Annotated in this window: 51 protein-coding genes (2 of these 51 cut by a window edge); 29 read left to right on the top strand and 22 right to left on the bottom strand. The window is 55.6% G+C overall.

Annotated elements, in window-relative coordinates; translation table 11 throughout:
• Positions 1-964, top strand: the 3' portion of a protein-coding gene (gene xylH, locus ACDO57_RS20750) for a xylose ABC transporter permease XylH (protein WP_090420442.1). 218 nt of this gene lie to the left of the window's left edge; only the last 964 of its 1182 coding nucleotides appear in the window; its start codon lies off the left edge, out of view; it ends in the stop codon at positions 962-964.
• Between the two features lie 33 nt (positions 965-997).
• A complete protein-coding gene (gene xylR / locus ACDO57_RS20745) occupies positions 998-2176 on the top strand; it encodes a D-xylose utilization transcriptional activator XylR (RefSeq protein ID WP_021242460.1) in 1179 nt (392 codons plus the stop codon).
• 39 nt (positions 2177-2215) lie between these two features.
• Here the strand turns inward: xylR and ACDO57_RS20740 are convergent, their stop codons facing one another.
• Positions 2216-3040, bottom strand: a complete 825-nt coding sequence (locus ACDO57_RS20740) for a protein bax (RefSeq protein WP_032645431.1) — start codon at positions 3038-3040, stop codon at positions 2216-2218.
• A gap of 314 nt (positions 3041-3354) precedes the next feature.
• On the opposite strand from ACDO57_RS20740, the gene ACDO57_RS20735 reads away from it, so the two are divergent.
• The 4 genes from ACDO57_RS20735 to ACDO57_RS20720 all read left to right on the top strand — a co-directional run bounded on the left by ACDO57_RS20735 (position 3355) and on the right by ACDO57_RS20720 (position 10089).
• A complete protein-coding gene (locus ACDO57_RS20735) occupies positions 3355-5385 on the top strand; it encodes an alpha-amylase (protein WP_370884538.1) in 2031 nt (676 codons plus the stop codon).
• Positions 5386-5581: 196 nt separating this feature from the next.
• A complete protein-coding gene (gene avtA, locus ACDO57_RS20730; protein ID WP_048992863.1) occupies positions 5582-6838 on the top strand; it encodes a valine--pyruvate transaminase in 1257 nt (418 codons plus the stop codon).
• 305 nt (positions 6839-7143) lie between these two features.
• A complete protein-coding gene (locus ACDO57_RS20725; protein WP_370884537.1) occupies positions 7144-8262 on the top strand; it encodes a collagen-like triple helix repeat-containing protein in 1119 nt (372 codons plus the stop codon).
• Positions 8263-8370: 108 nt separating this feature from the next.
• Positions 8371-10089, top strand: a complete 1719-nt coding sequence (locus ACDO57_RS20720) for a ShlB/FhaC/HecB family hemolysin secretion/activation protein (RefSeq protein ID WP_370884536.1) — start codon at positions 8371-8373, stop codon at positions 10087-10089.
• Here ACDO57_RS20720 and ACDO57_RS20715 read toward each other — a convergent pair.
• Together ACDO57_RS20715 and yiaJ are read right to left on the bottom strand one after the other, a co-directional pair.
• The gene (locus ACDO57_RS20715) at positions 10073-10528 is read right to left on the bottom strand and encodes a 4Fe-4S dicluster domain-containing protein (RefSeq protein WP_061716192.1); all 456 of its coding nucleotides are present in this window, start codon (positions 10526-10528) and stop codon (positions 10073-10075) included. The two genes, ACDO57_RS20720 and ACDO57_RS20715, sit on opposite strands and share 17 nt — an antisense overlap.
• Before the next feature lie 3 nt (positions 10529-10531).
• Positions 10532-11350, bottom strand: a complete 819-nt coding sequence (yiaJ, locus tag ACDO57_RS20710) for an IclR family transcriptional regulator YiaJ (RefSeq protein ID WP_021242452.1) — start codon at positions 11348-11350, stop codon at positions 10532-10534.
• Positions 11351-11574: 224 nt separating this feature from the next.
• On the opposite strand from yiaJ, the gene yiaK reads away from it, so the two are divergent.
• From yiaK to araD, 8 genes are all read left to right on the top strand, one after another.
• The gene (gene yiaK, locus ACDO57_RS20705; RefSeq protein WP_061716193.1) at positions 11575-12573 is read left to right on the top strand and encodes a 3-dehydro-L-gulonate 2-dehydrogenase; all 999 of its coding nucleotides are present in this window, start codon (positions 11575-11577) and stop codon (positions 12571-12573) included.
• Positions 12574-12583: 10 nt separating this feature from the next.
• Positions 12584-13051, top strand: a complete 468-nt coding sequence (locus ACDO57_RS20700) for a YhcH/YjgK/YiaL family protein (RefSeq protein WP_370884535.1) — start codon at positions 12584-12586, stop codon at positions 13049-13051.
• 151 nt (positions 13052-13202) lie between these two features.
• Positions 13203-14129, top strand: a complete 927-nt coding sequence (locus ACDO57_RS20695; RefSeq protein WP_370884534.1) for a DUF4862 family protein — start codon at positions 13203-13205, stop codon at positions 14127-14129.
• Positions 14130-14173: 44 nt separating this feature from the next.
• Positions 14174-15493 (top strand): MFS transporter, encoded by a 1320-nt coding sequence (locus ACDO57_RS20690; protein WP_024909052.1) that lies wholly within the window; start codon positions 14174-14176, stop codon positions 15491-15493.
• 95 nt (positions 15494-15588) lie between these two features.
• Positions 15589-17094 carry an FGGY-family carbohydrate kinase gene (locus ACDO57_RS20685; RefSeq protein ID WP_370884533.1) on the top strand — a complete coding sequence of 502 codons (1506 nt, stop codon included), beginning with the start codon at positions 15589-15591 and terminating at the stop codon, positions 17092-17094.
• Positions 17091-17744, top strand: a complete 654-nt coding sequence (gene ulaD / locus ACDO57_RS20680; RefSeq protein ID WP_061716196.1) for a 3-keto-L-gulonate-6-phosphate decarboxylase UlaD — start codon at positions 17091-17093, stop codon at positions 17742-17744. Before ACDO57_RS20685 ends, ulaD begins: the two co-directional genes overlap by 4 nt.
• Positions 17745-17746: 2 nt before the next feature.
• Positions 17747-18607, top strand: coding sequence for an L-ribulose-5-phosphate 3-epimerase (locus tag ACDO57_RS20675; protein ID WP_370884532.1), 861 nt, complete (start codon positions 17747-17749; stop codon positions 18605-18607).
• Positions 18601-19296: an L-ribulose-5-phosphate 4-epimerase gene (araD, locus tag ACDO57_RS20670; RefSeq protein ID WP_061716197.1), complete on the top strand. Its 696-nt coding sequence runs from the start codon at positions 18601-18603 to the stop codon at positions 19294-19296. Before ACDO57_RS20675 ends, araD begins: the two co-directional genes overlap by 7 nt.
• Here the strand turns inward: araD and ACDO57_RS20665 are convergent, their stop codons facing one another.
• The gene (locus tag ACDO57_RS20665) at positions 19297-20106 is read right to left on the bottom strand and encodes a helix-turn-helix domain-containing protein (protein ID WP_061716198.1); all 810 of its coding nucleotides are present in this window, start codon (positions 20104-20106) and stop codon (positions 19297-19299) included.
• Between the two features lie 225 nt (positions 20107-20331).
• Here ACDO57_RS20665 and ACDO57_RS20660 point away from each other — a divergent pair, with 225 nt between their 5' ends.
• Both ACDO57_RS20660 and ACDO57_RS20655 read left to right on the top strand, forming a co-directional pair.
• Entirely contained in the window at positions 20332-21732 is a 1401-nt protein-coding gene (locus ACDO57_RS20660; RefSeq protein WP_370884531.1) for an MFS transporter, read from the top strand.
• Positions 21733-21742: 10 nt separating this feature from the next.
• Positions 21743-23692, top strand: coding sequence for a glycoside hydrolase family 127 protein (locus ACDO57_RS20655; RefSeq protein WP_370884530.1), 1950 nt, complete (start codon positions 21743-21745; stop codon positions 23690-23692).
• A 69-nt stretch (positions 23693-23761) separates the two neighbouring features.
• Here ACDO57_RS20655 and ACDO57_RS20650 read toward each other — a convergent pair whose 3' ends face one another.
• Positions 23762-24502 (bottom strand): MipA/OmpV family protein, encoded by a 741-nt coding sequence (locus ACDO57_RS20650; protein ID WP_024906593.1) that lies wholly within the window; start codon positions 24500-24502, stop codon positions 23762-23764.
• 117 nt (positions 24503-24619) lie between these two features.
• Between ACDO57_RS20650 and ACDO57_RS20645 the strand changes: the two genes are divergently transcribed.
• Positions 24620-25585 carry a LysR family transcriptional regulator gene (locus ACDO57_RS20645; RefSeq protein ID WP_061716202.1) on the top strand — a complete coding sequence of 322 codons (966 nt, stop codon included), beginning with the start codon at positions 24620-24622 and terminating at the stop codon, positions 25583-25585.
• Here the strand turns inward: ACDO57_RS20645 and aldB are convergent.
• The 6 genes from aldB to ACDO57_RS20615 form a co-directional block, all read right to left on the bottom strand.
• Positions 25582-27120: an aldehyde dehydrogenase AldB gene (gene aldB, locus ACDO57_RS20640; protein ID WP_370884529.1), complete on the bottom strand. Its 1539-nt coding sequence runs from the start codon at positions 27118-27120 to the stop codon at positions 25582-25584. The two genes, ACDO57_RS20645 and aldB, sit on opposite strands and share 4 nt — an antisense overlap.
• A gap of 86 nt (positions 27121-27206) precedes the next feature.
• Positions 27207-29054 (bottom strand): selenocysteine-specific translation elongation factor, encoded by a 1848-nt coding sequence (selB, locus tag ACDO57_RS20635; RefSeq protein ID WP_370884528.1) that lies wholly within the window; start codon positions 29052-29054, stop codon positions 27207-27209.
• Entirely contained in the window at positions 29051-30436 is a 1386-nt protein-coding gene (gene selA, locus ACDO57_RS20630; protein ID WP_370884527.1) for an L-seryl-tRNA(Sec) selenium transferase, read from the bottom strand. The genes selB and selA overlap by 4 nt, the downstream gene beginning before the upstream one ends.
• Before the next feature lie 103 nt (positions 30437-30539).
• Positions 30540-31148, bottom strand: coding sequence for a glutathione S-transferase (locus ACDO57_RS20625; protein ID WP_157188431.1), 609 nt, complete (start codon positions 31146-31148; stop codon positions 30540-30542).
• Between the two features lie 90 nt (positions 31149-31238).
• Complete coding sequence (locus ACDO57_RS20620; RefSeq protein WP_048992837.1) at positions 31239-32375, bottom strand: HlyD family secretion protein; 1137 nt, start codon at positions 32373-32375, stop codon at positions 31239-31241.
• A 2-nt stretch (positions 32376-32377) separates the two neighbouring features.
• Positions 32378-32734 carry a DUF3302 domain-containing protein gene (locus ACDO57_RS20615; RefSeq protein WP_024906600.1) on the bottom strand — a complete coding sequence of 119 codons (357 nt, stop codon included), beginning with the start codon at positions 32732-32734 and terminating at the stop codon, positions 32378-32380.
• Positions 32735-33391: 657 nt separating this feature from the next.
• Here ACDO57_RS20615 and ACDO57_RS20610 point away from each other — a divergent pair.
• From ACDO57_RS20610 to trmL, 9 genes are all read left to right on the top strand, one after another.
• Positions 33392-35299 (top strand): PTS mannitol transporter subunit IICBA, encoded by a 1908-nt coding sequence (locus ACDO57_RS20610; RefSeq protein ID WP_208763391.1) that lies wholly within the window; start codon positions 33392-33394, stop codon positions 35297-35299.
• 86 nt (positions 35300-35385) lie between these two features.
• Entirely contained in the window at positions 35386-36549 is a 1164-nt protein-coding gene (gene mtlD / locus ACDO57_RS20605; RefSeq protein ID WP_080690903.1) for a mannitol-1-phosphate 5-dehydrogenase, read from the top strand.
• Positions 36546-37136: a mannitol operon repressor MtlR gene (gene mtlR / locus ACDO57_RS20600; protein WP_047347596.1), complete on the top strand. Its 591-nt coding sequence runs from the start codon at positions 36546-36548 to the stop codon at positions 37134-37136. Before mtlD ends, mtlR begins: the two co-directional genes overlap by 4 nt.
• A gap of 58 nt (positions 37137-37194) precedes the next feature.
• Positions 37195-37557, top strand: coding sequence for a YibL family ribosome-associated protein (locus ACDO57_RS20595; RefSeq protein WP_370884526.1), 363 nt, complete (start codon positions 37195-37197; stop codon positions 37555-37557).
• A gap of 271 nt (positions 37558-37828) precedes the next feature.
• Positions 37829-39484, top strand: coding sequence for an L-lactate permease (gene lldP / locus ACDO57_RS20590; RefSeq protein WP_248273224.1), 1656 nt, complete (start codon positions 37829-37831; stop codon positions 39482-39484).
• Complete coding sequence (gene lldR / locus ACDO57_RS20585) at positions 39481-40254, top strand: transcriptional regulator LldR (RefSeq protein ID WP_024906606.1); 774 nt, start codon at positions 39481-39483, stop codon at positions 40252-40254. The genes lldP and lldR overlap by 4 nt, the downstream gene beginning before the upstream one ends.
• Positions 40251-41438 carry a quinone-dependent L-lactate dehydrogenase gene (lldD, locus tag ACDO57_RS20580; protein ID WP_023334042.1) on the top strand — a complete coding sequence of 396 codons (1188 nt, stop codon included), beginning with the start codon at positions 40251-40253 and terminating at the stop codon, positions 41436-41438. The genes lldR and lldD overlap by 4 nt, the downstream gene beginning before the upstream one ends.
• A 181-nt stretch (positions 41439-41619) precedes the next feature.
• Complete coding sequence (locus ACDO57_RS20575) at positions 41620-42960, top strand: MFS transporter (RefSeq protein ID WP_370884525.1); 1341 nt, start codon at positions 41620-41622, stop codon at positions 42958-42960.
• A 45-nt stretch (positions 42961-43005) separates the two neighbouring features.
• A complete protein-coding gene (gene trmL / locus ACDO57_RS20570) occupies positions 43006-43479 on the top strand; it encodes a tRNA (uridine(34)/cytosine(34)/5-carboxymethylaminomethyluridine(34)-2'-O)-methyltransferase TrmL (RefSeq protein ID WP_109845874.1) in 474 nt (157 codons plus the stop codon).
• On the opposite strand, the gene cysE is transcribed toward trmL, so the two are convergent.
• From cysE to ACDO57_RS20545, 5 genes are all read right to left on the bottom strand, one after another.
• Entirely contained in the window at positions 43476-44297 is an 822-nt protein-coding gene (gene cysE, locus ACDO57_RS20565; protein WP_008502718.1) for a serine O-acetyltransferase, read from the bottom strand. The genes trmL and cysE overlap by 4 nt on opposite strands.
• Positions 44298-44371: 74 nt before the next feature.
• Entirely contained in the window at positions 44372-45391 is a 1020-nt protein-coding gene (gpsA, locus tag ACDO57_RS20560) for an NAD(P)H-dependent glycerol-3-phosphate dehydrogenase (RefSeq protein ID WP_032650747.1), read from the bottom strand.
• Positions 45391-45858 (bottom strand): protein-export chaperone SecB, encoded by a 468-nt coding sequence (gene secB / locus ACDO57_RS20555; protein ID WP_003860835.1) that lies wholly within the window; start codon positions 45856-45858, stop codon positions 45391-45393. Before secB ends, gpsA begins: the two co-directional genes overlap by 1 nt.
• A gap of 32 nt (positions 45859-45890) precedes the next feature.
• Positions 45891-46142 (bottom strand): glutaredoxin 3, encoded by a 252-nt coding sequence (gene grxC, locus ACDO57_RS20550; protein WP_008502715.1) that lies wholly within the window; start codon positions 46140-46142, stop codon positions 45891-45893.
• Positions 46143-46153: 11 nt separating this feature from the next.
• Positions 46154-46585: a rhodanese-like domain-containing protein gene (locus ACDO57_RS20545; protein ID WP_023309913.1), complete on the bottom strand. Its 432-nt coding sequence runs from the start codon at positions 46583-46585 to the stop codon at positions 46154-46156.
• A gap of 247 nt (positions 46586-46832) precedes the next feature.
• Between ACDO57_RS20545 and gpmM the strand changes: the two genes are divergently transcribed.
• Genes gpmM through ACDO57_RS20530 form a run of 3 tightly spaced genes read left to right on the top strand, consistent with a single transcriptional unit; the run spans position 46833 to position 50606 of the window.
• Positions 46833-48377, top strand: coding sequence for a 2,3-bisphosphoglycerate-independent phosphoglycerate mutase (gene gpmM, locus ACDO57_RS20540; RefSeq protein WP_090420381.1), 1545 nt, complete (start codon positions 46833-46835; stop codon positions 48375-48377).
• Positions 48378-48410: 33 nt separating this feature from the next.
• Positions 48411-49670, top strand: coding sequence for a murein hydrolase activator EnvC (envC, locus tag ACDO57_RS20535; protein WP_248273245.1), 1260 nt, complete (start codon positions 48411-48413; stop codon positions 49668-49670).
• Between the two features lie 3 nt (positions 49671-49673).
• Positions 49674-50606 (top strand): divergent polysaccharide deacetylase family protein, encoded by a 933-nt coding sequence (locus tag ACDO57_RS20530; protein ID WP_370884524.1) that lies wholly within the window; start codon positions 49674-49676, stop codon positions 50604-50606.
• A gap of 34 nt (positions 50607-50640) precedes the next feature.
• On the opposite strand, the gene ACDO57_RS20525 is transcribed toward ACDO57_RS20530, so the two are convergent.
• The 6 genes from ACDO57_RS20525 to kbl all read right to left on the bottom strand — a co-directional run.
• A complete protein-coding gene (locus ACDO57_RS20525; RefSeq protein WP_370884523.1) occupies positions 50641-51561 on the bottom strand; it encodes a capsular polysaccharide synthesis protein in 921 nt (306 codons plus the stop codon).
• Between the two features lie 15 nt (positions 51562-51576).
• On the bottom strand, positions 51577-52425 hold the full coding sequence (locus ACDO57_RS20520; RefSeq protein ID WP_024906613.1) for a glycosyltransferase: 849 nt from the start codon (positions 52423-52425) through the stop codon (positions 51577-51579).
• 71 nt (positions 52426-52496) lie between these two features.
• Positions 52497-53756, bottom strand: a complete 1260-nt coding sequence (locus tag ACDO57_RS20515; RefSeq protein ID WP_368073431.1) for an O-antigen ligase family protein — start codon at positions 53754-53756, stop codon at positions 52497-52499.
• 66 nt (positions 53757-53822) lie between these two features.
• Positions 53823-55403: a sulfatase-like hydrolase/transferase gene (locus ACDO57_RS20510; RefSeq protein ID WP_370884522.1), complete on the bottom strand. Its 1581-nt coding sequence runs from the start codon at positions 55401-55403 to the stop codon at positions 53823-53825.
• A gap of 176 nt (positions 55404-55579) precedes the next feature.
• Entirely contained in the window at positions 55580-56605 is a 1026-nt protein-coding gene (tdh, locus tag ACDO57_RS20505) for an L-threonine 3-dehydrogenase (RefSeq protein ID WP_024906616.1), read from the bottom strand.
• Positions 56606-56614: 9 nt separating this feature from the next.
• Positions 56615-57671, bottom strand: partial view of a glycine C-acetyltransferase gene (gene kbl, locus ACDO57_RS20500; protein ID WP_032661893.1) — the 3' portion only. It continues 140 nt past the right edge of the window; 1057 of the gene's 1197 nt are visible here — the last part of the coding sequence; its start codon lies off the right edge, out of view — the gene reads right to left on this strand; the stop codon is at positions 56615-56617.

Genomic DNA, 57671 nt, shown 5'->3' with positions numbered 1-57671 from the left:
CATGGTGTTCGTGATTATCTCCGCGGAAATCGACCTGTCGGTCGGTTCAATGATGGGGCTCCTCGGCGGCGTGGCGGCGATTTTTGACGTCTGGTTCGGCTGGCCGCTGCCGCTGACCGTGGCGGTCACGCTGGTATTGGGGCTGGTACTGGGAGCCTGGAATGGCTGGTGGGTAGCCTACCGTAAAGTGCCGTCGTTCATCGTCACCCTGGCAGGGATGCTGGCCTTCCGCGGGATCTTAATCGGCATCACTAACGGCACTACCGTCTCCCCGACCAGTGCAGCCATGTCGCAGATTGGCCAGAGTTATCTCTCAGATAGCGTGGGCTTTACCCTCGGTGTGATTGGGTTACTGGCCTTTGTCGCGTGGCAGTGGCGTGGACGTATGCGCCGTCAGGCGCTGGGGCTGGCGTCGCCAGCATCCACGTCGGTAGTGGGACGTCAGGCGCTCATGGCGGTCATTGTGCTGGGCGCCATCTGGCTTTTAAACGACTATCGCGGTGTCCCGACCCCTGTCCTGCTGCTGGCACTTTTACTGCTGGGCGGCATGTTTATGGCCACGCGCACCGCGTTTGGCCGCCGTATTTATGCCATTGGCGGCAACCTTGAAGCGGCCCGCCTCTCGGGTATCAATGTCGAACGCACCAAGCTGGCGGTCTTCGCCATTAACGGCCTGATGGTCGCTATCGCCGGATTGATCCTCAGCTCGCGTCTCGGGGCCGGCTCTCCCTCCGCCGGTAACATCGCCGAGCTGGATGCTATCGCCGCCTGCGTTATTGGCGGCACCAGCCTCGCAGGGGGTATCGGTAGCGTGGCAGGTGCGGTCATGGGGGCATTTATCATGGCGTCGTTGGATAACGGGATGAGTATGATGGACGTCCCGACGTTTTGGCAGTATATCGTCAAGGGGGCCATTCTTTTACTGGCAGTCTGGATGGACTCGGCCACCAAGCGACGGGCCTGATAACCGTATTGTGACTTAATTGGGAAGTGAGCCATGTTTGAAAAGCGTCACCGCATTACGTTGTTATTCAATGCCAACAAAGCCTACGACCGTCAGGTGGTGGAAGGCGTGGGTGAATATTTGCAGGCGTCGCAATCCGAATGGGATATTTTTATTGAAGAAGATTTTCGCACCCGTCTGGAGAACATCAAAGACTGGCTGGGCGATGGCGTCATCGCGGACTATGACGATCCCGTCATCGAGCAGCTGCTGACCGACGTCGACGTCCCGATAGTGGGCGTCGGCGGCTCCTACCATTCGCCCGAACACTATCCGCCGGTCCACTATATTGCCACCGATAACCATGCGCTGGTCGAGGCCGCCTTTCTCCATTTAAAAGAGAAAGGCGTCCATCGCTTCGCGTTTTATGGTTTACCCGCCACCAGCGGCAAGCGCTGGGCCGTTGAGCGCGAACACGCGTTTTGCCAGCTGGTCGCGCAGGAAAAGTATCGCGGCGTGGTGTATCAGGGCCTGGAGACCGCGCCGGAAAACTGGCAGCACGCGCAAAACCGCCTGGCGGACTGGCTGCAAACGCTGCCGCCGCAAACCGGTATTATTGCCGTAACGGACGCCCGCGCGCGCCACGTGCTGCAGGTCTGCGAACATTTACACATTCCGGTGCCCGAAAAGCTGTGCGTGATTGGCATTGATAATGAAGAACTGACCCGCTACCTTTCCCGCGTGGCGCTCTCCTCCGTTGCCCAGGGCACGCGTCAGATGGGCTATCAGGCGGCGAAGCTGCTGCATCGCCTGCTGGATAAAGAATCTCTGCCGCTTCAGCGCCTGCTGGTGCCTCCTGTTCGCGTCGTAGAACGTCGCTCAACCGATTATCGCTCCTTAAGCGACCCGGCCGTCATTCAGGCCATGCACTATATTCGCAACCACGCCTGCAAAGGGATTAAAGTCGATCAGGTGCTGGATTCGGTGGGCATTTCGCGTTCGAATCTGGAGAAGCGGTTCAAAGAAGAGGTGGGCGAAACCATTCATGCCGTTATCCATGCTGAAAAGCTGGAGAAAGCACGCAGCCTGCTCATCTCCACGTCACTGTCGATCAACGAAATCTCGCAGATGTGCGGTTACCCGTCTCTGCAATATTTCTATTCGGTGTTCCGCAAAGAGTATGACACCACGCCGAAGGAGTATCGGGATCGCCACAGCGAGGTGCTGATATAGAAAAGAAAACGCCTTCCAGTGGAAGGCGTTTTTTTGAGATTACATATGGGCGGCGATTAAGCGCTGGTTATCCTGGTACATGGCGAACAGATAGTTGTTATAACTCTGTCCCTTCGTCGAATAACCTTTCAGCTTGTGGATCATCGTACTGGCCGTCACTTCCTGGTCCGCTTTACGCAGCTGAGCGCGTGATTTACGGAACGATGAGTAGGCCGGGTGCGTATTCAGATTCACTACGTAGGCGCTGACGGAATCTTTCACAGATTCAAACTGCGAATAGCCTTTCACCTTGCCAGGGGCATTGTTACAACGACCTTTCACGCACTTCATGCCGAAAAGGTTGTTGTTGCTACGCGCAAGCTTAGAAGTCCCCCAGCCGCTTTCGGCAGCAGCCATGGTCGCAACCATGCTGCCCGGGATGATATCCACACGCTCAAGAAGAGCATTCCACGGCACACGACGGGTGTTACCGTTCCAGCTCAGCTTGTAGCGCTGCGTGATATCTTTCAGACGCGCGCGCTCTGACGGCGACCAGCGGCTATCGTACTGTTTGGAGATCAGCCAGTTACGATCCGCAGTAATCGCGGCATTTTGACTCGTGATGTAAGGCATTACCGTCCGGAGAAACGCTTTTTTCCTTGGTGTTCCGGAAGGGTATTTTCGCAAATCAGGAAGTGAACTACTCTTTGCACTATTGCGAGAATACTCTTGTTTACTGCTAACCTTACTACTTGTCGTCTTTATTACGTGGGCTTTCTTACTCGTTGTATCCGTGTGCGTCTTCGCAAGCACCTCACCCGAAAATGCCGTGGTGAGTAACATGAGTATCGCAGCCCCATATCGTCGAATGGGAGTCGATATCATTAGGTCTCCTGGTCGGATGTAATCATCCCAACACCTTATTTTTTTCACAAATTTGAGAGCGGAATCTCAAATCATATCAAAAATAGACTTCAAGAGCACGTATAGAAATAGTCCAATTCCGAAACTATGTCACCTGAAACTTGCTCATAAAAACATCATTTCTGAAAATATGTGTGCGTTCTCGCAGATAACTGCCTAATTTTGCGCAAGATCACTCATCCTCACGCATCCTCCCGGCAGAAAGCGACAGGGGATGAGTTTTTCCCCTCTGCCTGCTGGCACACTGGTCAAAAATGCCGCGACAGGAAAAAGGAATGAAACGCACCGCATTAGCCTTTCTGATGTTACCCGCACTGGCATATGCCGACTGGTCATCGCCGGGGTTTAGCGCATTTAGCGCCGAAGGCACCGGAGTCTTCACCAGCCAGGCAAAGCTTGCGAAGGGTACGCGTCCTCTTACGCTGAGTTTTGACAAGACGTGCTGGCAGCCCACAGGCGCGATAAAACTCAATGAGATGCTGTCGCTCAAGCCCTGTGACGGCACACCGCCGCAGTGGCGACTTTTCCGCGACGGCGACTACCAGATGCGGATTGATACTCGCTCCGGCACGCCCACCCTGCTGCTGACGATTCAGAGTGCCGCAGAACAGCCGGTTGCAAACGTCATCCGCCAGTGTCCAAAGTGGGACGGTAAGCCGCTGACGCTGGACGTCAGCAACACCTTCCCGGAAGGCACCGTGGTGCGCGACTACTACAGTAAACAGACGGCGACCGTACAAGATGGGAAAATCACCCTGCAGCCAGCCGCCAACAGTAACGGCCTGCTGCTGCTTGAGCGCGCCGAAACCGACAAGCCTGCGCCGTTTAGCTGGCAAAACGCCACCGTCTATTTTGTACTGACCGATCGCTATGTGAATGGCGACCCGGGCAACGACAACAGCTATGGCCGCCATAAAGACGGCATGCAGGAGATTGGCACCTTCCACGGCGGCGATCTCAAGGGGCTCGCCGGCAAGCTCGATTATTTACAGCAGTTGGGGGTAAATGCGCTCTGGATAAGCTCCCCGCTTGAGCAGATCCACGGCTGGGTAGGCGGTGGCACCAAAGGTGATTTCCCGCATTACGCCTATCACGGCTACTACACCCTGGACTGGACAACGCTCGACGCCAATATGGGAACTGAAGATGATTTACGCCAGCTTGTCGACGAAGCGCACAAACGCGGGATCCGCGTTCTTTTCGATATCGTCATGAACCACGTTGGTTATGCCACGCTGGCAGACATGCAGGAATATCAGTTTGGTGCTCTGTACCTGCAGGGTGATGAGCTGAAAAAGATGCTGGGAGAACGCTGGACGGACTGGAAGCCGGGCGCAGGCCAGACCTGGCACAGCTTTAACGACTACATCAACTTTAGTGACAAAGCCGCATGGGAAAAATGGTGGGGTAAAAAGTGGATCCGCACCGACATCGGTGATTACGATAACCCCGGCTTCGATGATTTAACCATGTCGCTGGCATTTCTGCCGGATCTGAAAACGGAATCCACGACGCCTTCTGGATTGCCAAACTTTTATCAACACAAACCCGATACCCACGCGAAGGCCATCAAGGGATATACCCCGCGCGACTACCTTACCCACTGGCTCAGCCAGTGGGTCCGTGACTACGGCATCGACGGTTTCCGGGTGGATACGGCGAAACACGTTGAGCTTGCGGCCTGGCAACAGCTGAAAGACCAGGCAAGCCAGGCGCTGGCCGCCTGGAAAGGGGCGAACCCGGACAAAAAGCTCGACAACGCACCGTTCTGGATGACCGGGGAATCCTGGGGCCACGGGGTGATGCAAAGCGATTATTACCGCCACGGTTTTGATGCGATGATCAACTTTGATTATCAGGAGCAGGCGGCAAAAGCGGTGGATTGCCTGGCCGATATGGATCTCACCTGGCAGCAGATGGCGGAGAAGCTGCAAAGCTTCAACGTGCTGAGCTATCTCTCATCCCACGATACGCGCCTGTTCCGCGAAGGGGGCCAGCGCGCAGCGGAATTGCTTCTGCTGGCGCCGGGCAGCGTACAAATCTATTACGGGGATGAATCCGAGCGTCCGTTCGGGCCGACAGGCTCCGACCCGCTGCAGGGTACCCGGTCAGATATGAACTGGCAGGACGTCACGGGCAAGCAGGCCCTAACCGTCGCCCACTGGCAAACGCTGGGGCAGTTCCGCGCCCGCCATCCGGCGATCGGTGAAGGCAAACAAACCACGCTGTCGCTGAAAGAGGGGTACGGCTTCGTACGCGAGCACAAGGGCGATAAGGTGATGGTGGTATGGGCAGGTAATCAGTAATTTTCCCCCTCACCCTAACCCTCTCCCCGCAGGGGGGAGGGCCGGGGTGAGGGGAAATCCCACCAGAACTATTCACTACACAAATCCAACTCTGCCCTATAAAACAACAAATCCGACCACATCACCCGATTTGCACCAGCACGGTGCTAGCGTTATGGTTACCCACTTTCAAAATAAGCTCGACAGATCACCTGCTATGACGTTTTCACTTTTCGGCGACAAATTTACCCGCCATTCAGGCATTACTCGCCTGATGGAGGACCTCAACGACGGGCTGCGCACACCGGGCGCAATCATGCTCGGCGGCGGAAACCCGGCTCAAATCCCGGAGATGACGACCTATTTCCAGACGCTGCTCGCTCAGATGCTGGAAAGCGGCAAAGCAACCGATGCGCTTTGCAATTACGACGGCCCGCAGGGTAAAACCGAGCTGCTGGCACTCCTCGCCGAAATGCTGCGTGACGAGCTGGGTTGGGATATCGAACCACAGAATATTGCACTGACAAACGGCAGCCAGAGCGCGTTTTTCTACTTGTTTAACCTGTTCGCAGGGCGTCGCGCCGACGGCACCACCAAAAAAGTGCTCTTCCCGCTGGCACCGGAGTATATCGGCTACGCTGATTCCGGCTTGGAAGAGGATCTGTTCGTCTCCGCGCGCCCGAATATTGAGCTACTGCCGGAAGGCCAGTTCAAATATCACGTCGATTTTGAACACCTGCATATTGGCGAAGAGACGGGCATGATCTGCGTATCGCGTCCGACTAACCCAACGGGCAACGTGATCACCGACGACGAACTGATGAAGCTGGATGTACTGGCAAATCAGCACGGCATCCCGCTGGTGATCGATAACGCCTACGGCGTACCGTTCCCGGGCATTATCTTCAGCGAAGCACGCCCGCTGTGGAACCCGAACATCGTCCTGTGCATGAGCCTTTCTAAGCTGGGTCTGCCGGGCAGCCGCTGCGGCATCATCATTGCCAATGAGAAAATCATCACCGCCATCACCAATATGAACGGCATTATCAGCCTTTCACCGGGCGGCATTGGCCCGGCAATGATGTGCGAAATGATCAAACGCAAGGACCTGCTGCGTCTGTCGAATGACGTGATCAAGCCTTTCTATTACCAGCGCGTTCAGGAGACGATTGCGACAATTCGCCGCTACTTGCCGGAAGAACGCTGCCTAATCCACAAACCGGAAGGGGCGATTTTCCTCTGGCTGTGGTTTAAGGATTTACCTATCACCACCGAACTGCTTTACCAGCGCCTGAAAAAGCGCGGCGTACTGATGGTGCCGGGCGATTATTTCTTCCCGGGTCTGGATAAGCCGTGGCCGCATACCCATCAGTGCATGCGCATGAACTACGTCCCCGATCCGGAAAAAATCGAAGCGGGTGTTAAAATTCTCGCCGAAGAGATCGAAAAAGCCTGGCGCGAAGGCAATTGTTAAATAATAAGGCTCTTCAAATGAAGAGCCTTATTTTTCCGTGATCTGAATCTTATATTAAGGATATATCCTGTAGCGTTTAATTTATCATCTCTCTTGAGTTTCCTTAGGAATATTCCTTTAATTTACGCTCACTAACTTTCCCGTCAATAATTAAGCATCAATTAAAGATATTAACTTATTGTTATTCTGAAATAACCACCTGCAACACCGCAAAATACCTTATCAAGTCACTTTCATGCATATTTAAAAATACTGCATATACTCACTAATACGCCGCTCGGCGTTCTTTTGCGTGGAGTATTCATATGCTACCTAATAATGTTAGTCGCATCAGCGCTATTGCTGTTGCGGTACTGCTCGCGTTCTCTCTTTCTGCCTGTAGTGGAAGCGGTGGCGGCTCTCATCACTCAACGGCCAAAAATAACCCTGCGACTGGAAGCAGCAGCGGCTCAGGTGATGGAAGTGGCTCGACCGCGAGCAATGGCGGTTCGGGCAGCAACGGCTCGGGTACCGGGACAGGCGCGGGTGGCGGAACGGGTTCTGGATCAGGATCGGGCTCAGGAGGCAATGGCAGCGGAGGAACCGGAACAGGCAACACGGGCGGTGGCGGAACCACTACCGCAGGCGCAAATACCATACTGGGTGATGCCGGTAAAACAGTAACCAGCGTCGGCTCTACGGTGGATGGTCTTGGAAGCCAGCTGCCGACAAATAATCCCGTCACGTCAACCGTTTCAACCACCGTCAGCGGTGTTGGCAGTGCTGTGTCCACCGTGGGGACAGGCGTCACGACTGGCGTTGGCGATCCAAACAACGCGAACGGTGTGGGCACAACGGTCAAAGGCGTGACCACGTCGGTCACCTCCCTTGGCAATACCGTCTCAACGGTAGGCACGGGCCTGGCGAGCTCCACTTCCGGAACACCGGTCAGCGGTGTAACTGGCCTGACGGGCAGCGTGGTCAACAGTACCGGGCAACTGGTCAGTAACACCGGCACGGGTCTCACCAACACGGTAAGCAGCCCTGCGGTCACTCAGGTAACAACCGATACCACGACCGTGGCTAACAAGACGCTGGGCGGAGTACAGGGCGTGACGCAAAGCGTGGGCACCACGACGGGTCTCGGCACACCGGTCAACGGTCTGCTGACCCAGGTGGGTAACACCGTGAGCGGCGTGGGGGCCAACGTCAGCAACAGTAATAGCGGGCTTAACGGCGCGGGTCAGGTCGTCCAGAACGTCGGCCAGACGGTGACGGATAGCGGCACGCTGGTTAAACCCGCCACCTCGACGACCGGAGGAAGATCAGGCGCTCTCACAGCTAATGCAAACGTGGCGGCCACGAACAACAGTCTGGGTGCAACGGTCAATACGACCCTCAATACCCTGACGTCGGGCGTTACGGCCACCGCAACAACACATTAACCACCGGTCAAACAGTAATCTGCTTATTGTCATTCTGCGCCCCTGGTTCAGGGGCGCTTTATACGGCGACACTCCCCCTAACCGGGAATGATGAACAGGGATAGCGCGATGAAACACCACTTCCTTTTTTCGCTGACGGGGCTGGTTGTGCTGAGCATGGCCCGCGCCGATACACTGCCCTCTATTATTAACCCTGATAACCCGGCGCAAGTTTCGCGTAACGTTGCCCCAGAACAAACTGAGGCTGTCCCCCAGCCGAAAGTCAAAATAGAAAAACCGCAGTCAACGCTGACGCCTGAAACGCCCATTACCATTCATCACATTCAGTTTATTGGCGGAACGCGTTATCCCTTGCAGGAATTGCTTCAGCCCTTCAGGCCGTACGCCGGAAAAACCGTGCCGCTAAAAACGCTCACGGGGCTGGTAAATGATATTACGGCGCGCTATAAGGCCGACGGTTTTCCGCTCTCCTATGCCTGGCTGCCGGATGATAATTTCCAGCAGGGCAATATTAAAATTGTTCTGGTTGAAGGGTATGTCGCTCACAGCGACATCACCAGTAATAACCCTCATATCGCCGAGCGTCTTAAACGATTGTCAGAAAAAATCATGGCGGAAAAACCGCTGTCACAGGATACGTTCGATCGCTATAGCCAGCTGATGACCCGTACCCCTAACGTTCCGGTCACGGCCAACGCGCAGCTGCCAACCAATATCTATGGCGCGGCGGCGATGCAGATAACCGGTAATCAGGAGCGGAGCTGGAATATCGCTTCCACCATCGATACCCGTAAAGGGCAAGATTTAATGATGCTGAACGGCACGCTCAGCAACATGACAAGCTATGGCGATCAGCTTGGTGTGGCCACGCTTGTACCGTTAGATAGCAACACGCGAAAAAACTATGTCGGTCTCAACTGGCAGCAGTTTTTAAACGATGAAGGGCTGACCATGCAGCTAAAAGGCAGCTATTACCGTGAAGATCCGCGAGATTTTTCTCCCCTGCTCTCTTTGCCGAACAATATCAAAGTCGATTCGAAGCAAAAAACAACGCAATACAACGGGGGCGTGACGTTTGGCTATCCCCTGCTGCTGACGCAAAAATCACAAATTAATCTGACCGGCGGTTTTGATTACACCGACCGCCAGGATGATTATGCCCTGCAGGCCAGACTGCAGGGCAAAACCTATAGTCTGAACTCCGTCAACCAACACGCGCGTTATCCCGCGCTGGAAGTGGGCATTAATGGTGCACATCAATTCACAACCGCCAGCATCAGCGGCAGGCTCAACGTCCGTCAGGGTATTGATGCGATGGGTGCGGATATCGTCTCAGCTCCTAAACCCGATATGAATTTTACGCTCACAAAAAGCTATCTGGACGCTGCCTGGCTGTTTGCCGACAAATGGCGGCTATCAACGTCCTGGGAGGGAGACTGGTCAAATAACACGTTGCCGGAGCCCGAACGCGTTAGCTTTGGTGCCCAGCGCTTTGGCCGTGGATACCAGGACAGTGAAGCAAGCGGTGATTACGGCTATGGCGGGCAGGTAGAACTGCGCTATATCCAGATGCGAAAAGAGAGCACCTGGCTTGCCACAATCCAGCCCTACATCCTGGCCGATACCGCGCAAACCTGGTTTAACACCTCCGGTTTGCCTCATCAACGGCTCGGGTCAGTGGCGACCGGGGTGATGATAGGCGATACGCGCCACTATAGCGTCACGGTGGAGGCGGCAAGACCCGTCGGGGATGTTCCGACAGACAGTCGCAACAGAGACTGGCGCTACAGTCTGACGTTCACGTGGAATTTCAATAAAATGCAGTAAGCTTTTCAGCCCGAATACTGGCAGGATCAACGCAGCGCAGCGCGTGGGTTGGACAGGCCTCCACGCAGGCCGGTCCGCCTTCGCGATGCGCACATAAATCACATTTCAGCGCCTGCGCTCTATTTCCCTCCAGACGAACCTGCATCGCCCCAAACGGACAGGCCACCACACAGCTTTTGCACCCAATGCAGCGCGTCTGCTCAACGAGCCAGGTGCCCGCCGTACGGCTGATGGCATGGGTTGGGCAGACGTTAGCACAGGGCGCGTCCTCGCACTGATGGCAACCCACCGCCGTAGTGTAGGCGTCCCCCTTCACCACCCGAAGGCGGGAGGTGAAAGTCTGTGCGGTGAAGTCGTCCTGATGCGCAACCGCGCAGGCCACTTCGCAGGTGCGGCACCCGATGCATTTTCCCGCATCCGCCATGATAAATCGGTTCATCAGTTACGCCTCGCGCACGTTAAAACCCAGCTCTTTTGAGATAGCCTCTGCCGTTTCGCGCAGCGGCTTGAGCAAGTTCTTCTCACCCACCTGCTTCATGCGCGACGTCGACAGCGAAATGGAGATCGCATACGGGACGCGGCCGTGGATATCAAACACCGGCACGGCAATACAGGAAACGCCCAGCTCGTTCTCTTCTTTGTCCATCGCCATGCTGCGATCGCGAATTTCCGCCAGCTCATCATACATCGCACTCAGCTCAGTGATGGTGTTGCGCGTCAAAGGTTGGATCTGTTCCTGATGGCTCTCCCAGTAGCTCGCCACGTAATCCTGATGACCAAACGCCATGTAGATCTTGCCCATTGCGGAGCAGTAGAGCGGCATATGCTGGCCGATATAGGCGCGCGTGCGCAGCATACCGGTTGTCGGTTCGAGCTTGTAAATCAGGATCGCGTGGTCGTCTTCCCGGCTGGAGAAATTCACCGTCTCGCCGGTCGCAATGTTCAGCGCTTCGAGGTGCGGAGCGGCCACGTGAATGATATTCAGCGACGACAGCGCCTTTTGCCCGACGGCGATAAATTTGGTGGTCAGGCGATAGCTGCCCGCCGCGGGTGCCGGGGTCACGTACCCGCACGACTGTAGCCCCTGCAGCAAGCGGTGCACGGTGCTCTTATTCAGCCCCGCCAGTTCCGATAAATGCGCAAGTGGACACCCGTTCGGATAGTTGCTGAGGATCTCAATCAGCATCAGGCCGCGAAACAAGCTCTGGCTGCCTGCTGGCCTCTCTTTCTCTTGCGTCATTTCGCTCTCTTTCATGCTCATTACATGGCTCCTGTTTAGCGCGTCCTGATGGTAGCGCAAAGTGTGGGTCAGTTCACGATCTCAACAGAAAAAACACAACCAGTTGATTTTAATCGATTTTGAAAAACATGAATGTCGTTGATCTGACAAAATTTGATCGCTATATTTGAAATCATATTTCGCATAGTGAAATTTAGCGATAAAAAAGCACTCGCACTTGCCCTTAAAAGAACAGGAGAACAGGGATGAAAGTGACCTTCGAAGAGTTGAAAGCGGCGTTTAATCGGGTTCTGCTCGATCGCGGCGTGAAAGCGGAAACCGCAGACGCCTGCGCCGACATGTTCGCTCGCACCACGGAGTCCGGCGTCTATTCGCATGGTGTGAACCGCTTCCCGCGCTTTATTCAGCAGCTTGATGCAGGCGATATCATTCCCGACGCCCAGCCCAAACGGGTGATGACATTAGGCGCCATCGAACAGTGGGATGCCCAGCGCTCCATTGGCAACCTGACGGCGAAAAAGATGATGGATCGCGCCACCGAGCTGGCGTCCGATCACGGCATTGGTCTGGTGGCACTGCGTAACGCGAACCACTGGATGCGCGGCGGCAGCTACGGCTGGCAGGCGGCGGAGAAGGGCTATATCGGCATTTGCTGGACCAACTCGATTGCCGTGATGCCCGCGTGGGGATCAAAAGAGTGCTGTATCGGCACCAACCCGCTGATCGTGGCTATTCCCTCTAACCCGATCACCATGGTCGACATGTCGATGTCAATGTTCTCCTACGGCATGCTGGAGGTGAATCGCCTGGCCGGGCGCGAGCTGCCGGTCGACGGCGGCTTTGACGACGAAGGTAACCTCACCCGAGAGCCGGGCGTGATCGAGAAAAACCGCCGCATTCTGCCCATGGGCTATTGGAAAGGGTCCGGCTTATCCATCGTGCTCGACATGATCGCCACCCTGCTCTCCAACGGATCTTCCGTCGCGGAAGTGACCCAGGACAACAGCGACGAGTATGGCGTGTCGCAGATCTTTATCGCCATCGAGGTGGATCGCCTGATCGACGGTCCAACCCGCGATGCCAAACTGCAGCGCATTATGGACTTCGTTACCACCGCGCAGCGGTCAGATGAAAACGTTGCCGTCCGCCTTCCGGGGCATGAATTCACGCGCCTGCTGGAAGAGAACCGCCGCGACGGCATCACCATCGACGACAGCGTGTGGGCGAAAATCCAGTCTCTGTAAGGAGTGGGCCATGATATTCGGACATATTTCCCAGCCAAATCCGTGTCGCCTGCCGCAGGGGATTGAAAAAGCGCTTAATTTTCTGCGCACGACGGATTTCACCACCCTAGCGCCAGGCGTAGTAGAAATTGAAGGTCGCAACATTTTTGCTCAGGTTCTCGACCTGACGACAAAGGAACCGCACGAGAACCGCCCGGAAGTGCACCGCCGCTATCTGGATATTCAGTTTTTGGCGTGGGGTGAAGAGAAAATCGGTATCGCTATTGATACCGGCAATAACGAAATAAGCGAATCACTGCTGGAACAGCGCGATATTATTTTTTATCACGACAGTGAACATGAATCGTTTATCGAAATGATACCCGGCAGCTATGCCCTATTTTTCCCGCAGGATGTGCACCGTCCTGCCTGTATTAAAAACAAGGAAACTGCAATTCGTAAAATTGTGGTGAAAGTGGCAATCAGCGAATTAGATTAATTTTCTGATATACCCTAAATAATTCGAGTTGCAGGAAGGCGGCAAGAGAGTGAATCTCCAGGAGCTTACATAAGTAAGTGACTGGGGTGAACGAGCGCAGCCAACGCACATGCAACTTGAAGTATGACGGGTATAAATACAGGAACGCGAAATGACCAATACCAGTTTTATTATTGGTGCGTACCCCTGCGCACCCTCGTTTCACCAGAAAGGGGAACAAGAAGAACAAACCTTCTGGCGGGAACTTTCCGACACGCCGAATATTCGCGGGCTGGAACAGCCGTGCCTTGAAAATCTTCATCCTCTTGGCGACGAATGGCTGTTCCGCCATACGCCGGGTGACTGGCAAATTGTGGTCACGGCAGTGATGGAAACCATGCGCCGCCGCGGTATCAACAGCGCATTTGGCCTGGCGTCAGCCGACGAAACGCAGCGTAAAGCATGTATAGACTTTTACCGGCATCTGCACCAGAAAGTTAACGCCGTGAACGCCCGTTATCCGGGCAAAGTGATAGCCCTGGAAATGCAGGCAGCCCCGCAGGCGGGCAATGTTTCCGTCGAACAAGCCACCGAGGCGTTTTCCCGCTCCATCCGTGAAATTACAGGCTGGGACTGGGGCTGCGATCTGGTGCTGGAACACTGCGATGCCATGAACGGCCCGGCACCGCGCAAGGGTTTCCTGCCCTTAGAGCAGGTGCTGGAGGTGGTGAAAGAGACGGATATCAACGTCTGCATCAACTGGGCGCGTTCAGCCATCGAAGGCCGTAACACCACCCTTCCGCTTGACCATGTGCAGGCCGCGCTCAATGCCGGGAAACTGGGTGCATTGATGTTTTCGGGCACGACCACCCACGGGGAGTACGGAGAATGGCAGGATCTGCACGCGCCTTTTTCCTCATTCTGCGCCGACAGTTTGATGACAACTGAACACGCAAAATCACTCTTTACTGCAGCGAGCGCCGCAACGTTGAAATTCTCCGGTATTAAATTACTGGAAATAAATGCTAATGCTGATGTCAGCCATCGCATCGCCATTTTACGCGACGGTATCAGCGCAATGAATAAAGCAACGCAATAACAATAAGAAAATTTTATTCCGGTTACCTTACTGAGAGATTAACTATGAATATTTCTACTCATGCTCTACATGCGGACATTCCGCGCCAGCGCTGGTTAAGAATCATTCCTCCCATTCTTATCGCCTGCATTATTTCATATATGGACCGCGTGAATATCGCATTTGCGATGCCGGGTGGTATGGATGAAGAATTAGGTATTACCGCAACAATGGCAGGCCTGGCGGGTGGGATCTTCTTTATCGGCTACCTGTTCCTGCAGGTTCCCGGCGGCAAGATTGCCGTGCACGGCAGCGGCAAGAAGTTTATCGGCTGGTCGCTGGTTGCCTGGGCGGTGATCTCTGTGCTTACGGGTCTCGTGACGAATCAGTATCAGCTGCTGGTGCTGCGCTTCTTACTCGGCGTGGCGGAAGGCGGGATGCTGCCCGTTGTGCTCACCATGATCAGCAACTGGTTCCCGGACGCCGAGCGCGGTCGCGCCAACGCGATTGTGATCATGTTCGTGCCCATCGCCGGGATCATCACCGCCCCGCTGTCGGGCTGGATCATCACCGCGCTCGACTGGCGCTGGCTGTTCATCATTGAAGGTTTAATGTCCGTCGTTGTGCTGGTGCTGTGGGCGTTCACCGTGTACGACCGGCCGCAGGAAGCGCGCTGGATTTCAGAGGCGGAGAAAAACTATCTGGTGCAAACGCTGGCGGCTGAACAGCAGGCCATCGCTGGCAAAGAGGTGAAAAACGCGTCGCTCGGCGCAGTGCTGTCCGACAAAACCATGTGGCAACTGATCGCCCTGAACTTCTTCTATCAGACCGGGATTTACGGCTACACGCTCTGGCTGCCGACCATCCTGAAAGAGCTGACGCACACCAGCATCGGTCAGGTGGGCATGCTCGCCATCCTGCCTTACATCGGGGCCATTGCGGGCATGTTCCTGTTCTCCACGCTCTCTGACCGCACCGGCAAGCGCAAGCTGTTTGTCTCCCTGCCGTTGATTGGCTTCGCGCTCTGCATGTTCCTCTCCGTGGCGCTGAAAGAGAGTACCTGGCTGGCCTATGCCGCACTGGTGGGCTGCGGGTTCTTCCTGCAATCCGCCGCGGGCGTGTTCTGGACCATTCCGGCGCGACTGTTCAGCGCTGAGATGGCGGGCGGCGCGCGAGGCGTGATCAACGCCCTGGGCAACCTCGGTGGCTTCTGTGGCCCATATGCGGTTGGGGTGCTTATCACCCTGTACAGCAAAGATGCAGGCGTTTACTGCCTGGCCGTTTCTCTGGCGCTGGCGTCGCTGCTGGCTCTGCTGTTACCGGCGAAATGCGATGCCGGCGCAGAGCCCAATCCCACGGTGACTCCACATAAACGTGCGGCCTGATGCCATCACCCCAGCCCTCTCCCACGGGGAGAGGGAGAAAACCGAACCGTAGGCCGGGTAAGCGAAGCGTCACCCGGCGAATAAGCGAGATGAAGATGAGTGAAAAAGAGCCCTTCTGGCTGGGTATCGATTGTGGCGGTACTTATCTGAAAGCCGGTTTATACAACAGCCAGGGCAAGGAAGTCTGTATCGAACGTCGCTCCGTTGCCACGCTCAGCCCGCGAGCGGGCTACGCCGAGCGGGATATGCATGAGTTGTGGCAGCACTGCCACGCTACCGTTGCCGCGTTGCTCAAACATTCCGGCGTAAACGGCACCCAGATCAAAGGTGTCGGTATTTCTGCTCAGGGTAAGGGGCTGTTTCTGCTAGATAAACAGGACCAACCGCTGGGTAACGCCATCCTCTCCTCCGATCGCCGTGCGCTGGAGATTGTGCAGCGCTGGCAGCAGGATGGCATTCCCGAAAAACTCTACCCGCATACGCGCCAGACGCTGTGGACCGGGCACCCGGCCTCGCTTCTGCGCTGGGTCAAAGAGAATGAGCCGCAGCGCTATCAGCAGATTGGTAGCGTAATGATGGCGCACGACTATCTGCGCTGGTGCCTGACCGGCGTGAAGGGCTGCGAAGAGAGCAACATCTCCGAGTCCAATCTCTACAACATGAATACCGGGAAATACGACCCACAGCTTACGCGCTGGCTCGGTATCAGCGAGATTGACGGCGCCCTGCCGCCAATTGTCGGTTCAGCAGAAATCTGCGGGGAAATCACCGCTCAGGCAGCCACCCTTACCGGTCTCGCTGCGGGCACGCCCGTCGTGGGTGGACTTTTTGATGTGGTTTCCACCGCGCTCTGCGCCGGACTGCAGGACGAGCACACGCTGAACGCCGTGCTAGGCACCTGGGCCGTCACCAGCGGTATCGCCAGTGCGCTTCGCGACAACGAACCCTTCCCGTACGTCTATGGCCGCTACGTGCACCCGCAGCAGTATATCGTTCACGAAGCCAGCCCCACCTCGTCCGGCAACCTTGAGTGGCTCACCGCACAGTGGGGTGACATGTCGTTCAGCGAGATCAACCACGCCGTCGCCAGCCTGCCGAAAGCCGAAAGCGATGTGTACTTCCTGCCGTTCCTCTACGGCAGCAACGCCGGGCTGGAGATGACCAGCGGCTTCTACGGGATGCAGGCGCTACACACCCGCGCGCACCTGCTACAGGCGGTTTATGAGGGCGTGGTGTTCTGCCACATGACCCACCTCAACCGCATGCTTGAGCGCTTTTCTCAGGTGCAGGCGCTGCGCGTGACGGGTGGCCCGACCCATTCGGACGTGTGGATGCAAATGCTCGCGGACGTCAGCGGGCTGGCGATTGAGCTGCCGCAGGTGGAAGAGACAGGCTGCTCCGGCGCGGCGCTGGCGGCGATGGTGGGCACCGGTGTGTTCACCGACTTCCACTCAGCGCAGCGCGCGCTCAAACATGACATCCGGGTCATCGAGCCCGACATGCGCGCCCATGCGGCCTATCAGCGCAAATATCACCGCTATCAGCTACTGATTTCAGCACTACAGGGCTATCACGCCCGAGTTAAGGAGAACAACCTATGAGCCGACCATTACTGCAGCTGGCGCTCGACCATACCTCTCTTCAGGCCGCGCAGCGTGACGTCGCGACGCTTGCCGATCACGTTGATATCGTCGAAGCGGGCACCATTTTGTGCCTGACCGAAGGGCTAAACGCCGTGCGCGCCCTGCGCGAGCAGTGTCCGGATAAAATCATCGTTGCGGACTGGAAAGTGGCCGACGCCGGAGAAACGCTGGCAGAACAGGCGTTTGGCGCGGGCGCGAACTGGATGACCATCATCTGTGCCGCCCCGCTGGCAACCGTTGAACGAGGCCACGAGGTGGCCCTGCGCTGCGGAGGTGAAATCCAGATGGAGCTCTTTGGTAACTGGACGCTGGACGACGCGCGCGCATGGCATCGCGTCGGCGTGAAACAGGCAATCTACCACCGCGGGCGCGACGCACAGGCGAGCGGTCAGCAGTGGGGCGAAGCGGATCTCGCGAAAATGAAAGCGCTCTCCGACATCGGTTTACAGCTTTCGATTACCGGCGGCATCACCCCCGCCGACCTGCCGCTGTTTAAGCAGTTCAACGTTAAAGCCTTTATTGCCGGGCGCGCACTGGCTGGCGCCGTCAATCCGCCGCAGGTGGCGCAGGCATTCCATTCGAATATTCGCGACATCTGGGGAGCGTAACCATGCGTCAGCATCCGTTAGGGATTTACGAAAAAGCGCTGCCAAAAGATCTCTCCTGGCCCGAGCGGCTGGTACTGGCGAAAAGCTGCGGGTTCGATTTTGTCGAGATGTCGGTCGATGAAACCGACGAGCGATTATCGCGCCTCGACTGGCGCACCGCGCAGCGCGCCTCTCTGGTTGAAGCGATGCTGGAAACCGGGGTGTCTATCCCGTCCATGTGCCTGTCTGCCCACCGTCGCTTCCCGTTTGGCAGCCGCGATGAAACCGTGCGCCTACGCGCCCGCGAAATCATGATCAAAGCCATCAGGCTGGCGCGTGACTTAGGCATTCGCACCATCCAGCTTGCGGGTTATGACGTGTACTACGAAGAGCACGACGAAGGCACGCAACAGCGCTTTGCCGACGGGCTGGCGTGGGCGGTAGAGCAGGCCGCCGCCGCGCAGGTAATGCTGGCGGTAGAGATCATGGATACCGCGTTTATGAACTCCATCAGCAAATGGAAAAAGTGGGACGACATGCTCGCCTCGCCGTGGTTCAGCGTTTATCCGGACGTTGGCAACCTGAGCGCGTGGGGCAACGACGTCACCGCCGAGCTGACGCTGGGCATTGACCGCATTGCGGCTATTCACCTGAAAGACACCCAGCCCGTCACCGCGCAAAGCCCCGGGCAGTTCCGCGACGTGCCGTTTGGCGAGGGCTGCGTCGATTTTGTCGGCGTGTTTAACACGCTGAATCAACTGAACTATCGCGGCGCGTTTCTGATTGAGATGTGGACTGAAAAAGCAAAAGAGCCGGTGCTGGAGATTATCCAGGCGCGCCGCTGGATTGAAGCCCGTATGCAGGAAGGAGGCATGACATGCTAGACGAACTTAAAGCCGAGGTACTGGCGGCTAACCTGGCGTTGCCCGCCCACCAGCTGGTGACGTTCACCTGGGGCAACGTCAGCGCAGTGGACCGCAAAAGCGGCACGATGGTGATTAAGCCCTCCGGCGTAGAGTATGACGTGATGACGGCGGAGGATATGGTGGTGGTGAATATCGCTACCGGCGAAGTGGTCGAGGGAAATAAAAAACCCTCTTCAGACACGCCCACCCATCTTGCGCTGTACCGTCGTTATCCGGAGATTGGCGGCATCGTGCATACCCACTCCCGCCACGCCACCATCTGGTCACAGGCGGGACAGGATTTACCCGCCTGGGGCACAACGCACGCGGACTATTTCTACGGGGCGATCCCCTGCACGCGCCTGATGACCGCGGCAGAGATTGCCGGAGAATACGAATATCAGACGGGTGAAGTGATCATCAAAACCTTCGAGGAGCGCGATCTCAGCCCGATGCAGATCCCGGCGGTGCTGGTCCACTCCCACGGCCCGTTCGCCTGGGGTAAAGACGCTGCCGATGCGGTCCACAATGCCGTCGTGCTGGAAGAGTGTGCCTATATGGGCCTGTTCTCTCGCCAGCTCGCGCCACAGCTTCCGGTTATGCAGCAGGAGCTGCTCGACAAGCATTATCTGCGCAAGCACGGGGCAAATGCCTATTACGGCCAGTGATCAGCCGGAATTGATATGCTCTTTACAGTACCGCCGTTTCCAGACGGCGGGTGTTAGCCCGGTATGCTTTGAAAAGATCTGCCGAAAATATCCCACGTCATTAAAGCCGCAGCGGGTTGCCACTTCGGTAAGCGAGGCAGAACCATCCAGCAACAGCTTTTCCGCCGCCCTGACGCGCTGGCGATGTATCGCCTCCGTCAGGGTTAAATGGAACGTCCGGCGAAATACGCGCCCGAGATAATCGGCATTGCAGTGCAACGCTTTTGCCAGCTGCGAGGTAGAAAGCGGTAAATGAAACTGCGTGCGAATAAGCTGTTTCGCCTTCCACGCCATTGCCGCACCGGCTTCATCTGCGTTATCTTCATAGCCTGATGAAATAGAAATTTGCTGCAAAATCAGTAATAAAATGATTTCCAGCGCCACGCTTCGCCGTAATTTCTCCTGCTCGCTCAGGAACTGGCGAAAAAGAGAAATCACATACTGGGCATCCCTCACGCGGCAGTGTTGTTCGATTGCCAGATTGGGCAACCGGGGCGGGTGATGCTCAACCTCAAAATGCAGCCAGTAAAATTTAAGATCGGCCGGAAAGTCGCCCACGCCCACATGGCGTCGGTCTGGCCAAAGCAGCAAACTCTCTCCTGCTTTTACCTCAAATAACGTGCTTTCTTCCTGGATCGTTAATGTCCCTTTTTCGACAAAAATAATCTCCCACGACGTTAATTTTCGCGCAGGGTGGCGGCCCACGCCCCGGGAGATAAATAACCCGCCATTTTGAACCTTAATCGGAAGCGCTATGGATAATTCAAGCATGGATATTCACCATTCCGCTTTTATTGCCGTTGATATTCAACTTACGCTTTGATTATTAATCAATATTCGAATAACTGTCCGATCGGAATCACATTTTTATCATCAGGTCGGAATCGTCATCTTTTTATACTTTTCCCTTCCCTTGTTGGCCTTTTCGTTCGGTGCAGAATAAATGCGTACCTTGCACAAATACGATAATAAATTCGATTACCGAGGAGTTACTTCATGACTTCCACACCGATTACAGAATCAGACGTGACACAAGAGGCAACAGAGGGCCACTTGTCCGTGCGCGAAAAAATTGGCTACGGCCTGGGCGACGCGGGCGGGACGGTGATTACCTGCCTGATCATGAATTTTCTGACCTTTTTCTATACTGATGTCTTTGGCCTGACCCCTGCGCTCGTGGGCACGCTGTTTATTGCCTTGCGCGTATTTGACGCCATTTCCGACCCGGTAATGGGCATTATTGCCGACCGCACGCAAAGCCGCTGGGGGCGCTTTCGTCCGTGGCAGCTGTGGGTCGCCTTCCCGATCGGAGTTATCGGCGTGCTGACCTTCACCGTTCCGGAAGCCAGCATGGGCGTGAAAATCGCCTGGGCATTCGGGACCTATCTGCTGCTGTCCGTCGGCTATACCGCCATCAACGTTCCCTACTGCGCGCTGATTAACACCATGACCACCCGTCACAATGAGGTGATCTCCTGCCAGTCATGGCGCTTTGTGCTCTGCGGCGTGGCGGGGTTTTTGGTCTCCGTGGGCCTGCCGTGGCTGGTCGCGGAGTTAGGCCAGGGAGATGCCGCGAAAGGGTATCAGCTTGGCGTCGGGGTGCTGTGCGCCATCGCGGTGGTGATGTTCCTGTGCTGTTTCTTCTGGGTACGCGAGCGTGTTCCGCTGGCGCTGATGGGGAAATTTACCCTGCGCGAGCATCTGGCCGGTCTGCGTAAAAACGATCAGCTGCTGCTGATGCTGGTGATGTCATTTCTGCTGATTAACGTCTTCAACATTCGCGGCGGCGGGTATATGTACTTCATCACATACGTGCTGCAGGGCAGTACCGCCTATACCTCGCTGTTTTTCACCATGGTGACTTTTGCCGCCATTCTGGGGGCGGTCATCGTCAGCCCGCTGTCGCGCCGTATTGATACCGTCAAACTCTACTACTACACCAACCTGGTGCTCGCCGCGCTCGCGGTGGGAATGTGGTTCCTGCCTGGCGGCCCGGCGCACCAGACGTTGTGGCTAATCGTCATTTTGAGCAACGGCGTCATTCTCGGGTTTACCCTGCCGCTGCACTTCTCGCTGATGGCCTTTGCCGACGACTATGGCGAGTGGAAAACCGGGGTGCGTTCGTCGGGCATGAACTTCGCCTTCAACCTGTTTTTCATCAAGCTCGCGTGGGCCTCCAGCGCCGGGATCATCAGCCTGGTGTTTATCGCCGTGGCCTACCAGCCCGGTGCGGGCAACCAGACGCCTGCTTCGCTGCAGGGCATCACCGCCATGGAGACGCTGCTCCCCGCCCTTTTCCATCTGCTGCTGGCCGTCTCTATCCGCTGGTGCAGACTCAACAACCCTATGATGTCGCGCATTGCTACCGACCTGCGCCAGCGTCACGTACCCTCCTGAGGAGAACACGATGTCCATAATGGAAGCCGATCTGCATAAACTGAAAATTAACGACCCGTTTCTCGGGCAGTATCAACGTCTGGTACGTGAGGTGGTGATCCCCTACCAGTGGGATGCGCTAAACGACCGCGTGACGGAAGCCGAACCCAGCCACGCCATCACCAACTTCCGCATTGCGGCGGGTCTGGAGCAGGGTGAATTCTACGGCATGGTATTTCAGGACAGCGACGTGGCGAAATGGCTGGAAGCCGTGGCGTGGTCGCTGTGCCAGAAGCCTGATGCTGAACTGGAGAAAACCGCCGACGAGGTGATTGAGCTGGTCGCTGCGGCGCAGTGTGAAGACGGTTATCTCAACACGTACTTCACGGTAAAGGCACCGGGCGAACGCTGGACGAATCTGGCCGAGTGTCACGAGCTGTACTGTGCCGGACATATGATAGAAGCGGGCGTAGCGTATTTTCAGGGCACCGGAAAACGCCGTCTGCTGGAGGTGGTGTGCAGGCTGGCAGACCATATCGACAGCGTGTTTGGCCCCGGCGAGAACCAGCTACACGGTTATCCGGGCCATCCGGAAATCGAACTGGCGCTGATGCGGCTTTACGACATCACGCAGGAGCCCCGCTATCTCACTCTGGTGAAATATTTCATCGAGCAACGCGGCGTTCAGCCTCACTTCTACGATATCGAATACGAGAAGCGCGGCAGAACGTCGTACTGGAACACCTATGGCCCGGCCTGGATGGTCAAAGACAAAGCCTACAGCCAGGCGCATCAGCCGCTTTCGGAACAACAAACGGCCGTCGGCCATGCGGTGCGTTTTGTCTATCTGATGGCGGGCATGGCGCATCTGGCGCGCCTGAGCCATGACGAGGATAAACGGCGGGACTGCCTGCGGCTGTGGAAAAACATGGCGCAGCGCCAGCTGTATATTACCGGTGGAATCGGCTCACAAAGCAGCGGCGAGGCGTTCAGCAGCGATTACGATCTGCCCAACGATACGGTGTACGCCGAAAGCTGCGCCTCCATCGGCCTGATGATGTTTGCCCGCCGGATGCTGGAGATGGAGGCCGACGGCCACTACGCCGACGTAATGGAGCGCGCGCTATACAACACGGTACTGGGTGGAATGGCGCTGGATGGTAAGCATTTCTTCTATGTGAACCCGCTGGAAGTCCATCCGAAAACCCTGGCGTTCAACCATATCTACGATCACGTGAAGCCCGTCCGCCAGCGCTGGTTTGGCTGCGCCTGCTGCCCGCCGAATATCGCCCGCGTGCTGACGTCACTGGGGCACTACATTTATACCGTCCGCCAGGATGCGCTTTTTATTAACCTTTACGTGGGCAACGATGTTGCCATACCGGTTGGAGACGAAACCCTGGCGCTGCGAATTAGCGGTAACTATCCGTGGCATGAACAGGTAAAAATCGACATTACCTCGCCTGTTCCCGTCACGCATACGCTAGCCCTGAGGCTGCCAGACTGGTGTGCCGCGCCTGACGTTTCATTAAATGGAGAAGCGGTAACGGGCGAGATCTCCCGTGGATACCTTTATCTCACCCGCAGCTGGCAGGAGGGTGACGACATTACGCTAACGTTACCTATGCCGGTTCGCCGTGTGTATGGCAACCCACAGGTCCGCCAGCAGGCGGGGAAAGTCGCCCTGCAGCGCGGACCTCTGGTTTATTGCCTGGAAGAGGCCGATAACGGCGCCAATCTGCATCACCTTTCTCTGCCTGAAAACAGCGAGTTCAGGGTCTTTGAAGGGAAAGGGATTTTCGCGCACAAGATGCTAGTACAGGCAGAGGGGATTGGGTGTCACGTGGAGGACACGGATGCGCTGTGGCAGTACGATCGCTCGCCGGTACAACGTCAGCCCCGCACGCTGACCTTTATTCCCTGGTTTAGCTGGGCTAACCGGGGAGAAGGAGAAATGCGGATCTGGGTGGATGAAGGTTGAATTTCTGCGGCCTGTTGCCCTCACCCCATCCCTCTCCCACGGGAGAGGGAGTAAACAGGCTTTACCCCATCAGAAACGCCAGGTCAGGCCGGTCATCAGCGCGAAGCTGTCGTCGCGGTCGATCATCGGGCTGTTCTTCACGTCGTCAGGCAACACGGTGTAGACCGCGCTGGCGTTGAGGTACAGCTTCTGGGTTAACTGATATTTAGCCGCCAGCCCAACGTATGGCGTCCAGCTGTCACCAGCGGTGTATTGATCCAGTCCTGAGCGGCGAGACTCGCTGCCGGATACGCCATAGTAGTAGTCGTTATAGCTTTCGTCGCTGTAGAACACACCAACAGAAGGCGTCAGGGTCAGGCGCTCCATCCTGATTGGACGGAAGTAAGATACCTCGCCGATCACGCCACCGCTTTCATCCATGGCATCACCAGAGACCGCCACTTTTAGCGAACCCCAGCTCTCATGGCGGTAGTACGCGCCACCGAGGAAGGCAGACGCTTTACGCTCATCCAGCTGCTTCATCTGATGGTCGTCGTTGTCATCAGGATCGAAATGCAGTGGCATCCACGACGCGGTCAGGCTGAATTCATTTTTTGCGTCTTTCCACAGGATCCATCCGCCAGTGGTCTGACGAACATAGAAACGATCGCCTTCATAGCTAATTAACGGTACTGCGGTAGTATTTTCGTTATAGCCTTTGTAAGGAGACTCATTAAATACAGCCCCCGCTCCAAGTGAAAAGTCACCGGCCATTGCTGAGGATGTTGCAAATAACGTGGCAGCGATGAGTAAATTGTATTTAATAGTCATTACATGTAATCCATTAAAATGCCAAACAAGCGAGGCGCATAATAATGGTTACAAATTTGCCAATGCAACGCTGCGGTTTATATAATATTATATATAAAATCATATAGATGGGTGCGCATGATGAATAAATTACAGCTAAAGCCACGCGAATTAAAAATTATATCCGTCATCGCAGCCACCCACAGCATTGGTGATGCCGCGGCCCTGCTGGGCATGGCGCAGGCCAACGTCAGTAAATATCTGTCTGATTTTGAAACGCGGGTTGGACTGAAGGTGTTTGAGCGCACCACGCGCCAGCTGGCCCTGACCCAGTTTGGTGAAGCGTTACTCCCTTACGTTAATGCCACGCTGGATAAGAACAGTCAACTCGTTAATTTCATTGCTGATTATAAGCATGAAAAGCGCGGAAAGGTCACAATCTATGCCCCCACAGGTATCGTGACCTATCTCGCGCGCCACGTGATCCATCAGATAGAAGACATCGGTGACATTCGCATCTCCCTGAAAACCTACAATCTGGACCGCAATGAATTTTCAGAAGGCGTTTCCTTTCCTGATGACTGCGATATTTTAATTACCTATGCGCAACCGAAAGACGAAAGCCTGGTCGCCAGCGTGTTGACAAAATATTCCGTTACGGCATTCGCAACCGTAGAGTATTTAAATAAACATCCCTTAACGGGACCTGAAGATTTAATTAATCACTCCTGCATTCTTATTGATTCCATGCTGGTCGATGATGCGAACATCTGGCGTTTCCGCGTGCATGGCAGTGATAACGTGCACGACTACCGGGTGACCGGTAATTATATTTGCGACAATACGCAGACGGCCCTGGAGCTGGCAAGAAATAATCTTGGGATTGTTTTTGCACCCAAAGAGAGTCTGAAGAAAGAATTAACGCAGGGGATGCTGGTCCCCTGCTTCCCGCATCAGGAGGAGTGGTGGCTCGATCTGACGGCCATCTTCCGCAAACGTGAATACCAGCCCTGGCGTGTGCAATACGTCCTGGACGGCGTTCTGAACTGCCTGCGCCAGCAAATTGCTCAGGCCGCCCATGGACGGCCTGAGCTGGGCGATTAGAACAGCCCCAGCGGTTTATCGGAGTAGCTGACCAGCAAACATTTCGTCTGCTGGTAATGCTCCAGCATCATCTTGTGGGTTTCACGCCCGATGCCCGACTGCTTATAACCGCCAAAGGCCGCGTGCGCCGGATAGGCGTGGTAGCAGTTGGTCCAGACGCGCCCGGCCTGAATGCCGCGGCCCATTTTATAGGCCAGATTACCGTTGCGGCTCCAGACGCCTGCCCCCAGGCCATATGGCGTGTCGTTGGCAATCTCCAGCGCCTCCTCCATCGTTTTAAAGGTGGTCACGGCCAGCACCGGTCCGAAAATTTCCTCCTGGAAGACGCGCATGTTGTTCTGACCGAACAAGATCGTTGGCTCAAGGTAATACCCTTCCTGCAGATCTCCTCCCAGCACTTTACGGCGTCCGCCGGTCAGAATATCCGCCCCTTCTTTCTTGCCGATGTCGATGTAGTTGAGGATAGTCTCCAGCTGTCCTTGCGAGACCTGCGCGCCCATCTGCGTGACGTTATCGAGCGGATTACCGCTGCGGATAGACTCAACGCGGCGAATGGCCCGCTCCATAAAGCGCTCATAGATGGACTCCTGCACCAGCGCGCGGCTTGGGCAGGTGCAGACTTCGCCCTGGTTAAACGCAAACAGCGCAAAGCCTTCCAGGGCTTTATCGAAGAAGGCATCCTCTTCCTCCATCACGTCCGCGAAGAAGATGTTCGGGGATTTCCCGCCCAGCTCAAGGGTCACCGGAATGATGTTTTGCGTAGCGTACTGCATGATCTGCTGGCCCACTTCCGTCGACCCGGTAAACGCCACTTTAGCGATCCGTTTCGAGGTCGCCAGATATTCCCCTATCTCACCGCCAGCACCGTTGACCACGTTAATCACGCCCGGCGGCAGAAGATCGCCAACGATTTCCATCAGCAGCAGCACTGAGAGCGGCGTCAGACGCGCCGGTTTCAGCACAATACAGTTCCCGGCCGCCAGCGCGGGCGCCATTTTCCAGCTCGCCATCAGCAGCGGGAAGTTCCACGGAATAATTTGCCCGACGACGCCCAGCGGCTCGTGGAAGTGATACGCCACGGTGTCGCTGTCTACCTCGCTTATTCCACCCTCCTGAGCGCGAATACAGGAGGCAAAATAGCGGAAGTGGTCGATGGCCAGCGGCACGTCAGCCGCCATCGTTTCCCGGATAGGCTTGCCGTTATCCCAGGTTTCCGCCGTCGCCAGCAGCTCCAGATTCTGCTCCATCCGGTCGGCGATTTTGAACAAAATAGCTGCGCGGTCCTGAACGGAGGTATGAGCCCATTTCTCTTTCGCTTTGTGCGCCGCATCCAGCGCCAGGTCGATATCGCGCTTGCCGGAGCTGGCAATCTCACACAGCGACTGGCCGGTAACCGGGGTCAGGTTGGAATAGTATTCGCCGTCGACGGGAGCGACCCAGTCGCCGCCAATAAAGTTGTCATAACGGGGCTTCAGCTTGAGGGGAAAACCATACTCGCCGGGCTGGATACGCGATGAGGGAGGATTGTTTGTCATGACCGTCTCCTTGCTGTTGGTGTACAACAAGGGTAGTTCCGGCTGGCGATTTTCTCGCCAGCCGGTAACGGTGTTTACGACGGAGGTCACGGAGTTTCAGGAAATAACAACGAATCTCGCAATAAATGATCGTTACCGCGACGGCGGGTAAAGCCGATGCGGTTGAAATACTCCAGGATCTGAATCGCCAGCTTGCGGCCCACGTTCAGCCGGTCGCGGAAATCGGCCGCGCAGGTGGAGCCCCGCTCCTGATCCAGCTCGCGGATCAGATTGGCAAACGCCACAATACGATCGTTACGGTAATAACGATCTTTTACGATCGCGACTATCAGCCCCTGCTGCGCCGCATGGCGCAATACCTGACGCATCACCTGTTCATCGGTGTTGGTTTCGCGAGCCAGATCGCGAACCCACCACGGCTCATCACCAAACAGCGTGGCGACTTTTTGCCATATCGCCTCTTGCTCTGCGGTGAATCCGGCCTTGTGATCCGGCAGATGCAGCCAGCCGTGGTGGCTTTTAATCACCCCGCTTTCGCGCATGTTTTCAATCAGCAGCAGCACCAGCGCGTCGTCTTCCATCGGCAACGCCATGCGTCGCAGACGCTCACGGCCCGGGCCTGGCTCGTCCTGATGCTGTTCATGGTACGTCGCCAGCGTATTCAGTATCTTACGCTGCCAGTGTGCCGCAACCGGGGCATTAAGCAGACTGTTTCCAGCCTGAATAAAGCCCGGCTGCCGGGTCAGTTGGATTAGGCCTTCCTCGCTCAGCTGGCGTGCCCATGCAAAATCACGCAGACTTACCGCTCCGCGATCGAGATGCACCCGCAGCGCGGCGTTATCATCGCTGGCCTGCGCCAGCGCGGCCAGCCACTGCAGATATTCAGATTTACGCTTGCCGCGTCGAGGTGGATTCAGCGCGACGACCCGCGCCCCGGCCAGCGTTTCCCGCGCGGAAATATCACGCAGTACCAGACGATCGTTGTCTGCCAGCCAGAGCGGGGAATCGAATACCAGTTCGGCAAGGTCGTTTTCCAGCAGCGACACGCGCCCGGTGATATGGCTGGCCGCGTGGTGAATATGCAGCGGCTGCCACTGGGTCAGCGGCATGTGTGTCTGCAGGGAAACAATGACGCGTTCAGACGGTTCCGGTGGGGCATCGGCCAGCAGCCAGTCGCCGCGGTTAAGCTGCTCTTTTTCTGCATCCCCGGCAATGTTCAGCGCGATACGCTGTCCGGCATGGGCACGTTCAGCGGGCTGGTTTTGCGCGTGCAGCCCGCGCACGCGCATCGGTTTGTTCACGCCCGTCAGCCAGAGCGAATCTCCCACGCTGACTTCACCACTCAGCGCCGTACCGGTAACCACCAGACCCGCGCCTTTGACGGTAAACGCCCGGTCAATCGCCAGACGGAAGCGGTGATGGCTGGCGTGATTGCGCGACGAAAGCTGCTGTAAGTGGTGGCGAAGTTCCTCGATACCGCGCCCTTCTGTCGCCACGGTGACAAAAAGCGACGCGTCGGCAAAACCATATTCCCGCAAGGTCGCCTGGACCGTTTCACGTACCTCGCTGACGCGTGCGTCATCCACGCGATCGGCTTTGGTCAGCACCACGGTCAGCTGCGGGTTGCCGGTCAGCTGCAGGATCGCCAGGTGCTCACGGGTTTGCGCCATGACGCCGTCATCGCAGGCCACCACCAGCAGGGCATGATCGATGCCCCCCACTCCCGCCAGCATGTTGGACAGAAACTTTTCATGCCCCGGAACATCTATAAAGCCCAGCACGCGGCCATCAGGCTGGGGCCAGTAGGCATAACCCAGATCGATGGTCATGCCGCGCTTTTTCTCTTCCGGCAGGCGGTCGGCGTTAATGCCAGTAATCGCCTGCAGCAACGTGGTTTTTCCGTGGTCGACGTGACCGGCGGTGGCAATAATCATTTCAACAACATCTCCAGAAATCGCTCTTCATCTTCAAGACAGCGCAGATCCAGCCACATTCTGCCGTCGTAAATCCGCCCGATAACCGGCGTCGAGAGACCGCGCCAGCGCGACGACAGGGCGTCAAGATGGCTGCCGCGCCCGTCACGCGGCGTGAACGTGAGCGCTTCACTCGGCAGCCTGTCCACCGGCAGCGAACCGCTGCCAATCTGCGACTGGCAGGGCTCAATGCGAACGTCAAAATCGGGGTAGTGTGGGGCAATGCGCGGCAGCAGCAGTTCGGCCTGGGCGCGAATCGAGGCGGCATCGCGGCTTAACAGGCGCAGCGTGGGCAGGCGGTCGGCCAGTTTCTCCGGGTGGAGATAGAGCCGCAGCGTCGCCTCCAGCGCGGCAAGCGTCATTTTATCGGCGCGCAGGGCGCGCTTGAGCGGATGCTGCTGCAGCTGCGCAATCAGCTCGCGCTTGCCGACGATAATCCCGGCCTGCGGCCCGCCAAGCAGCTTGTCACCAGAAAAGCTGACCAGGCTCACGCCCGCCGCAATCATCTCCTGCGGCATCGGCTCTTTTGGTAGCCCGTACAGGCTTAGATCCACCAGCGAGCCGCTGCCAAGATCGGCGATCACTGGGATATCCAGCTCACGCCCTATTTCCGCCAGCTCCGCCTCGTCAACCGTTTTGGTGAAGCCTTCAATATGGTAATTGCTGGTGTGGACCTTCATCAGCAGGGCGGTATTTTCATTCACCGCCGCGCGATAATCTTTCGCATGGGTGCGATTGGTGGTGCCCACTTCATGTAGCGTGCAGCCCGCCTGGCGCATCACGTCCGGAATGCGAAACGCCCCGCCAATCTCCACCAGCTCGCCGCGGGATACTACCACCTCTTTACCGCTGGCGGTGGCCGCCAGCATCAGCAGCACCGCAGCGGCGTTGTTATTCACAATGCAGACATCTTCCGCGCCGGTCAGCTGGCACAGCAGCTCCGCCAGCGCCCGGTCGCGGTGCCCGCGTCCGGCGCCGTCCAGATCGTACTCCAGCGTCACGGGCGCTCGCATGGCCTGTACAACCGCCTCGACAGCCTCTTCTGCCTGCTGCGCGCGGCCCAGGTTGGTATGCAGTACGGTACCGGTCAGGTTAATCACCGGGCGTAACGCGCTTTGCGCTTTCTCATCCAGCCGGCGTTCAACTTCCTGCTCCCACGCCGTGCACCAGTCGGGCAAGACGTTTTCTGACTGAATAGCGCATCGGGCTTCGTCCTGAAGCAGGCGTAACATCTCCACCGTCGCGGTATGGCCGAAGCGCTCAACAACAGCATGAATGCGGGGCTCGCGAAGGAGACGGTCGATAGCGGGGATCTGGCTGTACAGCGAATGATGAGTAGTCATGAAAGCGCCTGGCGAGTAAATATCTTCCCCCCTCCCGACGGGAGAGGGAGTTAACATGTGGAGGGATTGTACCGCCTCCGACGCCGAAGTGTTATAACCCGCGTCAAGCCTTTGGCGGTTCTGTACGGGCAAAGCTCTCGCGGCTAAACAGCGTGTCTGCCAGTTTCACCAGCAGCGGACGGTCGACGCACCAGCCCGGGGAGACGCGGCGGAAGTTGAGATAGCCGATGGCGCAGGCGATGGCGATGGTCCCCAGGTTCAGGCTGTCGGGGTGAATCTTACCCTCCCGGATAAGCTGCTCGCACCTGTCCAGGCTGCGGCTGATTTTTTCCCGCTGGCGTAACAGTTCCGTTTCCGACTGCTGGGCGGCGGGTCTGGCCTGTTCACGTACGGAGGTTAACGCCGCATCCATAATGCCATCGGCCAGGGCTTCGATTTGCTTCACTGCCAGCGCCGCTTTTGGGTCAGCCGGCAGCATGGCCGGGGCAACGCCCAGCAGCTCGATATACTCGGCAATTATCGGGGAATCGAACCAGTATTCGCCCTCGTCCGTCACCAGCGCCGGGACTTTCCCCAGCGGGTTGTACTGCGCAACGCCGTTTTCCGCGTTGTAGGGCTGTTCATTAATGAATTCAAATTCAATCCCCTTCTCTAGCAGGAGAATCGAGATCTTTCGCACGAAGGGACTGGTGTAGCTACCGATGAGTTTCATTGCCTGATCCTTGATGCTGCAAAAAAGTCAGTATGGATCAAGCGATGAAAAAAGGGCAGGTCTGCGTGTCGCATTCCTGCCCTGGAAGGATTAGTGATCGAGGTAGAGGTAGTGCATCCAGCTGGTCATACGGAGCAGCACTTTACGCATGACCGAGACGTGGGCGAAGTGGTCCGAATAGACCGCCACCTGGGCAAAAATACCGTCTGGCAGCGCATCGACCTCCGCGTTAGGGTTCAGCTCAATGATGGCCTGCACACCATCACTACCCGGAGTGACCGTCAGCGACTGCAGCGCGCCCTGCGCCTGATAGGTCCCCCCCGGCACCACCGGCAGAATACTGGTGAGCTTCCCGGAGAACACCTGGCCCGGCAGCGCGTTAAACACCACTTCCGCTTCATCACCCGGCTTCAGACGCAGCAGCGAGTTCTGACGGAACTGGGCCACAATCTGACGCTTCTGTTCAGGAATAAAGACCATCACCGGGCGCAGAGGCAGCGCGGCGGCATAGGTTCCCGGACGGATCAGCACCTGGGTGATGTAACCATTGCTTGGTGCACGCACCACGGTCTGATCCAGATTGTATTTGGCTTCGGCAAGCTGGGCGCGTAAGGAGGCAATCTGCGACTGTTCACCGTTCACCATGCTGTCTAACTGGCTTTGGATCTGCACCTGTTCAGCCACGGAGCCTTTCACCAGCGCATCCTGCGCCAGATAGTTCTGCCGCGCGTTGTCGATATCGCTTTCAGAGAACGGATTCACCTTCGCCTGGCTGCCTTTCAGGTAGCGCTGATAATCTTTATAGAGGCGATCGCGTTCAGCGGAGACGCGCGTGGTATTGGCAACGGCTTCCGCCAGCTGCGCTTTCAGATTATCGATATTGTGCGTCGCGGTTACCAGGTCGGCCTGAAGTCTGTCGACGCGTGCCTGGTAGCGGCCAGGATCCAGTTTAAATAACACTTCGCCTTTTTTAATGAGCTGATTATTTTTATCGGTCACTTCGCTGACCACACCGGTCACCTGCGGCGTGATTGGAATAGAAATAACCGCTTTTTGCGCCGTAAAGGTATACGGGTGGTTATAGTTCATTAACAGAATAAGTCCGGCAACAATAAATACGCCGCCTAATGTTGCGGTGGCAAGCGTCCACTGGTTGACCGGAATTCGGAATATTTTAAAGATGGCCCAGGCAAATGCCACGTAGGTCAAAATAATCAACAGATCCATGATTAGCGCTCCAGCGTGTTCTTATCAGCAGCAGGCTTTACCGCGGCCAGCTTTTGTTCGAGTTCCGCCACGCGTTTGGCGAGCGCATCCATGCCCGGGACCTCATCAGGCTTTGTAATGTGGTTTTGCATACCCCAGCCACGATCTTCGCGGTACAGGGTGGCCCAAATCCACAGGAACGGCCAGATGGCATGGAGCGTAAACAGGCTAATCCACCCTGCCGTGTGAATTGCATCGGCATGCGGATGGTTACGCTTTTTGGCCATATTGTAAGGGATGTCATGAATGGCGATGATTCCGTAAAACAGAACCAGAAATACAAAAATCAATACGCCCAGCGCAAAATAGTTGAGAAACATATTCTCCTCACTTAAACAACGTCAACTCATTAAATTAATAAAACGGTACGCAACCTAATTAATTTTTATAAACACGGGGTTGTGTTCATTATTCCCAGGGCCGGGAAGTATGTATTTTTATAATATCTCCATGCAAGTTTATAAGCGTGTCAAAATATATCCTGAATAATAATAGACTTAACCTTACAATATGAGCGTAATCCACCTTTTAACTTTTCGCCATACCACACATCAAAAGTGGTTTTTTAGCTTATCGTGTCGTGCAATATCATCCTGGCGCTGAATCACGAATCAGAGTTTGCCGCCGATCACAGCCGGAGAAATCCGCATAAAAATATTTTGTGAAATCAGTCACAATCCAGAAACAAACCCACCAGAACAAAACGTGATGACAATCACATAAAAGGGTGGATTTTGCTTTTTTTGTCGCCATTGTATTTTTTTTGCCCGCAAATTTTGTGATTGAGATCACTTCATTGATATCCCTACCCCCTGCCTTTACGTGACGCGCATCACACAAATTTTCCCTATCTGGACAGTTGAACGATTCAGTGCCAGATTTCACAGCATCAGAACAGGGTCCGGCTACCTCTGCCGCCTCATTAACAATAAACCTCGGGCCACAAGCCTAAGCGTAAACAGAAGAAGGGGTGTTTTATGTCATCCGATTTCAAGATCAAAGTTCAAAGCTTTGGTCGTTTCCTCAGCAACATGGTGATGCCAAATATCGGCGCGTTTATCGCGTGGGGTATCATCACCGCATTGTTCATTCCGACAGGGTGGTTGCCTAACGAAACGCTGGCGAAACTTGTTGGCCCAATGATTACCTATCTCCTGCCGCTGCTCATCGGTTTCACCGGGGGTCGTCTGGTGGGCGGTGACCGTGGTGGCGTCGTGGGTGCTATCACCACCATGGGTGTTATCGTCGGTGCGGATATGCCGATGTTCCTCGGGGCGATGATTGCCGGTCCTCTGGGCGGCTGGGCGATTAAGAAATTCGACGTCTGGGTTGATGGTAAGATCAAATCCGGCTTCGAAATGCTGGTGAACAACTTCTCTGCGGGCATCATCGGGATGATCCTCGCCATTCTGGCGTTCCTCGGCATTGGCCCTGCGGTTGAAGTGCTGTCCAAAATTCTGGCGGCAGGCGTTAACTTCATGGTGGCGCACGAGATGCTGCCGCTGGCGTCTATCTTCGTTGAACCGGCGAAAATCCTGTTCCTTAACAACGCCATCAACCACGGCATCTTCTCGCCGCTGGGTATCCAGCAGTCTCACGATCTCGGCAAGTCTATCTTCTTCCTGATTGAAGCCAACCCAGGCCCAGGTATGGGTGTTCTGCTGGCGTACATCTTCTTTGGCCGCGGCAGCGCCAAACAGTCTGCTGGCGGTGCGGCGATCATCCACTTCCTGGGCGGTATCCACGAAATTTACTTCCCGTACGTGCTGATGAACCCACGTCTGATCCTGGCCGTTATCCTCGGCGGTATGACCGGTGTGTTCACCCTGAGCGTGCTGGGCGGTGGTCTGGTTTCTCCAGCCTCTCCGGGGTCTATCCTGGCGGTACTGGCGATGACGCCAAAAGGGGCTTACTTCGCAAACATCGCGGCGATCTTTGCGGCAATGGCCGTCTCCTTCGTGGTCTCTTCAATCCTGCTGAAAACCAGCAAAGTGAAAGAAGATGATGACATTGAAGCGGCAACCCGCCGTATGCACGACATGAAAGCCGAATCCAAAGGCGCGACGCCACTGGCAGCAGGTGATGTCTCTAACGACCTGAGCCACGTGCGTAAAATCATCGTTGCCTGTGATGCCGGTATGGGTTCCAGCGCAATGGGTGCAGGCGTGCTGCGTAAGAAAGTGCAGGATGCGGGCCTGACCAACATCTCCGTGACCAACAGCGCTATTAACAGCCTGCCGCCGGATGTTGACCTGGTTATCACGCACCGCGATCTGACCGAACGCGCCATGCGTCAGGTACCACAGGCACAGCATATCTCGTTGACCAACTTCCTCGACAGCGGCCTGTACACCAGCCTGACCGAACGTCTGGTTGCCGCGCAGCGTCACGAAGATAACGAAGTGAAAGTGCGCTCCAGCCTGCAGGACAGCTTTGACGAGAGCAATGCCCACCTGTTCAAACTGGGTGCGGAAAACATCTTCCTCGGCCGTACCGCGGCAACCAAAGAAGACGCGATTCGCTTTGCCGGTGAGCAGCTGGTGAAAGGCGGCTACGTTCAGCCTGAATATGTTGACGCGATGCTGGAACGCGAAAAACTGACGCCAACCTACCTGGGCGAATCCATCGCGGTGCCGCACGGTACGGTTGAAGCGAAAGATCGCGTCCTGAAAACTGGCGTCGTATTCTGTCAGTATCCGCAGGGCGTGCGCTTCGGTGAAGAAGAAGACGACATCGCCCGTCTGGTGATTGGTATCGCCGCTCGCAACAACGAGCACATTCAGGTGATTACCAGCCTGACCAACGCGCTGGATGATGAGTCCGTCATCGAGCGTCTGGCACAGACTGAAAGCGTTGACGAAGTTCTGGCTCTGCTTAACAAATAACGGTACTCCTCCCTCTCCCCCCGGGGAGAGGGCTAGGGTGAGGGGGAAAACGTTCCTCACCCCAGCCCTCTCGGGTAAAAACATTGATGAAGGTTAACACTATGAAAGCATTACATTTTGGCGCAGGTAATATCGGTCGTGGTTTTATCGGTAAACTGCTGGCAGACGCGGGCATTACGCTGACATTCGCCGATGTGAATCAGGTCGTCCTGGATGCCCTGAATGCGCGTCATAGCTATCAGGTCCATGTGGTCGGTGAAAATGAGCAGGTCGAGACGGTATCGGGCGTCAACGCGGTCAGCAGCATCGGTGAAGACGTTATCGACCTTATCGCCAGCGTCGATCTGGTCACCACTGCCGTAGGTCCGGTCGTCCTTGAGCGCATCGCTCCTGCGGTCGCGAAAGGCCTGGCAAAACGTAAAGCGCAGGGCATCGACACCCCGCTGAACATCATCGCCTGTGAAAACATGGTGCGCGGCACCACGCAGCTGAAAGGCCACGTTCTTAACGCTGTAGCAGACGAAGATAAAGCCTGGGTTGAAGCGCACGTCGGCTTTGTGGATTCCGCCGTAGATCGCATCGTTCCGCCGTCCGAATCCGCCACCCACGATCCGCTGGAAGTGACCGTGGAAACCTTCAGCGAGTGGATCGTTGATAAAACCCAGTTTAAAGGCGCCCTGCCGACCATTCCGGGAATGGAATTAACCGATAACCTGATGGCATTTGTCGAACGCAAACTCTTCACGCTGAACACCGGGCATGCTATAACCGCGTACCTCGGAAAATTGGCCGGTCATCAGACCATTCGTGACGCGATCCTCGATGAGAAGATCCGCGCGGTGGTAAAAGGGGCAATGGAAGAGAGCGGCGCGGTGCTGATCAAACGCTACGGTTTTGATGCTGAGAAACACGCAGCATACATCCAGAAAATCCTCGGTCGCTTTGAAAACCCGTATCTGAAAGATGACGTTGAGCGCGTGGGCCGTCAGCCTCTGCGCAAACTGAGCGCGGGCGATCGCCTGATTAAGCCGCTGCTGGGCACGCTGGAATACGGTCTGCCGCACGCCAACCTGGTGAAAGGGATTGCCGCCGCAATGCACTACCGCAGCGAACAGGACCCGCAGGCGCAGGAACTGGCTCAGCTGATTGATACCAAAGGCGCACAGGCTGCGCTGGCGCAGATTTCCGGTCTGGACGCCAACAGCGACGTGGTTGTGGAGGCGGTTAACGCATACAACGCAACCAAATGATGCAGAATGCGGCGCAGGTTAGCCTGCGCCCAGATAACAGATTGTCAGATATGCAGGCAATAATGGAACAAACCCAGGCCTTTGAAAATCGTGTGCTTGAGCGTCTGAATGCTGGCAAAACCGTACGAAGTTTCCTGATTGCCGCCGTCGAGCTGTTAACCGAGGCGGTGAATATCCTGGTGCTTCAGGTGTTTCGCAAAGACGACTACGCGGTAAAATATGCTGTAGAACCGTTACTGGACGGAGACGGACCGCTGGGCGATTTATCCGTGCGTCTGAAGCTGATTTATGGTCTTGGCGTGCTGAACCGGCAAGAGTATGAAGATGCGGAGCTGTTAATGGCGCTGCGCGAAGAACTCAATCATGACGGTAACGAGTACACCTTTACCGATGATGAGATCCTGGGGCCCTTCGGCGAGCTGCACTGCGTCACCGCGCTGCCCCCTGCTCCCCATTTTGATAACAGCGACCCTGAGCTCTACGCGATGCAAAAGCTGCGTTATCAACAGGTTGTCCGTTCCACGATGGTTCTCTCCCTGACTGAGCTGATTTCACGAATCAGCTTAAAAAAAGCGTTTCAGAAGTAAGCCTGCTCACATTGGTGTATCCTTCCCTGTAAATTCCCCGTTTTCAGAGTTATTTGTCATGAAAGAAGTCGAAAAGAACGAAATTAAACGCCTGAGCGACCGCCTGGATCTGATCCGTCACCAGATGGCGGGCCTGTCACTGGTCGAGTCCGCCGAGAAGTACGCCGAGCTGGAAAAAGAGGTCGCCACGCTGGAAACAGAAATCGAGCGCCTGCGCGAAGTGAAAGGCCAGAAGCTGAGCAAAGAAGCGCAGAAGCTGATGGACATGCCGCACCGTCGTACGATCACCAAAAAAGAACAGGCCGACATGGGCAAGCTGAAGAAAAGCGTCCGTGGTCTGGTGGTGGTACACCCGATGACCGAGCTTGGCCGCGAAATGGGCCTGAAAGAGATGACGGGTTTTTGTAAGACGGCGTTCTGATTTCATGCCGGGTGGCGCTGCGCTTACCCGGCCTACTCTTTTCCCCTTCGTGTGAATTGGTCCAACCAATAGCGCAACCAATCCTCCCCCGGTTCACAATTCCATTATTTCCGCTCACAAAACCATTGCTAGCTCATAACATCTGGTTAACCATTCATTGTCATTAACCCTACAACACAACATTGGCAGGACCACTTTTACACAGACTGTGACGCAGAGATGAGCGGAGACTCACCCGCAGCGCAGGCTGTCTGGTCCCCAGGAGACCTGCATGAGCCTCTGGCAACAAAACTACGACCCGGCCGGCAATATCTGGCTGTCGAGCCTGATCGCATCGCTTCCGATCCTGTTCTTCTTCTTTGCGCTGATTAAGCTCAAGCTGAAGGGCTACCTTGCCGCGACGTACACCGTCGCCATCGCCCTGCTGGTGGCGCTGTTCTTCTACAAAATGCCGGTCGATCACGCGCTGGCCTCCGTCGTCTACGGTTTCTTCTACGGCCTGTGGCCGATTGCGTGGATCATCATCGCGGCGGTCTTTGTCTATAAAATCTCGGTGAAAACCGGACAGTTCGACATTATCCGCTCGTCGATTCTCTCCATTACGCCGGACCAGCGCCTGCAGATGCTGATTGTCGGCTTCTCCTTTGGGGCGTTTCTGGAAGGCGCGGCAGGCTTTGGCGCACCGGTGGCGATTACCGCCGCGCTGCTGGTGGGTCTGGGCTTTAACCCACTCTATGCTGCGGGCCTGTGCCTGATTGTGAACACCGCGCCGGTGGCGTTTGGCGCGATGGGTATTCCGATTCTGGTGGCCGGACAGGTCACCGGGCTGGACAGCTTCGAGATCGGCCAGATGGTCGGTCGCCAGCTGCCGTTCCTGACCATTATCGTCCTGTTCTGGATCATGGCGATTATGGACGGCTGGCGCGGCGTGAAGGAGACCTGGCCTGCGGTGATGGTGGCGGGCGGTTCGTTCGCTATCGCTCAGTACCTCAGTTCGAACTTCCTCGGCCCGGAGCTGCCGGACATCATCTCTTCGCTGGTGTCGCTGGTTTGCCTGACGCTGTTCCTGAAACGCTGGCAGCCGGTACGTATTTTCCGCTTTGCCGACATGGGCGCCTCGCAGGTTGATCAAACCCTGGCCCGTACAGGCTATACCGCGGGCCAGGTGATCCGCGCCTGGTCGCCGTTCCTGTTCCTGACCGCAACGGTCACCCTGTGGAGCATCCCGCCGTTTAAAGCCCTGTTCGCGCCGGGCGGGGCGCTGTACGACATGGTGATTAATATTTCCGTGCCGTTCCTCGACAAAATGGTCGCCCGTATGCCGCCGGTGGTGCACGCCGCCACGCCGTATGCCGCGGTCTATAAATTCGACTGGTTCTCCGCTACCGGGACCGCCATCCTGTTTGCCGCTATCCTTTCCGTGGTATGGCTGCGCATGAAGCCTGCGGCCGCGGTGCAGACCTTTGCGGCGACCGTTAAAGAGCTGATGCTGCCGATCTACTCCATCGGCATGGTGCTGGCGTTCGCGTTTATCTCGAACTACTCCGGCCTGTCATCGACGCTGGCACTGGCGCTGGCGCATACCAGCCACGCCTTCACCTTCTTCTCGCCGTTCCTCGGCTGGCTGGGGGTGTTCCTGACCGGTTCCGATACCTCGTCGAACGCCCTGTTTGCCGCGCTGCAGGCAACGGCAGCCCAGCAGATTGGCGTATCGGACGTCCTGCTGGTGGCCGCGAATACCACCGGTGGCGTGACCGGGAAAATGATCTCGCCACAATCCATCGCCATTGCCTGTGCGGCGGTGGGACTGGTCGGTAAAGAGTCGGACCTGTTCCGCTTTACCGTGAAACACAGCCTGATATTCACCTGCATGGTCGGGGTGATCACCACCCTGCAGGCCTATGTCTTAACCTGGATGATCCCATGATAGTGATGCCCAGACGCCTGTCCGACGAGATTGCCTCTCGCGTGCGGGCGCTGATTGAAGAACAACAGCTGGAAGCGGGCATGAAGTTGCCCGCCGAACGCCAGCTTGCCGCCCAGCTTGGCGTGTCGCGCAATTCACTGCGTGAGGCGCTGGCGACGCTGGTCAGCGAAGGGGTGCTGGTAAGCCGTCGCGGCGGCGGCACCTTTGTACGCTGGCAGCATGACGACTGGTCCGAGCAAAACATCGTTCAGCCGCTGAAGACGCTGATGGAGAACGACCCGGACTACAGCTTCGACATCCTTGAAGCGCGTCACGCCATCGAAACCAGTACCGCCTGGCACGCGGCCATGCGGGCAACCGACGCCGACAAAGAGAAACTCATCGCCTGCTTTGAGGCCACGCAAAGCAGCGACCCGGACATCGCCTCCCAGGCGGACGTGCGTTTTCACCTGGCGATTGCCGAGGCGTCGCACAACGTGGTGCTGCTCCAGACCATGCGCGGGTTCTTCGACCTGCTGCAATCCTCCGTGAAGCAGAGCCGCCAGCGCATGTATCTGGTTCCGCCGGTGTTTGCCCAGCTGACCGAACAGCACGAGGCGGTGCTCAACGCCATTCTGGCCGGTGATGCCGAGGCCGCGCGCAAAGCGATGATGGCGCATCTCGGTTTCGTGCACACCACCATTAAACGATTCGATGAAGACCAGGCCCGACAGGCGCGTATTACCCGTCTGCCTGGCGAAAGTGATATTTCCAGGGAGAACAAAGCATGATTATTTCAGCAGCCAGTGACTATCGCGCCGCGGCGCAGCGCATTTTGCCGCCGTTCCTGTTCCACTACATCGACGGCGGGGCGTATGCCGAATACACCCTGCGACGCAACGTGGAAGATCTGTCGGAGGTGGCTCTGCGCCAGCGCGTGCTGAAGAATATGTCTGACCTGAGCCTTGAGACAAAACTGTTTAACGAAACGCTTTCCATGCCGGTCGCGCTCGCACCTGTCGGTTTATGCGGCATGTACGCCCGTCGCGGTGAAGTGCAGGCCGCCGCCGCCGCAGATGCTAAAGGCATTCCGTTTACCCTTTCCACCGTGTCCGTCTGCCCGATTGAAGAGGTTGCCCCAACCATCAAGCGGCCGATGTGGTTCCAGCTGTACGTCCTGCGCGATCGCGGCTTTATGCGTAACGCGCTGGAGCGCGCTAAAGCGGCGGGCTGCTCCACGCTGGTCTTTACCGTTGATATGCCGACCCCCGGCGCGCGCTACCGCGATGCGCACTCCGGCATGAGCGGCCCAAATGCGGCGCTCCGCCGCTACTGGCAGGCAGTAACGCATCCACAGTGGGCGTGGGACGTCGGCCTGAACGGTCGCCCACACGATCTGGGGAACATCTCGGCCTACCTTGGCAAACCGACCGGGCTGGAAGATTACATCGGCTGGCTGGCGAATAACTTCGATCCGTCCATCTCCTGGAAAGACCTGGAGTGGATCCGCGAATTCTGGGATGGCCCGATGGTGATCAAGGGGATCCTCGACCCGGAAGATGCCCGCGATGCGGTCCGCTTTGGGGCAGACGGGATTGTGGTCTCTAACCACGGCGGACGCCAGCTTGACGGGGTGCTCTCCTCCGCTCGCGCCCTGCCGGCCATTGCCGATGCGGTGAAAGGCGATATCGCCATCCTGGCCGACAGCGGCATCCGCAACGGGCTGGACGTGGTGCGCATGATTGCGCTGGGTGCTGACAGCGTGCTGCTGGGACGCGCGTATCTGTACGCCCTGGCGACGGCGGGCCAGGCAGGCGTGGCGAATCTGCTTAACCTGATCGAAAAAGAGATGAAGGTGGCGATGACGCTGACCGGTGCGAAAACGATTAGCGAAATCAGTAAGGATTCCCTGGTGCAGGAGTTAAGCAAATTACCGGCAGCGCTGGCTCCCCTTGCTCAGGGAAACGCGGCCTGACCTTCTCCGGTTACTCCCCCTTTCTCATGCGCCCGAAGTCCCCCTCGGGCGCTTTTTTATGCCAAAAATAACATCCAGATAACATATTGGATAAGAAAATTTGACATCCACCTGCCGCACGCAATTGTATAGACAAGCAAATACAAGAACACAAAAACAACATCAGATCGGAGTGGAGCGTATGGCGTATTCAGGTAAGGTGGATATTCAGCAGGTGATCGACGAGAGTCGCTTTTCAGGGTTTCACTGGCTGCTCATTGTGCTGGGCTTTCTGGTTCTGGCGATCGATGGCTTTGATACGGCAGCGATGGGTTACATCGCGCCTACGCTGTCGGCAGAATGGGGGATACACAAACAGGATCTGGGGCCGGTGCTGAGCGCAGCGCTGCTGGGGCTGTCGTTGGGCGCGCTGATCGCAGGTCCGGTATCGGACCGGATGGGGCGCAAGCGGGTGCTGGTCTTTTCGTGTCTGTTCTTCGGCCTGGCAAGCCTGGGCACGGCCTGGGCGCAAAGCCTCAATACCCTGACGCTGTGGCGCTTTCTGACGGGCCTGGGGCTCGGCGCCGCCATGCCGAACGCCATTACGCTGATCTCCGAGTTTGCCCCCCAGCGCTGCCGCGCCATGGCGATTAATACCATGTACTGCGGCTTCCCTCTGGGCGCGGCGGGCGGCGGCGCGATCTCGTCCTGGCTTATCCCCCACCACGGCTGGCGAAGCGTGCTGCTGACCGGCGCGATTGCGCCGCTGATTTTAACGCTGCTGCTGGCGCTGTTTTTACCGGAGTCCGTGAAGTTTCTGGTGCAGCGCGGGAGAGACGTCATGCAGGTCCGCCGCATTGCCAGCCGGTTCGCCCGCGGCACGCTGGAGAGCGTCTCGGGCTTTTTCCTGGCGGAGGAGAAAATCGCGTCTAAAAAAGGGAGCGTGTCGCAGCTGTTTTCCATGCCCTGGCTGCCCGGCACCCTGATGCTGTGGGTGACCTATTTTATGGGACTGGTCATTTACTACGTCCTGCTGAGCTGGATGCCGACGCTGATGCAGGGGATGGGTTATGCGCTGAAGGAATCCGCCTGGCTCACCTCGCTGTTCACCTTCGGCGGCACCGCCGGCATCCTGCTTGCAGGTTGGATGATGGACCGCTGGGAAGCGCACAGGGTGGTTGCGTGTGGTTTCGTGCTGACGATGGGCCTTATTCTTTTGCTCGGCATTGAGCATAACCATATCGCCCTGTTTGGCGGGTTGATTTTCCTGATGGGGATCGCGATGAACGGCGCGCAGTCGGGCATGCAAACCCTGGCCGCCACCTTTTACCCTACCGAGTGCCGCGCGACGGGTATCGCCTGGATGCAGGGGATCGGCCGCTTTGGCGGCGTGGCGGGTACCATGACCAGCGCCCAGCTTCTTTCGATGCAGTGGCAGGCAGACAGTATTTTAATGATCCTCAGCGTGCCCGCTCTGGTGGCCGCTGCGGCAACCGTCTACAAAATGCTGTACAGCCGCTCGCAGGAACCCGGCGTCGCGTAGTTCCTCTCTTTTCTGCTATTCTGCCCCCGCAATTAAGGGGGCAGCATGCTTAACATCGTTTTATTCGAACCAGAAATTCCGCCGAACACCGGCAATATCATCCGCCTGTGTGCCAACACCGGTTTTCGTCTGCACATCATTGAGCCGATGGGCTTTACGTGGGACGACAAACGTCTGCGTCGCGCAGGGCTGGATTATCATGAATTTACCGCCGTCGTTCGCCACCACGATTACGCCGCGTTTCTGGAAGCCGAGCAGCCGCAGCGCATGTTCGCCCTGACCACCAAAGGCACGCCAGCACACAGCGCCGTGAGCTATCAGGCAGGTGACTATCTGATGTTTGGCCCGGAAACCCGCGGCCTGCCGGCCACGATCCTGGATGCCCTGCCCGCCGAGCAGAAAATCCGTATTCCGATGATGCCGGACAGCCGCAGCATGAACCTGTCGAACGCGGTGTCGGTCGTGGTGTATGAAGCCTGGCGCCAGCTGGGTTACCCGGGCGCCATTCTCAGAAGTTAAATGCCGTCACCATACTCGAAGGTATGGTGAATGCCGTTGAAGTGCTGATCCATGTCCATGGACGGCTTATCGCTGTCTGGTTTACCGACGATGCGCGCCGGTACGCCAGCGGCAGTGGTATGCGGTGGCACAGGCTGGAGCACCACGGAGCCTGCACCGATCTTCGCGCCGCGCCCGACTTCGATATTGCCGAGGATCTTGGCGCCCGCGCCAATCATCACCCCTTCACGAATTTTTGGATGGCGATCGCCGCTGGTTTTACCGGTACCGCCCAGGGTGACCGACTGCAGGATCGAGACGTCATCTTCAATCACCGCCGTTTCCCCGACGACAATCCCGGTAGCGTGGTCGAGCATGATCCCGCGGCCAATCTTTGCCGCCGGGTGAATATCGACCTGGAAGGTCACGGAAACCTGGTTTTGCAGGAAGATCGCCAGCGCGCGGCGGCCTTCATTCCACAGCCAGTGGCCGATGCGGTAAGCCTGCAGGGCGTGGAAGCCTTTCAGGTACAGCAGCGGCGTAGAATATTTATCGACCGCCGGGTCACGCGTGCGCACGGCCTGGATATCACAGGCGGCAGAGGCGATCATTTCCGGGTCTGCGGCGTACGCTTCCTCCACCACTTCACGAATGGCGATAGCTGGCATGATCGAGGAAGCCAGCTTGTTGGCGAGCATATAGCTGAGCGCGCTGCCGAGGTTTTCGTGCTTGAGTAGCGTTGCGTGGTAGAAACTGGCCAGCATAGGCTCACAGTCGGCCAGCGCCCGGGCTTCGGCTTTAATGTTGTTCCAGACGATATCCAGTTCTTCACACGGCATTGCTTACTCCAGACGATAGTTAATGACCAGCCAGTTCTGCGCTGGCTGGGTCATTCAGATGACAACGGTTCCGACTAATTACTGCTGCGCTCGTCCTTGCGCGCACGACCTAATAAGGTCAATGCTGCCTCGCGCGCATTTTTTCCGCAATACAATACCTGATAAATTTCCTCGGTTATTGGCATTTCGACACCGAAACGGTGTGCCAACTCGCGGACTTCTTTGGTATTGCGGTAGCCTTCAACCACCTGACCAATCTTCTCCTGCGCGCCTTTTACATCGCTGCCCTGTCCGAGCATCATGCCAAAGCGGCGGTTACGAGACTGGTTGTCGGTACAGGTCAGCACCAGGTCGCCCAGGCCTGCCATCCCCATAAAGGTGGCCGGATCGGCACCCAGCGCTTCGCCCAGGCGGGACATTTCGGTCAGCCCGCGGGTGATCAGCGCCGTACGGGCGTTGGCACCAAAACCAATGCCGTCGGACATCCCGGCGCCAATCGCAATCACGTTCTTCACCGCCCCGCCCAGCTGCACGCCGATAAAATCGGGGTTGCTGTAGACGCGGAAGCTCTTGCCGCAGTGCAGCAATTGCTGGAGATCGTCGGAGAAGGCCTGGTCGGTGGAAGCCAGCGAAATCGCCGTCGGCAGGCCAGCGGCCAGCTCTTTGGCAAAGGTCGGGCCGGAGATGACCGCCAGCGGGATCTCATCACCCAGCGCTTCGCGGGCAACGTCCTGCAGCAGGCGTCCGGTTTCGGCCTCCAGTCCTTTTGTCGCCCAGACAATGCGCGCATCCGGGCGCATCAGCGGCTTAATCTGACGCAGTACGTCGCCAAAGACATGGCTCGGAACCACAATCAGAATGTTGCGGCTGGCCGCCAGCGCGGTCGCAAGGTCGCTTTCAAGGTGCAGGGAGTCAGGGAACGGAACGTCCGGGAGAAACGCAACGTTGCAACGATCGCGCTGCAGCGTAGCGATATGTTTTGGGTCGTGGCCCCACAGGACCACGTCGTGACCATTTCTTGCCAGGGTAATGGCAAGAGCGGTGCCGTATGAGCCGGCACCGATCACAGTCATTGACGCATTAACAGTGCTCATCAGGCATCCTGATGTTGTTCAGCACCTTCGCCAGCCTGCTGCTGCAGATAGTTCATGAACAGCGCATCAAAGTTAACTGGCGCAAGGTTCAGTTGCGGGAATGTACCGCGAGAAACCAGGCTGGTGATGCATTCACGTGCATACGGGAACAGAATGTTCGGGCAGTACGCACCCAGGCAATGCGCCATCTGGTTGCCTTCGATACCGCCGATAGAGAAGATGCCGCCCTGCTGTACTTCACACAGGAATGCAGTTTCTTCGCCCAGAGACGCGGTAACGGTCACACGCAGCACGACTTCATACACGTCATCTGCCAGTTGGGTAGATGCGGTATCCAGATCAAGTTTAACCTCTGGCTGCCAATCTTTCTGGAAAACGTGTGGCGCATTTGGCGCTTCGAAAGAGACGTCCTTGGTGTAGATACGCTGGATCTGGAAAGTCATTTCGGTGTTGTTTTGTTCTGACATGGAAATACCCTTTTTAATTGTCCTAAAGTCTCTTAGCTCAGCAGCGGATCGAGTCCACCACGGGCGTCGAGCGCATACAAGTCATCACAGCCGCCAATGTGCTGCGCATCAATAAAAATCTGTGGAACCGTCGTACGACCACTACGTTGGATCATCTCTTCGCGTTTAATCGCGTCACCGTCGATCGGCAGTTCCTGGAACGTGACGCCTTTGCTGTTCAGCAGCGCTTTCGCACGATGACAGAACGGGCACGTCGCTTTGGTATAGATCTCAATATGGGCCATGACTGAACTCCTTATTTACCGCGCACCAAAGGAAGATTTTCCCCGCTCCAGCCGGAAATACCTTCTTTCAGTACCGTTACGTTTTCGAAGCCTGCTTTATGAAGCGCGCTGGCAGATTCCTGTGCCTGCATGCCGGTCGCATCCACAACGATAATCGGCTGGGCTTTGTGTTTCTCAAGCTCACCGACGTTGTTCGCTTTGATTTCAGCTGGCAACAGGTTGATTGCGCCCGCAATGTGACCTTTGCGGAAATCGTCACGCTGACGCAGATCGACAACGACGGCATCTTCTTTGTTAATTAGACGCGTCGCTTCACCACGGGTGATAACCTTAATCTTAGACGTCAGGCTCTTAAATGTGGTGAACAGCACAGCAGCCAGCAGGCCAATCCACGCGATGCTCAGAACCGGATGGCGGCTAACGAATTGCATAATTTCTTGCATGGAGGGTAACTACTCCCGACTAAGTGATAAAAAAAACCAGGACAGGAGTATACCTGTGCGTTCTGGCAAATACAGCCAGCGACCCTAACCTAATCCATTTTCTGCGGCATGCCACCTAAAAAAATGCCTCAAAATGGTCTGGTCAGCACCTTGCCCCTGCGCTTTCTTTGATCTTCTGCGGCTATTTGATCGATTCAGCTGTAGTAAAATTACGCAAATTTTGACTCTTGAGCATGAGGTTGTCGCAATGTCGGTTTCTAAAAAACCTATGGTACTGGTGATTCTGGATGGCTATGGCTACCGTGAAGACAGCCAGGATAACGCTATTTTCAACGCCAAAACCCCGGTCATGGATGCCCTGTGGGCAAAACGTCCGCATACGCTGATTGACGCGTCTGGCCTGGAAGTGGGCCTGCCGGACCGCCAGATGGGCAACTCCGAAGTTGGTCACGTTAACCTGGGCGCCGGGCGTATTGTGTATCAGGATCTGACGCGTCTGGATGTTGAAATCAAAGAACGCACCTTCTTCTCCAACCCAACGCTGTCTGGCGCGGTTGATAAAGCCGTTGCCGCTGGCAAGGCCGTTCACATCATGGGCCTGCTCTCTGCAGGCGGCGTTCACAGCCACGAAGATCACATCATGGCGATGGTTGAGCTGGCCGCTGAACGCGGTGCGGAAAAAATCTATCTGCACGCCTTCCTGGACGGTCGCGACACGCCACCACGCAGTGCAGAAGGCTCCCTTAAAGCCTTTGAAGACAAATTCGCCGCGCTGGGCAAAGGCCGCGTGGCGTCTATCATTGGCCGTTACTACGCCATGGACCGCGACAACCGCTGGGATCGCGTTGAACAGGCCTATGACCTGCTGACCCTGGCAAAAGGTGAATTCCAGTTCGCGACCGCAGTTGAGGCCCTGGAAGCGGCTTATGCACGTGATGAAAATGACGAATTCGTGAAAGCATCCGTGATCCGTGCTGAAGGCCAGGCTGATGCCGCCATGGAAGACGGCGATGCGCTGATCTTCATGAACTTCCGCGCAGACCGCGCGCGCGAAATCACCCGTGCGTTCGTCAACAGCGACTTCGACGGTTTTGCCCGCAAGAAAGTGGTGAAACTCGACTTCATCCAGTTGACCGAATACGCGGCAGACATCAAGGCCCCATGCGCGTATCCGCCCGCCTCGCTGGCCAATACCTTCGGCGAGTGGATGGCGAAGAACGACAAAACGCAGCTGCGTATCTCTGAAACCGAGAAGTACGCGCACGTCACCTTCTTCTTTAACGGCGGCGTTGAAGAGCCGTTCAAAGGCGAAGACCGCATTCTGATCAACTCCCCAAAAGTCGCCACCTACGATCTGCAGCCAGAGATGAGCTCTGCAGAATTGACTGAAAAACTGGTTGCGGCCATCAAGAGCGGTAAGTACGACACCATCATCTGTAACTACCCGAACGGTGACATGGTCGGTCATACCGGGGTGATGGAAGCGGCAGTGAAAGCGGTTGAAGCGCTGGACCACTGCGTTGAGCAGGTTGCGAAAGCGGTTGAATCCGTTGGCGGCCAGCTGCTGATCACCGCGGATCACGGTAACGCTGAACAGATGCGCGACCCGGCGACCGGCCAGGCGCACACGGCCCATACCAACCTGCCTGTTCCGCTGATTTATGTGGGTGATAAGTCACTGAAAGCAGTGGAAGGCGGCAAGCTTTCTGACATCGCGCCAACCATGTTGTCGCTGATGGGGATGCCGATCCCTGAAGAGATGACTGGTAAGCCGCTGTTCATCGTGGAATAATCGCTCCCCATGAGGGGAAAGGCGATTTTTTCAATCACATGGGTCGTGAAGCCGCTTAGGTTATCAGTCAGACCTCTGTTTTACGCCAGCGCACTCAGCGCTGGCGTATTGCTGTGCGCCGCATCCGCCCATGCGGATGACCGCGACCAGCTGAAATCTATTCAGGCCGATATCGCCGCCAAAGAGCGTGCGGTGCGCCAGCAGCAGCAGCAGCGCTCCACCCTGCTCGCCCAGCTTAAGCAGCAGGAAGAGGCGATCTCCGCCGCCACGCGTAAACTCCGTGAAACGCAAAACACCCTCGCCCAGTTGAATAAACAGATCGACGAGATGAACGCGTCAATTGCCAAACTCGAGCGCCAGCGCGATGCGCAGGAGCGCAATCTTGCCGCACAGCTTGATGCCGCATTCCGTCAGGGTGAACATACCGGACTCCAGCTGATCCTCAGCGGCGAAGAGAGCCAGCGCGGCCAGCGCCTGCAAGCCTACTTTGGCTATCTCAACCAGGCGCGTCAGGAGACGATCGCGCAGCTGAAGCAGACGCGCGAAGAGGTCTCCACGCAAAAAGCCGAACTGGAAGAGAAGCAGAGCCAGCAGCAGACGCTGCTCTACGATCAGCAGGCCCAGCAGGCGAAGCTCGAGCAGGCGCGCAACGAGCGTAAGAAAACCCTGGCCGGTCTCGAGTCCTCGATTCAGGAAGGACAGAGCCAGCTGAGCGAAATGCGCGCCAACGAATCTAAACTGCGTAACAGCATCGCCCGTGCGGAAGCCGCGGCGAAAGCGCGCGCCGAAAAAGAGGCTCGCGAGGCGCAGGCCGTTCGCGACAAGCAGCAGGAAGCCTCCCGCAAAGGCACCACCTACAAGCCAAGCGAGAGCGAACGTTCCCTGATGTCGCGTACCGGCGGCCTGGGCTCACCTCGCGGTCAGGCTTTCTGGCCCGTTCGCGGTTCAATTCTGCATCGCTATGGCGAACAGCTGCAGGGTGAGCTACGTTGGAAAGGGATCGTTATCGGTGCGTCTGAAGGTAGCGAAGTGAAAGCGATTGCCGATGGCCGCGTGATTCTGGCCGACTGGCTGCAGGGTTACGGACTGGTGGTGGTGGTCGAACACGGTAAAGGTGATATGAGCCTTTACGGCTACAACCAGAGCGCGCTGGTCAGCGTCGGCACGCAGGTGCGCGCGGGCCAACCCATCGCCCTTGTGGGCAGCAGTGGCGGTCAGGGCCGCCCGTCACTCTATTTCGAAATTCGTCGTCAGGGTCAGGCGGTCAATCCACAGCCGTGGTTGGGAAGATAAGTTTTGCTTCAATTTCGTCGAATCGTTTTCTCCGTCGTCAGCGCGCTGGCGCTGGCTGCACCGGTATACGCAGGTAAGCTCGCTATCGTGATTGATGACTTTGGTTATCGTCCACACTATGAAAATCAGGTGCTGGCGATGCCGTCGGCCATCTCCGTCGCCGTCCTGCCGAATGCCCCTCACGCGCGTGAGATGGCGACCAAAGCCCACAGCAGCGGGCATCAGGTGCTGATTCACCTGCCCATGGCCCCGCTCAGCAAGCAGCCGCTGGAAAAAGATACCCTGCGCCCGGATATGAGCAGCGAGGAGATCGAGCGCATCATCCGCGACGCCTACAACAAGGTGCCGTATGCCGTAGGGCTGAACAACCATATGGGCAGCGCGATGACCTCCAGCCTGTACGGGATGCTAAAAGTGATGCAGGCGCTGGAGCGTTACAATCTCTACTTCCTCGACAGCATGACCATCGGCAACAGCCAGGCGATGCGCGCCGCTCAGGGAACGGGCGTAAAGGTGATTAAGCGCAAGGTATTCCTGGATGACACCCAGAACGAAGCCGATATTCGTATGCAGTTCAATCGCGCGGTACAGCTGGCCCGCCGTAATGGCTCGGCCATTGCCATCGGTCACCCGCACCCGTCTACCGTTCGCGTCCTGCAGCAAATGCTGCCGACCTTACCTGCCGATATCACGCTGGTACGCCCGAGCGATCTGCTGAACGAACCGCAGGTGGATACCTCTACGCCAAATTCTGCGCAGCCCGTCCCGACAGCGCCGCGTAATCCGTTCCGCGGCGTGAAGCGCTGTGTACCGAAGCAACCGCCTGAACCGGTCTATGCGACCCGCTTCTTCTCCGTTATCGGAGACAGCATCAGCAACAGCACGCTGGTGAAATACGTCCAGCAGCAATGGCAGGGATGGGGTAAGAAAGCCTGACGATAAAAAAGCCACCGTCATGGTGGCTTTTTTATCACTTCAGTTCGAAAGTGCCATCAAGGATCTGGCTATATATTGTCGGCTGGCCGTTGTTTGAAGTACGGTAAGACCCTTTATAAGACAATTTATAGATGCCTATAGGGTCTTCCATAAATTTCTGTTGTAGTTCAAGTGAGAAATGCTCATTCATGCTATTTTTTAGTAAAAAACGATTTTCACCGAGCACAGGCGGAGATAAAATAATCTTTCTTGAGTGGCTATCGTTTTCGAAATAATAACAAAAGATATAATCCATTAAAAAATAATCTATGATTTTATCATGCTTTTGCCAGTATTCTAAAAGTACATTCATTACATTACCGATTAAATAGCCATTTTTCTCGGAAACCAGAAAATATGTTGTCCAGAAACCTTTACTAATAGTCCCAGAGCAATCTGCTGGAGTGAAACGCAAAGAACAAAATGAGTAACTGGCAAGGTAGGAAGGTAAATCCTGAGCCATAAATATGGTAGAGTCAAGCCACACACCGCCATATTTATACAATAAGCAGCAACGTAATAAATCAGAGAAGTGAGCTTTACCGATCAATCCTGAATTATATTTCTCAATAATCACACCAGGTAGTGTGAGAAAATCCGAAAAATTATTTTCAGTAATAATTATAATCTCATATCCATTTGAGTGTTTATAAACAGAGTCGATACAGCGTTTAACCAACTCAGGCGCGCTATCGAGCCCCTGGAACCAGCAGATCCAGATGATGCGTGATTGTTCCGATTCAGTTAGTTGCGCAGCGTCAGGCTGAACATGCAGTTCATCAATAATGCTAAAAATTGTCTCTTTTTTCTTCCGCTCAAAATGGCTGGCCGCACGCTGAAAAAGAGAAAAACCCGTTTTTTTGTGCCAGCGTCGGGTTTTCTTGATGAGCTTATTCGTTGCATTGAGATTCATCATTTCACCTTAATAAATTCAGAATAGCTCTTTTAGCGTACGACGAAGCAGTTTCATTTTTAACTTAGCGTCTTTTTTACGTCCTCGTAATAAACAATTCATACGAGTCGATTTAAACCCACGAAAAGACATGAGCTGGAACAAGTTATTACTGCGAGTAACTTCAGACATGTACTGTCGATATTTAAAATAGAGCTTACGGTACGCATTGTATTTTTTAACTTGCGACGTAATCCGATCGCTCCCGTGTTCAGCATCTACCATCGCCGTACTGAAACTGTACTTGATACCTGGACCATATTTCAGAATTAATTTAATCCAGACGTCGCGATCTTGCTGTTGTTTAATTTCAGGAGAAAATCCGCCTACCCCTAATAGTTTTTCTTTAGTGGTCAAGACCTGATTGCCCACCACGTTTTCGCACAAAATATCCTGTAGCGCAATTATCCTTTTATCATCAGTATCCGGATAAGTGCGGTGGGTTTTATCCAGCCGGGCGGGGGTATCCGTCACAAAGGCATACTTATCATCATACCGCTCAGCGAGTTTCGTCAGACGTTCTGGCAGGAAATAATCGTCATCATCCAGCCCCGTCACAAACACGCCGTGCGATAGCGCATACCCCCGGTTACGGCTGAAGTTTGAACCGCTGTTCTTTTCGTTACGTTCGTAGATGAAATGCACAAAACGCGCTTCACACTCCGCGCGCATACGCTCGATAAGTTGAGCGGTTTGCTCATTAGAACAATCATCGACAATAACCAATTCTACCGCAGGGTATGTCTGAGCAATAACTGAACGAATTGCGCGCTCCAGCAACGCCTCTCTGTTGTAGGTGGTGATGATTACTGAAATCAGTTCGTTCATGGCATGCTCGTCTGGTAAAAGGTATTTCTCCATCGGGAGAATACCTTTTTCCCGATGGAGAATCAAAACGATTACTTAATGACCTTATGGTGTTTGTTCTGTTCAAGGAAAACAATCGACATTATCAACGTCAGCATCCAGGCTACAGGGGTTGTTTTTGAATAGAACATCACGCCACCTACTCCGAACATAACAATCGAGACCAGGAAAGCGAAAAGAATAATACTTTTACGGATACGTAATGCATACCAGCCAAGCGATATAACAAACAGAATATAGAGAATAACGCCTGAAGGACCTTTTACAGAAAGCGTTTCAACGATTTCATTATGAAGATGACCACGAATGTGATCCAGTGCACCTGACAGGCTTGGATCTTTATTAACTTCATCAATTATTTTTGCGTTTCGCTCATCAGTAGACTGCCATAAATAACTATTTTTAGATGCAGCTAATCCCACCTTCCACATAGCAAAACGAGCCCCAACAGAAGTGGCACTGTTCGCTTTATCATAGGAAGCGATGTCATTATTAAAGTCATTATAACGCTGTGTCAGACTGTCTTTCATCATAAATGCGCCTGCCAGCAAAGCGATCAGAAAAACAGACACCCCCTTCCACGGAATATGCTTGTCCCGGTACAGCTTAAATACCATCAAGCCGAAGAAAATAATCGGATAGGTCAAAATAGCTGCCCGCGTTTCTGTCGCCACCAGTACCAGGAAAGTAATAAAGAAGTGCGCGAGTATAAACAGCTCTTTCCATCGACTTGAACTGTGTTGTAGCACCAGAATCGTATAGAACGAGATAAACGCAATGGTATAGGCAGCTCCTGTTGCATCAGCTCCACCAGCAAGGGAGAGCGTTACCCTTTGGTTTTCAAGAAACAGGTGCTGGTACCCGGCGTAGACAACAATCATCACCTGCAATGCGATAGCCAGCAGCATATGAATCTTATTGCTACCTACTTTGAGCTGATTACGGTTCACAAACACGAAGATGGAAAATGCTCCGAACAGGCAGATTTTCCCGACTTCAAGATAAGCGCGATATGAGTTGATCGCCGCACTATCAACCTTATACATTCGATACCAGACCAGATCGCAAATCCCGATGATCAACAGGACCAGACAAAGCCAGAATGCATCATTCTTTCTGAAATTTTTAATATCCAACAAGAAAATAACGAATGCGGTAACACCCGCCAGGCCGAAAATTTTGGCAGATAAATTGGGTGAAACAACTACGCAACCAAAAGCGATAGCACACAGTCCAAAGAGTAATTGCAACAACGCAAACTGGACCTTATCTCGTTCTACATTAATCATCATTATTCCATTTACTAAGAAGGCAAAGCAGGCTAGCACACTGCTAAATGCAAGTTTATCGCACCAGTGTTAACGAATATTACGCCAGTCATAGGACTTCCCGGTCGTGTCCAGCACGGAAACGTTCTTATTGTAACCGGTAAGCCAGGACTGTACCGACTGGACAGGCTCCCCCTGGCGATGGATCCCAAGCCACAGCTCTGCCAGCGTATTAATATCATCAGCTGACCATACGGTATTGTAATCTCCGGTATATTGCTTACCAGAATCCACCTGATGTCCGTACCAGATAAACACCGGGATATGCAGCGCCTCTCGCGGAGGATTAACGTTACCGTGGGAGTAAGCGACTGCACGCTTCGGATCGCGAATGAGGCCATGATCGGAGAAATACATGACGGATGAGCGCGAGTTTTCCAGAAGGCTAAAGACCTTGCCCATCAACGTATCCGTATATCGCACAGAGTTGTCATAACAGTCATCGGCTTCATTATCACCGTGCAAAACCGCCTGGCTGGCAGGGAAGCGTCGACAGGAAGGTTCGTGACTTCCGTACAAATGCAGAACAATTAATTTCTTGCCCGGCGCTTTAAGCGCATTCTGCAACAGCGGCAAAAGGTCTTCGTCGTAGCCCCCGTCAATCCATTCATGCTGTTTCGTGTTCAGAGCAATGCCGGTAATGACGTTATTATGCGCCCCTCCTTTACCCTGACGACTAAACCAGTACGTATCATATCCCGCTTTATTAGCGATATTGATGACGTTATCGCCATACTTACGCGGATCGCGTGCATTCACAGTATCCGCGGTTAACGCCAGCGGTACCGCCATAATCGTGACCGGTGCAGGCGTAACGGCATTGCGGAACAGTAAGAGCTGCGATTTTTGCTTTTCCAGCTCTGGAGTAGTATCTCGTTGATAACCATAGATACTCATATTTGCCGTGCGCTCAGACTCACCAATGATCAGCACATAGTTTTCGATGCCGGAATCGGATAACGTGATTTTATAATCAGGAATGTTGTTGCCGATATTGGCAACCACGGCATTATCTTCGATGGCCTGCATAAAGACTTTTGATGTGCTAACAGGCGTCGCCTGAACCACGCGCTGTGCCAGGCTTTCGACGCTGCTTTTCCTGAGTTGATGCTGCAAGGCCTGACCATAAAAAGCCAGCAGCGTGACGGCAAGCGCAACGGCGGGCCAGCGACGAAAACGCGGCGCGACAGGCCATTTGCCGGTATTCGCGGTATAAATGAACAACGCGGACAGGGCGATAAAGATCAGGCAATCCCGCCAGTACAAACCGAGCATCGAACTTGCTTCACCCAGTGTCGTATTGAGTACGCTCAGCGCAAAACCATAACTAAACGCAGAATTGAAATTACTCCAGGCGTATAGCTGTAAAGTAATATCTGCTGCAACCGGAATTAATAAAATAATCGCCAGTACATTCCTGATTAATTTATTGTTTATACATTTTAATGTCAGCAATATCAGCGCGAAAACCAACGTACGGTTAATCACCGCATTATATTTAGCATGTATAATATTAACGCCAATGACTATTAGCAGTGAAATAACGACAGTAAAGAAAGCGGTAAATCGCGAAGGTGTCTCAACCAACTTCTGTGAAAACAGTGTGGACATAATGACCTGATTAGCCTGGCAATATCTTTCCTGACGAAATCATTTTGATTGCAAGAATGAACGTGCGGAGAAGACAGAATGGATGAAATTTCGCCAGAAGTTAACAAGTAACTTCTGGAAAGTCAAACCGCTAAGAAAGAGCGCTGGCACCCGTAAAAGCGATGCCAGCAGACAGGTTACTCCCAGCTCAGGATCACCTTCCCTGACTGGCCGGAACGCATCGCGTCAAAGCCCTGCTGGAACTCATCGATGGAGAAACGGTGAGTAATAATCGGGGACAGATCCAGACCGGACTGAATTAATGCCGCCATTTTGTACCAGGTCTCAAACATCTCGCGGCCATAGATACCCTTGATGAACAGCCCCTTGAAGATCACTTTATTCCAGTCGATAGACATATCTGACGGCGGAATGCCCAGCATCGCGATACGGCCGCCGTGGTTCATGGTGTCGAGCATGGTGCGGAACGCCGGCGGTGCACCGGACATCTCCAGGCCCACGTCAAAGCCTTCGGTCATGCCCAGCTCTTCCATCACGTCGGTCAGGCTCTCTTTCGAGACATCCACCGCGCGGGTGACCCCCATTTTGCGCGCCAGAGACAGACGGTATTCGTTCACGTCGGTGATCACAACGTTGCGCGCACCCACGTGCTTCGCCACGGCTGCCGCCATAATGCCGATTGGGCCCGCGCCGGAGACCAGCACGTCTTCACCGACCAGGTCGAAGGAGAGCGCGGTGTGTACCGCGTTGCCGAACGGATCGAAGATGGAGGCCAGATCGTCAGAAATATTGTCCGGGATTTTGAAGGCGTTAAAGGCCGGGATCACCAGGTATTCCGCGAAGCAGCCCGGACGGTTCACGCCCACGCCGATGGTATTACGGCACAGGTGCGTACGTCCGCCGCGGCAGTTACGGCAGTGACCACAGGTAATATGGCCTTCACCGGAGACGCGGTCGCCAATTTTAAAACCTTTTACTTCCTGGCCGATGCCCACCACTTCGCCGACATATTCGTGACCGACAACCATCGGTACCGGAATGGTTTTCTGCGACCACTGGTCCCAGTTGTAGATGTGAACGTCAGTACCGCAGATAGCCGTTTTACGAATTTTGATCAGCAGATCGTTATGACCGACTTCCGGTTCCGGCACGTCGGTCATCCAAATCCCTTCTTCCGCTTTCAGTTTGGATAACGCTTTCATCACACGTCCTCAGGCAATGACGCCCAGCTGTTTACCGATGCGGGTAAAGGCTTCCACCGCACGTTCAATTTGTTCAGGCGTATGCGCCGCAGACATCTGGGTGCGGATACGCGCCTGACCTTTTGGCACCACCGGGAAGAAGAACCCGGTGACGTAAATACCTTCTTTCTGCAGTTCGCGGGCAAATTGCTGCGCGACGACCGCATCGCCCAGCATCACCGGAATGATCGCGTGGTCAGCACCGGCCAGGGTGAAACCTGCAGCGCTCATTTTTTCACGGAACAGACGGGCGTTGGACCACAGGCGGTCGCGCAGCTCAGCGCCGGACTCCACCATCTCCAGCACTTTGATGGAGGCAGAAACAATCGCCGGCGCCAGGGAGTTGGAGAACAGGTACGGACGGGAGCGCTGGCGCAGCCATTCCACCACCTCTTTGCGCGCGGCGGTATAGCCGCCGGACGCGCCGCCGAGCGCTTTACCCAGCGTACCGGTGATAATGTCCACGCGTCCCATCACGTCGCAGTATTCGTGGGAACCGCGGCCGTTTTCGCCGACAAAGCCGACCGCGTGAGAGTCATCGACCATCACCAGCGCGTCGTATTTGTCTGCCAGGTCGCACACGCCCTTCAGGTTAGCGATCACACCGTCCATGGAGAACACGCCGTCGGTGGCGATCAGCACGTGGCGGGCACCCGCTTCACGAGCCTCTTTCAGGCGTGCTTCCAGCTCAACCATGTCGTTGTTGGCGTAGCGGAAACGCTTCGCTTTACACAGGCGTACGCCGTCGATGATGGAGGCGTGGTTCAGGGCGTCGGAGATAATCGCATCTTCTGCGCCGAGCAGGGTCTCAAACAGACCGCCGTTGGCGTCGAAGCAGGAGGAGTACAGAATCGCGTCTTCCATTCCGAGGAAGCTCGCCAGCTTTTGCTCAAGCTGCTTGTGGCTGTCCTGGGTACCGCAGATAAAGCGTACGGAGGCCATGCCGAAACCGTGGGTGTCCATGCCGTTTTTTGCAGCGGCAATCAGCTCAGGATGATTCGCAAGACCTAAGTAGTTGTTCGCACAA

Origin of the sequence: Enterobacter cloacae complex sp. 2015409 (assembly GCF_041365315.1) — a bacterium.
Lineage (GTDB): Bacteria > Pseudomonadota > Gammaproteobacteria > Enterobacterales > Enterobacteriaceae > Enterobacter > Enterobacter pseudoroggenkampii.
Note: the sequence above shows the minus strand (reverse complement) of the source record. Positions and strands in the feature narration are given on the sequence as shown.

Bases quoted from the DNA above. Each gene is read 5' to 3' on its own strand.
- yiaJ (WP_021242452.1), bottom strand. From the start codon at position 11,350: ATGAGCATGAAAGAGAGCGAAATGACGCAAGAGAAAGAGAGGCCAGCA.
- ACDO57_RS20515 (WP_368073431.1), bottom strand. From the start codon at position 53,756: ATGATGATTAATGTAGAACGAGATAAGGTCCAGTTTGCGTTGTTGCAA.
- ACDO57_RS20720 (WP_370884536.1), top strand. From the start codon at position 8,371: ATGAAACACCACTTCCTTTTTTCGCTGACGGGGCTGGTTGTGCTGAGC.
- lldR (WP_024906606.1), top strand. From the start codon at position 39,481: ATGATAGTGATGCCCAGACGCCTGTCCGACGAGATTGCCTCTCGCGTG.
- ACDO57_RS20655 (WP_370884530.1), top strand. From the start codon at position 21,743: ATGTCCATAATGGAAGCCGATCTGCATAAACTGAAAATTAACGACCCG.
- ACDO57_RS20675 (WP_370884532.1), top strand. From the start codon at position 17,747: ATGCGTCAGCATCCGTTAGGGATTTACGAAAAAGCGCTGCCAAAAGAT.
- cysE (WP_008502718.1), bottom strand. From the start codon at position 44,297: ATGCCGTGTGAAGAACTGGATATCGTCTGGAACAACATTAAAGCCGAA.
- ACDO57_RS20510 (WP_370884522.1), bottom strand. From the start codon at position 55,403: ATGTCCACACTGTTTTCACAGAAGTTGGTTGAGACACCTTCGCGATTT.
- lldD (WP_023334042.1), top strand. From the start codon at position 40,251: ATGATTATTTCAGCAGCCAGTGACTATCGCGCCGCGGCGCAGCGCATT.
- ACDO57_RS20740 (WP_032645431.1), bottom strand. From the start codon at position 3,040: ATGATATCGACTCCCATTCGACGATATGGGGCTGCGATACTCATGTTA.
- ACDO57_RS20735 (WP_370884538.1), top strand. From the start codon at position 3,355: ATGAAACGCACCGCATTAGCCTTTCTGATGTTACCCGCACTGGCATAT.
- ACDO57_RS20685 (WP_370884533.1), top strand. From the start codon at position 15,589: ATGAGTGAAAAAGAGCCCTTCTGGCTGGGTATCGATTGTGGCGGTACT.
- ACDO57_RS20700 (WP_370884535.1), top strand. From the start codon at position 12,584: ATGATATTCGGACATATTTCCCAGCCAAATCCGTGTCGCCTGCCGCAG.
- selB (WP_370884528.1), bottom strand. From the start codon at position 29,054: ATGATTATTGCCACCGCCGGTCACGTCGACCACGGAAAAACCACGTTG.
- mtlD (WP_080690903.1), top strand. From the start codon at position 35,386: ATGAAGGTTAACACTATGAAAGCATTACATTTTGGCGCAGGTAATATC.
- ACDO57_RS20725 (WP_370884537.1), top strand. From the start codon at position 7,144: ATGCTACCTAATAATGTTAGTCGCATCAGCGCTATTGCTGTTGCGGTA.
- yiaK (WP_061716193.1), top strand. From the start codon at position 11,575: ATGAAAGTGACCTTCGAAGAGTTGAAAGCGGCGTTTAATCGGGTTCTG.
- ACDO57_RS20615 (WP_024906600.1), bottom strand. From the start codon at position 32,734: ATGTTTCTCAACTATTTTGCGCTGGGCGTATTGATTTTTGTATTTCTG.
- ACDO57_RS20575 (WP_370884525.1), top strand. From the start codon at position 41,620: ATGGCGTATTCAGGTAAGGTGGATATTCAGCAGGTGATCGACGAGAGT.
- avtA (WP_048992863.1), top strand. From the start codon at position 5,582: ATGACGTTTTCACTTTTCGGCGACAAATTTACCCGCCATTCAGGCATT.
- araD (WP_061716197.1), top strand. From the start codon at position 18,601: ATGCTAGACGAACTTAAAGCCGAGGTACTGGCGGCTAACCTGGCGTTG.
- ACDO57_RS20520 (WP_024906613.1), bottom strand. From the start codon at position 52,425: ATGAACGAACTGATTTCAGTAATCATCACCACCTACAACAGAGAGGCG.
- trmL (WP_109845874.1), top strand. From the start codon at position 43,006: ATGCTTAACATCGTTTTATTCGAACCAGAAATTCCGCCGAACACCGGC.
- ACDO57_RS20690 (WP_024909052.1), top strand. From the start codon at position 14,174: ATGAATATTTCTACTCATGCTCTACATGCGGACATTCCGCGCCAGCGC.
- ACDO57_RS20525 (WP_370884523.1), bottom strand. From the start codon at position 51,561: ATGATGAATCTCAATGCAACGAATAAGCTCATCAAGAAAACCCGACGC.
- tdh (WP_024906616.1), bottom strand. From the start codon at position 56,605: ATGAAAGCGTTATCCAAACTGAAAGCGGAAGAAGGGATTTGGATGACC.
- grxC (WP_008502715.1), bottom strand. From the start codon at position 46,142: ATGGCCCATATTGAGATCTATACCAAAGCGACGTGCCCGTTCTGTCAT.
- ACDO57_RS20665 (WP_061716198.1), bottom strand. From the start codon at position 20,106: ATGCTTGAATTATCCATAGCGCTTCCGATTAAGGTTCAAAATGGCGGG.
- ACDO57_RS20625 (WP_157188431.1), bottom strand. From the start codon at position 31,148: ATGAAACTCATCGGTAGCTACACCAGTCCCTTCGTGCGAAAGATCTCG.
- ACDO57_RS20545 (WP_023309913.1), bottom strand. From the start codon at position 46,585: ATGCAAGAAATTATGCAATTCGTTAGCCGCCATCCGGTTCTGAGCATC.
- gpsA (WP_032650747.1), bottom strand. From the start codon at position 45,391: ATGAGCACTGTTAATGCGTCAATGACTGTGATCGGTGCCGGCTCATAC.
- xylR (WP_021242460.1), top strand. From the start codon at position 998: ATGTTTGAAAAGCGTCACCGCATTACGTTGTTATTCAATGCCAACAAA.
- ulaD (WP_061716196.1), top strand. From the start codon at position 17,091: ATGAGCCGACCATTACTGCAGCTGGCGCTCGACCATACCTCTCTTCAG.
- ACDO57_RS20595 (WP_370884526.1), top strand. From the start codon at position 37,195: ATGAAAGAAGTCGAAAAGAACGAAATTAAACGCCTGAGCGACCGCCTG.
- secB (WP_003860835.1), bottom strand. From the start codon at position 45,858: ATGTCAGAACAAAACAACACCGAAATGACTTTCCAGATCCAGCGTATC.
- aldB (WP_370884529.1), bottom strand. From the start codon at position 27,120: ATGACAAACAATCCTCCCTCATCGCGTATCCAGCCCGGCGAGTATGGT.
- ACDO57_RS20715 (WP_061716192.1), bottom strand. From the start codon at position 10,528: ATGAACCGATTTATCATGGCGGATGCGGGAAAATGCATCGGGTGCCGC.
- gpmM (WP_090420381.1), top strand. From the start codon at position 46,833: ATGTCGGTTTCTAAAAAACCTATGGTACTGGTGATTCTGGATGGCTAT.
- ACDO57_RS20650 (WP_024906593.1), bottom strand. From the start codon at position 24,502: ATGACTATTAAATACAATTTACTCATCGCTGCCACGTTATTTGCAACA.
- mtlR (WP_047347596.1), top strand. From the start codon at position 36,546: ATGATGCAGAATGCGGCGCAGGTTAGCCTGCGCCCAGATAACAGATTG.
- selA (WP_370884527.1), bottom strand. From the start codon at position 30,436: ATGACTACTCATCATTCGCTGTACAGCCAGATCCCCGCTATCGACCGT.
- lldP (WP_248273224.1), top strand. From the start codon at position 37,829: ATGAGCCTCTGGCAACAAAACTACGACCCGGCCGGCAATATCTGGCTG.
- ACDO57_RS20620 (WP_048992837.1), bottom strand. From the start codon at position 32,375: ATGGATCTGTTGATTATTTTGACCTACGTGGCATTTGCCTGGGCCATC.
- ACDO57_RS20660 (WP_370884531.1), top strand. From the start codon at position 20,332: ATGACTTCCACACCGATTACAGAATCAGACGTGACACAAGAGGCAACA.
- ACDO57_RS20610 (WP_208763391.1), top strand. From the start codon at position 33,392: ATGTCATCCGATTTCAAGATCAAAGTTCAAAGCTTTGGTCGTTTCCTC.
- ACDO57_RS20695 (WP_370884534.1), top strand. From the start codon at position 13,203: ATGACCAATACCAGTTTTATTATTGGTGCGTACCCCTGCGCACCCTCG.
- ACDO57_RS20645 (WP_061716202.1), top strand. From the start codon at position 24,620: ATGATGAATAAATTACAGCTAAAGCCACGCGAATTAAAAATTATATCC.